The sequence below is a fragment of the Streptomyces sp. KLMMK genome, assembly GCF_036961605.1.
GTDB lineage: Bacteria > Actinomycetota > Actinomycetes > Streptomycetales > Streptomycetaceae > Streptomyces > Streptomyces telluris.
In genome coordinates, this window is sequence record NZ_JBAMDC010000029.1 from 1 (window position 1) to 44,979 (window position 44,979).

The following is a 44,979-nucleotide window of genomic DNA, read 5'->3' on the forward strand; positions in this document are numbered from 1 at the left end:
CGCAAGCCGGAGCCCGCCCCGGGCCCGTCGCCGGAGCCCGCCCCGGCCTTTCCGCCGCGCGACGAAGCCCCGGCGGAAGCCGTCCCCGGACAAACGGTCCCGGCGCAGAACGTGCCCGCACAGGACACCCCAGTGCAGGACGCCCCCGCGCAGACCGTGCCCGCCCAGGGCACCCCCGCGCAGAGCCCCGCCATCAGCCTCACGAAGGTGGAAAAGTCGGCCCCCGCACTGGTGAGCCTCTACAAGGCCGCCGGCGTCTCCCTGGAGAAGCAGGGCCTGACCGGGCAGCGCGCGGCCGTCTACCTCGTCCTCGACCGCTCCGGCTCCATGCGCGAGTTCTACAAGAACGGCACGGTGCAACACCTCGCCGAGCAGGCCCTCGGCCTGTCCGCCAACCTGGACGACGACGGCACGGTCCCGGTCGTCTTCTTCTCGACGGACGTCGACGGCGTGGCCGAGATCGACCTCGGCAACTACGAGGGCCGCATCGGGGAACTGCACTCCTCCATGGGCCACATGGGCCGCACCAACTACCACTGGGCGATGGAGGCGGTGATCGAGCACTACAAGAAGTCCGGCTCGACGGCCCCCGCGTTCGTCATCTTCCAGACGGACGGCGGCCCGTACAGCAAGCCGGCCGCGGAACGCGCCCTGTGCGAGAGCGCGAACCTGCCGATCTTCTGGCAGTTCGTCGCCTTCGGCGACCCGGAGGGCAAGGGCTTCGACTTCCTCCGCAAGCTGGACGACCTGCCCGTGCCGGAGAAGCGCGTCGTCGACAACGCGGGCTTCTTCCACGCGGGCCGCGACCCGAAGTCGCTGACTGCAGCCCAGCTCTACGCGGAGCTGATGGTGGAGTTCCCGGACTGGCTGAAGGAGGCCCGGGCGGCGGGCATCGTCAAGGACTGACGACCGGAGAACCACACCGGAGAACCACCAGGAGTCAGAGGTCCCGGGGCGGCGTTCCGCCCCGGGACCTCCGGCTACCGCCCCGGGACCTCCGGCTACCGCCCCGGCTCCGGCATCTCCACGGTCACCCGCAACCCCCCGCCCCGGTTCGGCACGGCCCAGGCCCGCCCCCCGTGCGCGCGGGCGATCGACTGGACGATGGACAGGCCCAGGCCCGTGCCGCCGGTGAGCCGTTCCTTGCCGTGCCCCCGCCGGAACGGCTCGAAGAGGGCCGGGATGTCCGCCGCGGCCACGACCGGGCCGGAGTTGCGCACCACCAGCCGGCCAGGCTCGACCAGCACGTCCACGTCGCCGCCGCGGTGGTTGTACTCCACCGCGTTCCGCAGCAGGTTCCCGGCCAGCTGCCCCAGCAGCACCCGGTTCCCCCGCAGGGGCGCCCGCTCGCTGCGCACGGACAGCCGCACCCCGGCCCGCTCCGCGCGGCCCGCGACGGCGCCGGTCTCCTCCGCGACGATGTCGGCCAGGTCGAGCGGGTCGCGGCGCTCCAGGCCGCGGTCGCTGCGGGCGAGCAGGAGCAGGCCGTCGATGAGCCGTTCGGAGCGGCGGTTGGCCTCCAGGAGCGTGGTCCGTACGTGGGCCAGCTCGTCCGGGGACGGGTCCCCGTCCAGCCCCACCTGGATCGCCGTGCGCTGGACGGCCAGCGGCGTGCGCAGCTCGTGCGAGGCGTTGGAGATGAAGCGGCGCTGGCTCTCGAAGGCACCCTGGACGGGGCGCAGGCAGCGGCCCGCCGTCCACCACCCGACGCCGACCGCCAGCAGCGCCGTCACGAGCAGGGCCGCGGCCGACCACATGACCATCTGCTGGGAGGCTGCGGCGCTGACGTCGCCGGAGATCCGGTACGCCGTCCACGTGTTCACCGTCTCCCCGGGCCGCACGAGCTCGAGCGGCACCGCCTGCCGCGCGATCGTCGTCGCCCGCTCCTGGGTGCCGGCGCGCGACAGCAGGTTCACGGTGAGCAGGAGGCCCCCGCCGAGGACGAGGAAGATCCCGCCGAAGGCCACGGCGATGCGCGTACGGGCCGTGAGGAACGGCCGCCTCACCGGCTTCACAGCGCGTACCCGACGCCCTGCACCGTGCGGATCAGCGCCGGCTCCCCGAGCTTGCCGCGCAGCTTGCTCATCGCCACGCGCACCGCGCCCGTGAACGGGTCGGCGTGGGCGTCCCACGCGCGCTCCAGCAGCTCCTCCGCGCTGACGACCGCCCCGTCCGCCTCCAGCAGCAGCTGCAGGATGGCGAACTCCTTGGGCGAGAGGTCGAGGTCCCGGCCGTTGCGGTCGGCCGTCCGCCGCACCGTGTCGAGCCGCAGCCCGGCCTTCTCCAGCAGCGGCGGCGCCGGCCGGGCGCTGCGCCGCCGCAGCGCGCGCACCCGCGAGATCAGCTCGGGGAATTCGAACGGCTTGGGCAGGTAGTCGTCGGCGCCCAGGTCCAGCCCGGCCACCCGGTCCTCCATCGAGCCGGCGGCGGTGACCATCAGGATGCGGGTGCGGGAGCCGTCGGCGACGAGGTGCCGGGCGACGTCGTCGCCGTGGACGCGGGGCAGGTCGCGGTCGAGGACCACGACGTCGTAGTCGTGGAGGGAGAGGTAGGCGATGGCGGCGTCACCGCTGTAGACGGTGTCCACGGCGAACCCGGCCCTGCGCAGGCCCGTGGCGATCAGCTCGGCCAGTATCTCTTCGTCCTCGGCGACCAGTACCCGCATGTCCTCGTCCGTCTCCTTCGGCAGCGCATCCCCTCCCAGGATGCGGTGTACAGGAGGACATGTTTCGCAAACCTCTCCATTGACCGGATAGCGGTGACATGAACGCGCTGTTCGCGCCCCTGAGGATGCCTCCGCGCGCCCCTGGAGCCCGGTTACGGTCCGCCGATCGAACAACTACGCTTGGTAATCGCAGGATCACTCTTCGGATACAGCGCATAGGCGTACAGGCGTACAGGAGCTCTCACATGGCCGTTCCCGACGAAGCCGTCCCCAGCGAGGAAGGCGAGGTGAAGTCGTCCCACGCGGGCACCTTCGCATCCCTGCAGGACGCCGTCGACTTCGTCACCCTCCCTCCCGGAGAGGGCAGCGGGGAAGCCGGCTTCTCCTACCGGGCGGACGGCCAGGTCGACGTCGTCTACTTCCACTGAGGCCGCCTGCTTCCACTGAGGTCGCCTACTTCCACCGAGGCTTCCTTGAAGAGGGAGGGGGACCGGGTGGCGGGAGGGGCAGCCCCCGCCACCCGGTCACAACGGCCCGTGCGAGGCCGTTCGCTCAGCCCCACAGGCCCAGCAGGAACGGATACGCGTCGAGGATCCTCCCCGGCCCGTGGATCACCTCTCGGAAGGTGAAGACGAGGTACTGATCGCCCTTGACCGCGAAGAAGTGCATCTCGTCGCCCACCGCAGCCGAAGCGATGGCGTCGGGCCTGCACGGCTCGGGCAGGTGGTCCAGCCGCACCGGCCGTACGTCGCGCCGGTCCGCGCCCCGCTTCCCGGCCGCCGGCCCCCGCGCCACGTCGATCAGCGCCGTCGCCCCCTTCTCCCCGAACACCAGGTGGTACCGGCCGTCCGGCGTCCCCTGCACCGCCGCCTTCACCGCCCCGCCGATCACCGGCTCCAGCTGCTCGCGCGGGTAGTGGAAGTCGGTGCTGCGCAGGCTCTCCCCGCTCCCCCGGTCCGAGAACTCGACGGCCAGGTCGCCCTTGACGCCCAGGTACCGGTGCTCGCTCCACCCCGGCGCCCGCGTCACGAAGTCGAAGCCGCCGTGGAACTCCTTCGGCAGGTGCGGGAACTGCTCGCTGATCTTCCGCGGCCCGGCCTCCACCCGGTTGCGCTGCGAGAAGCGGACGACCTCGTCGCCGCGGAAGCCGTCGAAGACGATGTACGGCGTGGTGCTCCCCGGCACCCACTTCGACACCGTGCCGAAGATCCCGCCGGACGTCTCCAGCGAGGCCTTGAGCGCATTGGTGAGCGTCGACAGGATCCCGAGCGAGCTCGGCTCCACGACCGTGCCCGCCAGCGCGTGGAAGAGCTTCGCCTCCCCGCGCGGCTCCACGGCCTCGAAGCGCCAGACCTTGTCCTCCTCGTCCCCGTCCCCTCCGTCCCCGTTCCCTTCGTCCCCGTTCCCCCCGCCCCCCGCCTGCTGCTCGACGACGGCGCCGGCGGCCGCCGAGTGGCCGCGGACGTTCAGTCCCAGCCCGCTGTGGGCGTTGACGATCCGGCAGCCGCCGCCACCGTTCCGGATCTCCCAGCTCTGGCTCCGGTACGCGGGGTCGTTCTCCTCCAGGTGCCGCTGCTCGGCCGGCGCGCCCGGGTCCTTGCGGCAGTGCCGCACCTGCAGATAGCGCCCGCTGTGCTGGTTCTGCAGCCGGTAGATGTTCTCGCCGCCCTGCCCGGGCTCCAGGCGCCACGCCTGGCTCGCGCGCTGCGGCCAGTCGTGGAGCGGCTCCTGGACGATGTCGGCGGCGTCGTGCCTGCTGAGTCCCCGGACCGTCAGGTACAGCCCGGTCTTCTCGTTCCTGACCAGGTACGTGGTGGTGGCGTGGACGCTCATGAACCCTCCTGGGTACGGAGCGGACGTCGGAACGTGCGGGTCAGGCCGCCCACCCTAGGGGCGGGGAGGGAGGGTGCCCAGGGCAGCCCCGGCCAGTTCCTGGCGGGTGGCGAGCTCCGCCTTGACCGCGGCGAGCTCCTTCGCGCTCCGGTCGATCTCCTGCCGCTGGTACGCCGCGTCGACCGCGAACCAGACGCCCACCACGTTGTGTTCCCCCTTGCACCGCGCATCCGCCGCCGCCGTCTCCCGCTCCTCCGCGGACGGCTCCGGCGTGCGCCAGGCCGTGTCGGCCGCGGCTTTGAGCGGATCGTCGTACGAAGAGAAGCCGCGCTTCTTCATGCAGGACGCCCATCGGGCGAAGACGCGCACCACGCGCGGGTCGCGCTGCGAGCGCTCGAAGCTCCCGGAGTTGATCCGGTCGGCGACCGGGGCGTCTCCCCCGGCCTCGGCGTTGTCCGCCCGCAGCGCGGAACGGGCCTCGCCCGTGCAGCCGCCTGCGGGGACCGTACGCCCGTTGACGCGTCGGCCGCCCTTCGCAGCGGCGGTTCCGGGCTTGACCCCGGGGTCGTCCGTGCCGGTGAGGACGACGGTCGCCTCGGGGGAGAGAGAAGGCGGCGGCGCGGGCGGCGCGGGCGGGACGCGCGGGCTGCCGGGCGGCGCGAAGCCGTAGCGGGCGGCGGCGGAGGGATCGGTGATGCCGTAGCGGTACTGCGTACGGGTCTTCGGCCGGAAGGGGGTGGAAGGGGTGGGTGGTTGATATGCGATCTCGAAACGGCGCATGCAGCGTTCCACGAGGGTGCGCTGTGCGGCATCCAGGCGGTCGGCCTGGTCATGGGTGAGGAGGTAGGGGTCGATGGGGAGCGAGTGGGAAGCGGCGGACGTCATCTCGGGAAAGGCGCTCGGCTGCGGCACCTTGTCGCCGGACGAGGAGCCGGAACACCCCGCGACCGCGAGGAGGACGCCCACGAGGGCGGCCGTGAAGGCGCCCCGCCCGTGGTCACGGACGGGGCTCCCGTTACGCGAGGGGACCTCGGTCACCCGAAGCGGCCCGACTCGTTGTTGTTCCGCAGCTGGTTGTTGAGGTTCGCGGACCCGCCGGGCGCGATGCGCTGGTGGGCGCCCTGGTAGTTCGGCAGCGAGTAGACCGTGAAGGCGCTGTTGAAGTCCCAGTTGTCGACCGACGCCGCGTTGTTCCGCACGGTCGCGTTCGAGCCTTCGCTGCCTCGCGTCGAGCTGCTCGACACGAAGTTGTTGTCCCGGTAGTTCCCGTCGCTGTGGGCCTGTTTGTGGATCGCCCCGGTGTAGTTCTGGTAGTAGAACAGGCACGCATAGCCGGTCGAGCAGCTCTGCGTGAAACTGTCCGTCGCCGCGGATGCCGGCGAGGTGGCCAGAAGCCCCGAACCCGCGGTGGCGACGGCAATCGCCCCGGCCACGGCCAGACGCTTGAATCGCATACCAAAGCCCTCCTGTTTCGTGTGTTTGCAGGAGCAGGAAGCGTTTCGGTTTCAGGCGCCATCCTGTCCGGCGGCCGGGAGAAAGGACAGCGCCTTCGAGCCTCATCGAAACTCGCAGCTCGAATTCACGAGCGCGGAACCCGTACGGGTACGGACGTGCAGCGCGCTCGTTCCGTGCGGGACGGTGCGCAGCAGGCCCGCGTCCCGCAGGGCCGACAGGTGATGGCTCACCGTCGGCGCGGAGACGCCCACGCGGCGGGCGAGCTCCCCCGAGGTGCAGGCCGTCCCGGCCGCGATCAGAATCCCGGCGCGGGTCGCCCCCATGAGCCGGGCCAGCGCCTTGTCACCGGCGGGGTCCGACTGCGGCTGAGCGGCCGGGTGGACCAGGACGGGCGGCGCGTCGGGGTTCGCGCCCTCGGGCAGGTGCCCCACGCCGTGGCAGAAGTACGACGGCTGGAGCAGCAGCCCCCGGCCGCGAAGCTCGTAGTCCCGGTCCAGGGCGCTACGGACGTGCAGCGTCGGCGGCACCCACCGCATGGTCGGCACATAGCTGCAGAGCAGCCCTTTGACCCCGCCGTCGAGGAGCGCCCGGATCCGCAGGGCGCGGTCGCCGTCGACGCTGGACCGGATGTCCTCCCAGTACGGGGCGATGGCGACTTCCCGGTACGCCTCGGGCGGGCGGGGGTGCGGCAGCCGTGCGAGGACATCGCGGTGCCAGTCCGCGTAGCGCGGCGGCACGACCCGTCTTCGTAAGTGCCGCAGGCTCAGCACCAGTTCCCACTGGGGGTCGGGCGTGGTCGCGACACGGGTGTTCAGGAGATCGGTGTCCGTGAAGTGAATACGCAGCACCGCGGCAGAGTGTCAGGGGTGGTGCGGAGGCACTAGGCGAAATGTGGCTGAGGTGCACTTTGGCCGACTTCGGCTGAAGGCGAATCCTTTTCGGGTCTCCCCGCCTCTTGTCTGCGTACCGGCCGAACGGACCGGCAGAACCGGGAGGAACCACCAATGATGGTCACCAGTCTCGTAGTGATCGGAGCCCTGCTCGTCGGCGCGTGCAGCTGGCACCTGATGCGGCGCTACAAGGGCCGAAGCTGACCAGCACCCTGCCCGTAGGGCGCTTCCCGGGTAGGAGTCCCAGATGAACCAACGCTTCACTTGGCCGGACGAGCGGCTCATCAAGGCCGCTCAGGACGGCGACGTCACTTCGCTCACCACCGTGGTCATGGAATCGCAGCCCCATGTCCGCAGATTCGCCCTATCGCTGTGTTCCTCACCGCAGGACGCGGAGGACGCGGCGCAGGAGGCGCTGATCATCCTCTACCGGAAGATCGGCACTCTGCGGGCCACTGGTGCGCTTGCCTCATGGATGTTCCGGATCGTGCGCAACGAATGCCTCCGGCAGGTACGGCTGCTCGTCTCGCGGAGCGACGAGGCGACAGCCGAACCGGAGCCGGCTGCGGAACCCTCCGCCGAGGACGCGGTGCTGCACAGGCTGGAGGCGGAGCGCATCGCGGCTGCGGTCAGCCTCCTTCCCCGTGACCAGCGGCAGGTCCTGATCATGCGGGACGTACAGGGCCTGCCCGGCAGGACCGTCGCCCATTCGCTCGGTCTGAGCAGCGCCGCGATGAAGTCGCGGCTGCACAGAGCACGCGCAGCACTGCGTGACGCTCTGGCAGCGACAGACCAACCAGCCGGAGGAGTCTCACGACCGTGAACACCGTGAACGTCTCGAACTTCGCCAGCAAGTCCGTCCCGCGGCATCTGGCGCGCGGCGCCATCGGCGTCGGCCTGATCATCGGCTCGATCGCCCTGGTCCCCGTCGCCGGCCCGGCCACCCTGCTGGCGGCCCCGTTGGCCCTGATCCCCTTCCGGGGCTGCCCTACTTGCTGGATGGTCGGCCTGGCGCAGACCATCTCCCTCGGCCGTCTGGAGCGCCAGTGCGAGGACGGCGTTTGCACCCTCACCAAGGCGTCGCACTCGTAGCGAGTACGGCGGCCGGCCTCCCACCGGCCGCACCGCCGACGCTCCGGACCCGAGCCCCCCACCTCTCGCCCTGCTGCCAGCCTGTTCTGACCCGCACACGGCGCACGGATCCCCGCCACGGCGGGTGGCTTTACGCTGCGGCGATGTAGGTAAGGAAGTCCGCCCAGGCGGTGGCGCCTACGGCGAGTTGGGGGCCGGACCTTTGTTTTGAGTCCCGTATGTGTATACCCCGCGGCCCATCGGCTACCTCGACACAGTTGTCACCCTCATCATCGCTGTAGCTGGACTTGAACCACGCCAATTGGTAAATCACAGTCTGTCCACCATCCGCTCGATGAATTTCACGGAGTCCTCGGGCCCGAGAGCCTGTGCAGAAATCCTCGCGCACCTCTGCTCCAGGCTGCTGACGTCCTTCGGCTCCGTGATCAGCTCAGTCATGGACTGCCCCATCACGTAGACGACTCGCCTGAGCTCCGGCATTTCCAGAAAGACCATCCCTCCGTTCAGCACGCTAGGCACAGCTTGCGCGAAGGGCAAGATCTGAAACGTAACGTTGGGCAGTTCTGCTGCTTCCGCCAAGTGCAGCAGTTGCCGCTTTTGCACCTCGACGCCACCCAGCGGGACATGCAATGCCGCCTCGAAGACCACGAACCCGAACGGAACCGTGGGCCTGGCCCTCAGTTGCTTCTGACGGTCCATGCGCACCGCCAGCCTCTCCTCGACCATCTCCGGGGGCGCCGGAGGCCACACGCCGCTCATGAGCGTGCGCGCGTACTCCTCGGTCTGCAGCAGCCCTGGGATGAGCAGGCCCTCCAGTGACCGCCACGAAATCGCGATGGCCTCACTCTCCATAAAATCCCGGGAGCGGTTGGGGATCTTGTCCCGCGTCAGATACGAGAGACCCGCCTTCAACTTCCCCCGCGCACCGAACAGCTCATCCGCGATCTCCGCCATTCTCGGCGGACACGCCCGTCGCCCCTGTTCCACGGACCGCACCATTTCCGCGGAATAGCCGACGGCCTCAGCCACTTCCTCTCGTGACAGTCCAGCCTCCTGGCGCCACATCATGAACTGGTTTCCGAGATACCGATGGTTGACCGGAAGGAAAACCTCGCCCATGTCCACACCCTCCCCTGTTACAGATGACATACCCTCTGGCCAGAGATTCCGCACATCACCGACCGTATCCATCTCGTAACACGTCACGCTACGCCCCTCTGGGCATCTATACGCCGTGAGTAATGAAAATCCCCCGCGGAGCGTCTACCGCTTCGGCATCTGGACCCTCACCCCCGACCGCGAGCCCGACGCCGAGCCCGTCACGTACGCCATGCAGTGCGCCGTCTGCGAGGAGCGCTCCGGCCCGGGCGAGGACCCGTCCGACGCCCAGGCATGGACCTTCGCGCACGCCGGGCGGAACCCCTCCCACCACACCTACCGGGAGGTGATCACCCGGCCCTGGCGCGCCTGGATGGCCTGAAGAAACGGCGCGCGGTCCCACCCGGTCGCTCGGATACGCTAAAGGCCTCCATATACGCCCGCGACCAGGGAGCAGCCGAAATGGCTCGACACCTCATCACCAGCGCCCTTCCGTATATCAACGGGATCAAGCACCTGGGCAACATGGTGGGGTCCATGCTCCCGGCGGACGTGTACGCCCGGTACCTCCGCCAGACCGGTCGCGAGACGCTGTTCATCTGTGCCACCGACGAGCACGGGACCCCGGCCGAGCTGGGTGCCAAGGAGCTGGGCCTGCCGGTGGCCGAGTTCTGTGCGCGGCAGCACGACGCGCAGAAGGCGGTCTACGACGGCTTCGCGCTGTCCTTCGACTACTTCGGCCGCAGCTCCTCGCCGGAGAACCACGAGATCACCCAGCACTTCGCGCGGCAGCTGCAGAAGAACGGGTTCATCGAGGAGCGCTCGATCCGCCAGGTCTACAGCCTCGCCGACGGCCGCTTCCTGCCCGACCGCTACATCGTGGGCACGTGCCCGCACTGCGGCTACGACAAGGCCCGCGGCGACCAGTGCGAGAACTGCACGCGCGTCCTGGACCCGACGGACCTGATCGACGCCCGTTCGGCGATCAGCGGCAGCAGCGAGCTGGAGGTCCGCGAGACCAAGCACCTCTTCCTCCTCCAGTCGAAGCTGCAGGGCGAGGTCGAGGCGTGGATCGACGAGCACGGCAAGGACTGGCCGGTCCTGGCGTCCTCGATCGCCCGCAAGTGGCTGACCGAGGGCCTGAACGACCGTGCGATCACCCGTGACCTGGACTGGGGCGTGCCGGTCCCGGCGGACACGTGGCCGGAGCTGGCGGCCGAGGGCAAGGTCTTCTACGTCTGGTTCGACGCCCCGATCGAGTACATCGGCGCGACGAAGGAGTGGGCGGGCCAGGACCCGGAGAACCGGGACTGGAAGTCCTGGTGGTACGAGGCGACGGACGTCCGCTACACCCAGTTCATGGGCAAGGACAACGTCCCCTTCCACACGGTGATGTTCCCGGCCACCCAGCTGGGCACCCGCGAGCCGTGGAAGAAGGTCGACTACGTCAAGGCCTTCAACTGGCTCAACTACTACGGCGGCAAGTTCTCCACGTCCCAGAAGCGCGGCGTCTTCACGCACGACGCACTGGAGCTGCTGCCCGCCGACTACTGGCGCTACTTCATGATGGCCAACGCCCCCGAGTCGGACGACACGTCGTTCACGTGGGAGCTGTTCTCGTCCACCGTGAACAAGGACCTCGCCGACGTCTTCGGCAACTTCGTCAACCGCGTCCTGTCCTTCTCGAAGAAGCGCTTCGGGGACACCGTCCCGGCCGGCTCCGAGGCGGGCGAGGCCGAGACGAACCTGGGCCGCGAGATCGCCCAGCTGCTCCAGGAGTACGAGGAGCACATGGAGGCCATGCAGTTCCGCAAGGCCGCCCAGGCCCTGCGCACGCTGTGGAGCGCGGGCAACTCCTACCTGGAGACGAAGGCCCCCTGGCTGGAGATCAAGACCGACCCGGAGGCCGCGGCGCTGACGCTGCGCACGGCGATGAACCTGATCCACCTGTACACGGTGATCTCGGAGCCGTTCATCCCGCAGACGGCGGCGGCCCTGCGCTTCGTGTTCGACCTCGATGACGACGCGCGGACGTGGGTCACGAAGGACGAGGCCCGCTCGCTGTCCTTCGTCCCGGCCGGTACGGCGTTCAGCGTCCCGCCGGTGCTCTTCGCGAAGATCACCGAGGACGACCTGGAGGCCTACCGCGAGCGCTTCGGCGGCGGCGAGGAGCCGGCGGCCTAGTCACCCGCAGAGCAGCAGCCGAGGGCCCGGAACCGAGGAGGTTCCGGGCCCTCCGTGCGTGCCGTGCGTGCCCGTTGATGGAACGGTAATCGTCCGTTGAGGCCGGGGGACCAGGCTGGAGTCACACCGCACGGGGGAAGCCGGGAAGACGAGGAAGACCAGTGTTCAAGAAGCCGATCACCATCAGTGTGTATGCCACCGACGAGCTGGCGCGGGCCCGGTTCGCCCGGGAGGTGCGGGCCGTACTGCCCGAGGTGCAGGTGATGCGGCGAGACGCCGGGGAAGGGGCGGGGGATGTCGGCTTCGTCCTCATGGGGGCCGACGACCCGGCTGCGGCGGCCGCCGTGCGGCGGCTGACGCGGGCGGACGAGGCGCCGGTGGTGCTGGTCGCGGACGAGCTCGGGGAGAGCGAGCTGATGGCCGTCGCGGAGTACGGCGTGCACTCCGTGCTGTGGCGGCCGGCGATCACGCGGCGGCAGCTGTCGCGGGCGGTGCACAGCGCTGCGGGATGCTGCCCGAAGCTGCCCATGGTGACCGCGCTCATGTGACACTGCCGTCATGGTGACGACAGAGCGGGCCATCCCACCCCTGACGGCCGATGAGCGCACCACACTGGAGAGTTGGCTGGACTTCCAGCGCGCCACCCTCGCGCGCAAGGTGGACGGTCTGACCGACGTGCAAGCGCGGGAGCCGGCGGCGCCGCCGTCCGCGCTGAGCCTGCTGGGCCTCGTGCAGCACATGGGCGAGGTGGAGCGGCAGTGGTTCCGCAGAGTGCTCCAGCGCGAGGCGGCGCCGCCGCTGTACGGGCCGGGTGCGGGCGGCGAGGCGAGAACCGCCGAGGACCTGGGCGACGCCAATGCGGGCCTCGCCGTCGCGCCGGACGCGAGCCTCGCGGGGGCCGTGACCGTGTGGCAGGAGGAGATCGCCCGGGCCCGGGCCGCCTACGCGCCCCTGTCGCTCAACGCCGTGGGAACGGTGCAGGGCAGGGAGGTCTCCCTGCGCTGGATCTTCCTCCACATGATCGAGGAGTACGCGCGGCACAACGGGCACGCGGACCTGCTGCGCGAGCGCACGGACGGCGCGACGGGCTACTGACGACACGCGTGAGCCCCCGCGCCGAGGACGGCGCGGGGGCTCAGCACGCAGCGGCGCCGACGTGCGTGCTACTTGACGACCGGCTTGCGGATCGACAGGTGGAGCTCCTTCAGGCGGGCCTCGTCGACCTCGCTCGGGGCGCCCATCAGCAGGTCCTGCGCGTTGCCGTTGAGCGGGAAGGCGATGGTCTCGCGGATGTTCGGCTCGTCGGCCAGGAGCATCACGATGCGGTCGACGCCCGGGGCGATGCCGCCGTGCGGGGGGGCGCCGAACTTGAAGGCGCGCAGCATGCCGCCGAACTCCTTCTCGACCTCCTCCTTGCTGTAACCGGCGATCTCGAACGCCTTGTACATGACGTCGGGCTCGTGGTTACGGATGGCGCCGGAGGACAGCTCGGTGCCGTTGCAGACGATGTCGTACTGCCAGGCCAGGATGTCCAGCGGGTCCATCGTGTTCAGCGCCTCCAGGCCGCCCTGCGGCATGGAGAAGGGGTTGTGCGAGAACTCGATCTGGCCGGTGTCCTCGTTCTTCTCGAACATCGGGAAGTCGACGATCCAGCAGAAGCGGAAGACGTTCTCCTCGAAGTGGCCGGCGCGCTTGGCGGCCTCGACGCGCACGGCGCCCATGATCTTGGAGACCTCGTCGAACTCGCCCGCGCCGAAGAAGATCGCGTGGCCGGGCTCCAGGCCGAGGCGCTCGGCGAGGGCCTTGACGTTCTCCTCGGTGAGGAACTTGGCGATCGGGCCGGTGAGGGTGTTCTCCTCGCCGACGCGGACCCAGGCCAGGCCCTTCGCGCCCTGCTCGACCGCGTAGTCGCCGAGGCCGTCGAAGAACTTGCGCGGCTGGTCGCCGGTGGCCGGGACGGCCAGCGCGCGGACGTGCTTGCCGGCGAAGGCCTTGAACTCCGAGCCCTCGAAGACGTCGGAGACGTCGACCAGCTCCAGCTTGGCGCGCAGGTCCGGCTTGTCGGAGCCGTACTTGAGCATGGCCTCGCGGAAGGGGATCCGCGGGAAGGGCGAGGTGACGTGGCGGCCGTTGCCGAACTCCTCGAAGAGGTCGGTCATGACCTTCTCGATGACCTGGAAGACGTCCTCCTGCTCGACGAAGGACATCTCCACGTCGAGCTGGTAGAACTCGCCCGGCGAGCGGTCGGCGCGGGCGTCCTCGTCGCGGAAGCACGGCGCGATCTGGAAGTAGCGGTCGAAGCCGGCGATCATCAGCAGCTGCTTGAACTGCTGCGGGGCCTGCGGCAGGGCGTAGAACTTGCCGGCGTGCAGACGGGACGGCACCAGGAAGTCGCGCGCGCCCTCGGGAGAGGTGGCGGACAGGATCGGGGTCGCCATCTCGTTGAAGCCGAGGTTGGTCATCTTCTCGCGGATGGAGGCGATGACGGCGGAGCGCAGCATGATGTTGCTGTGCATGCGCTCGCGGCGCAGGTCGAGGAAGCGGTACTCGAGGCGGCGCTCCTCGTTCACCCCGTCCTCGGCGTTGATCGTGAAGGGCAGCGGCTCGGCGGCACCCAGGACCTCGACGGCGGAGACCTCGACCTCGATCTCACCGGTGGGCAGCTCGGGGTTGACGTTGTCGGCACCGCGGCTGACGACCTTGCCGTCGATGCGGACGACCGTCTCCTTGGTGACGTGGCTCAGGGCCTCGTTGGCGGCGGTGCCGGGACGGGCCACGAGCTGCACCAGGCCGTGGTGGTCGCGGAGGTCGATGAAGAGGATGCCGCCCAGGTCGCGCCGATTGTGCAGCCAGCCACTCAGTCGCACGTCGGTGTCGACGTCAGCCGCACGGAGCTCGCCGCAGGTGTGGGACCGGTACCGATGCATCGTTCATCCAAGTCGTGATCGAGGGCGTGGGCCAGCCCGCCTACGGCACAGGGCTCGTACCTGCGGCACAGGGCTGGCGTGCATACAACACGGGAGCAAGGGTACTGCGCGCTTGTGAAGATCCGCCCACCGTACCTTCGGTGGTACCCATTGCGGAGACCTGCATAAAGTGGGGCAATGCGCACCGAGGACGTACTGGCCGCCACCGCGACCGGCCTGTGGCACTGGGACGACGCCACGCGCATCGCCACCTTCGACGCCGAGGCCGCCCGGCTGCTGGGGCTCCCGGCCACCCGTACGCAGCTGACGGAATCCGCCGTCAGAGCCCGCTTCCACGCCGTCGACTGGGTGGAGATCATGGGCGTGATCAGCCTGGCCGTGGCGGAGGGCACCCTCGCCGAGGCGCGGATGCGGGTGGTGGACGAGGAGGGGCGGATCCTGCGGACGGTGCGCAGCCGGGCCCGTCCCCAGCTGCGGGCCGCGGCCGCCGGGCGGCTCGACTTCGCCATGGTCGGGACGTTGCAGGAGGTGCCGGAGCCGCAGGCGGGGACGTCCGCGGCGCAGACGACCATCACGGGCGACTGGCGGCGCAACCGGGAGGCGTTCCTGCTGGACGCGGGGCGGGCGCTCGCGGAGGCCCGCTCCACCGCCGAGGTGCTGCGGGTGGCCGCGGGGCTGTCGATGCCGGGCTTCGAGCCGTCGGGCCTCGCGGTCTTCAGCGGGGAGGGCAGCCGGGTCCGGGTGATCGGGCACCACGGGTACACGCCGGGCAGCGCAGAACCGTTTCTGGACCTGCCCATGGACGCGGCCTACCCCGCCGCCGAGGTCATCCGCACCGGCCGGGCCATCTACCTGCCCGCCCCCGAGGACTACCAGCGCCGCTTCCCCGAGGCATGGGAGGACGTCGCGCACTTCGGGCGGCAGTCCTGGGCGTTCCTGCCGCTGATCAACGCGGGCCAGATCATCGGGGCGTGGATGGCCGGATTCAGCGTGCCGGTGTCCTTCACCCCCGACGAGCGGTCCGTGCTCACCACGGTGGCCCGGATGCTCGCCCAGGCCCTGAGCCGGGCCAGCGTGCACGAGTCCGAGCGCGAACTGACCGTCGGCCTGCAGCGGTCCATGATGCCCACCCTGCAGCAGGACATCCCCGGCATGGCCGTCGCCGCACGCTACGTGCCCACCGGAGGCGGACTGGAGGTCGGCGGCGACTGGTACGACATGATCCCGCTCCCTCTCGGCCGGATCGCGCTCGTCATCGGCGACGTCCAAGGCCACGACGTACGGGCAGCCGGGCTCATGGGCCAGCTCCGGATCGCCCTGCGCGCCTACGCCTCCGAAGGACACCACCCCGACGCGGTCCTCTCCCGCGCCTCCCGCTTCCTGGCCGGGATCAACGCCTCCGAGACCGAGGGCGACGAGGCCGAGCCGCGCTTCGCGACCTGCCTGTACATCGAGGTCGACCCCGAGAGCGGGCGGCTCGACATCGCCCGCGCCGGCCACCCCAACCCGGCCATCCGGCTCGGCGACGGCACGATGCTCGTCCGCAACACCGCGGGCGGCCTGCCGCTCGGCATCGATCCCGACACCGACTACCCCACGACGCGGCTGATCCTCGAACCCGGCGAGACGATGATCGTCTGCACGGACGGGCTGATCGAGACCGGCGGCCACGACCTGGACAGCGGGTGGGACCGGCTGCGCGGCGTCATCGAAGGACAGCCCCTGGACCTGACAAGGGCCTGCACCGGCGGCGAGCCCGACGGCGACCTGGAGGCGCTCGCAGACGCCCTCGTCCAGGCCGTCCACGGGCCCTCCTCGTACTACACCACCGGCCCGCTCCTGGACCGGCGCGAGGACGACATCGCCGTCCTGCTGCTCGCCCGCGCCGTCAGGGCGGCCGGCGCCGAGCCCGCGGCCGTACCGCGGCCCGTACGGCGCACCGTCCTCACCATCGCCCAGGCCGAACCGGAACGCATCGCCGAGGCGCGGCAGCAGGTCCGCGACCTGATGCACGACTGGCCGGACGGCGACCAGGTCGACTCCGCCGTCCTCATGGTCTCGGAGATGGTCACCAACGTCCTCGTCCACACGGACGGGGACGCGGTGCTGATCGCCCGGATCACCGGCGACCGGGGCGCGCGCTGCGTCCGCGTCGACGTCTCGGACAGCAGCGACGAACTGCCGCACCGGCGCCACCCCGGGGAGATGGCCTCGTCGGGGCGCGGCCTGGTGCTGATGGAGCTCCTGGCCGGGGCGTGGGGGGTGGACCCGCGGGGCGAGGGCAAGAACATCTGGTTCGAGCTGTACGAGAAGGAAGCGGTGGAGGTGGAGGTGGAGGTGGGGGTGGCGGGCTAGGAGCCCGCACGATCCCCCGCCGCGAGCGGCGGCTACGCCGCCGGAATGACCCCCAGGCGACCCGCCTGGTAGTCGTCGAAGGCCTGGGCCAGTTCGGCGTGGGTGTTCATAACGAACGGCCCGTAGTGCTGCATCGGTTCGCGGATCGGCCGCCCGCCGAGCAGCACGACCTCGAAGTTCTCCGTCCGGGACTCCTGCTTCTTGCCGGCCCGGATGGTCACCGAGTCGCCCTGCCCGAAGACGACGGTCTGCCCCATCGCGAAGGGCCGCCCCTCCGCGCCCGCCGACCCGTGCCCGGCGAGCCCGTAGGCCAGGGCGTTGAAGTCGGTGCGCCACGGGAGCGTCAGCTCCGCGCCGGGGCTCACGGAGGCGTGGATCATCGTGATGGGCGTGTGCGTCGCGCCCGGCCCCTCGTGCCCGGCCACGTCGCCGGCGATCAGCCGGACCAGCGACCCGCCGTCCTCGGAGGCCAGCAGCCTGACGCTGCCCCCGCGGATGTCCTGGTACTTCGGGGCGATCATCTTGTCCTCGCGGGGCAGGTTCACCCACAGCTGCAGCCCGTGGAAGAGGCCGCCGCTGGTGACGAGCTCCTCCGGCGGCGTCTCGATGTGCAGCAGCCCGGAGCCGGCCGTCATCCACTGCGTGTCGCCGTCGGTGATGACGCCACCGCCGCCGTGCGAGTCCCGGTGGATGAAGGTGCCGTCGATGATGTAGGTCACCGTCTCGAACCCGCGGTGCGGGTGCCAGGGGGTGCCCTTGGGCTCGCCGGCGGCGTAGTCCACCTCGCCCATCTGGTCCATCATGATGAACGGGTCGAGGTACTGGTAATTGATCCCCGCGAAGGCCCTGCGCACGGGGAATCCCTCGCCCTCGAACCCCGTCGGAGCCGTGCCGACGTACAGCACCGGCCGCTGCGGGGCGCCCGCCGGGGCGGAGACCCGCGGCAGGGTCAACGGGTTCTCGACGGTCACTGCTGGCATGACGACCTCCTCGGTTCGTTCACCGTTCAATTTAGTTGAAGGATGAACAACCTGCAAGGACTCCCGCATTCCCGCGGCGGACGCCATGGCGGATGCGACGGCGAATGCCATGGGGATGGCGAGCCCGGCCCCACGACGGATCCGCGCGGTCGCTCCCGCCGCGGATCATGGACATTGGATCAATGCGCCACAACGCCACCGGCCCCCGCCCGGCCGCCGTCACCGCCTTCGTCGCCGCGGTCGTGGCGCTGGCCGGACTCGGCGTCGTCGTGGCGAACCACGGCCTCGCGACGGATTCCCCCGTGGCCGACGGCGACGCCTCCGGCCACTTCGCCCAGCCGGAGGAGAAGGGGGAGGAAACCGCGCAGGCCATGCGGTCGGCCGTCCGCACCGAGACGAACACGGCCCCCCTCAAGCCCGCGGGCAGCGGCAGGACCGACCCTCTCCCCGCCTCCGAGCCCCTGCGCGCCACGGAGGCCCCGGCCTCGCCCGCCGTCGGCCCGCTGTTCTACACGGGCCAGGGCGAGCCCGGGCACGGCTGCAGCGCGAGCGTCGTCCACAGCCCCGCGGGCGACCTGATCGTCACCGCCGCGCACTGCGTCTACCTGGACGGCTTCCGCACCGACATCGCCTTCGTCCCGGGCTACCGCGACGGCGTCGCCCCGTACGGGGTCTGGGTGCCGACGTCGGTGGACATCGCTCCGGAATGGGCGGCCGACCGCGACCCGGACCACGACGTGGCGTTCCTGCGGGTGCGCCGGCCGGACGGGGACGGCAAGCCGATCGAGCAGGTCACGGGCGCGGAGCGGATACGCTTCCGGCCGCCGGCGGACCGCCCGGCACGGGTGATCGGCTACCCCGTGGGCGAGGAGCGCCCGGTCTCCTGCCAGAACCGCACGCAGACCCACAGCCCCACCCAGCTCCGCTTCGACTGCGCGGACATGCCCAACGGCACCAGCGGCGGCCCGTTCCTGACAGACGTCGACCCCGCGACCGGGCTGGGCACGATCAACGGGGTCGTAGGCGGTCACGAAGAGGGCGGCGACGAGGAGACGTCGTACAGCTCGTACTTCGGCGACGAGGCCGAGTCCCTCTACCGGAGGGCGACGGGCAAGGGCTGAGCCCTGAACCTTGAGCCCTGACCCCGAGCCCCGAGCCCCGGGCGGGGGCCCGGCGCCCCGCCGGCGTCAGCCGTAGAGCCGTCGCATCGTGAAGTCCACCATCTGCTCGACCGCCTTCGCGTCGAACACCATCCGGTGGTCGCCCTCGATGTCCAGCACGAAGCCGTAGCCCGTCGGCAGGAGGTCGATCACCTCCGCGCCCGTGATGACGAAGTACTTCGACTCCTTGCCCGCGTACCGCCGCAGCTCCTTCAGCGAGGTGAACATCGGGATCACCGGCTGCTGGGTGTTGTGGAGCGCGAGGAAGCCCGGGTTGTCGCCGCGCGGGCAGTAGACCTTCGACGTGGAGAAGACGGTCTGGAAGTCCTCCGCGGACATCGACCCCGTGGTGAAGGCCCGCACCGCGTCGGCGAGCGACGGAGGAGACGGCTCCGGGTAGAGCGGCTGTTCGCCGTAGACACCGGGACCGCCGGGCTGCTGCGGCGGCGGTGGCGGCGCGTAACCCTGCGTGCCCGCGTTCTGGTCGTAGCCGTACATGGGCCAAAGCGTAGCGGCGTACGCCGCGTCCGGGGCACGGGCGGCCAATCTCCGCCGGACCGGCGCCCGCTCGCCCCGACCCCGTCGATTGAGACTGGTCACAGTAGGTCGAACAGGGGTTGCGTCTTATTACCGGTGGGTAGCATCATGCAGATTACTGCCCGGTACGTATTTGAGGGTTCGTCCTCCCAGTCACTACGGAGCCGTTGTCATGGGCCACTACAAGTCGAATCTCCGCGACATCGAGTTCAACCTCTTCGAGGTCCTCGGCCGCGACAAGCTGTACGGCTCCGGCCCGTTCGCGGAGATGGACGTCGAGACCGCCAAGGACATCCTGTCGGAGATCACGCGCCTCTCGGAGAACGAGCTGGCCGACTCCTTCGCGGACACCGACCGCAACCCCCCGGTCTTCGACCCCGAGACCAACACCGCCCCGATTCCGGACACCTTCAAGAAGAGCTACCAGGCGTACATGGACGCCGAGTGGTGGCGTCTGGGCATCCCGGAGGAGATCGGCGGCACCACCGCCCCGCGCTCGCTGATCTGGGCCTACGCCGAGTCCATCCTGGGTTCCAACCCGGCCATCTGGATGTACTCCTCGGGCCCGGCCTTCGCCGGCATCCTCTTCGACGAGGGCACCGAGCAGCAGAAGCACATCGCGAAGATCGCGGTGGAGAAGCAGTGGGGCTCCACCATGGTGCTGACCGAGCCCGACGCGGGCTCGGACGTGGGCGCCGGCCGCACCAAGGCCGTGCAGCAGGAGGACGGCTCCTGGCACATCGAGGGCGTCAAGCGCTTCATCACCTCGGGTGAGCACGACATGGCGGAGAACATCCTCCACTACGTCCTCGCCCGCCCCGAGGGCGCCGGCCCGGGCACCAAGGGCCTGTCCCTCTTCCTCGTGCCGAAGTACGAGTTCGACTTCGAGACCGGTGAGCTGGGCGAGCGCAACGGCGTCTACGCCACCAACGTCGAGCACAAGATGGGCCTGAAGGCGTCCAACACCTGTGAGATGACCTTCGGCGACAAGCACCCCGCCAAGGGCTGGCTCATCGGCGAGAAGCACGACGGCATCCGCCAGATGTTCATGATCATCGAGTTCGCCCGGATGATGGTCGGCACGAAGGCCATCGCCACCCTCTCCACCGGCTACCTCAACGCGCTGGAGTACGCCAAGGAGCGCGTGCAGGGCCCGGACCTGGCCAACTTCATGGACAAGACCGCGCCCAAGGTCACCATCACGCACCACCCCGACGTGCGCCGCTCGCTGATGACGCAGAAGGCGTACGCGGAGGGCATGCGCGCCCTCGTGCTCTACACCGCCTCCGTCCAGGACGAGATCATGGTCAAGGAGGCCGCGGGCGAGGACTCCAAGGCGCTGCACGGCCTCAACGACCTGCTCCTGCCGATCGTCAAGGGCTACGGCTCCGAGAAGTCCTACGAGCAGCTCGCCCAGTCGCTGCAGACCTTCGGCGGCTCCGGGTACCTGCAGGAGTACCCGATCGAGCAGTACATCCGCGACGCGAAGATCGACACCCTCTACGAGGGCACCACGGCGATCCAGGGCCAGGACTTCTTCTTCCGGAAGATCGTCCGTGACCAGGGCCAGGCCCTGAACACCCTCTCCGAGGAGATCAAGAAGTTCCTGGCCACCGAGGCCGGCGGCGAGGACCTGGCCGGCGCCCGCGGCGCGCTCGCCAAGGCCGCGGTCGACCTGGAGGCGATCGTCGGCAAGATGATCACCGACCTCACCGCCACCGGCGAGGACGTCAAGAACATCTACAAGGTCGGCCTGAACACCACCCGCCTGCTGCTGGCCTCCGGCGACGTCGTCGTCGCCTACCTGCTGCTCAAGGGCGCGGCCGTGGCCGCCGAGAAGCTCGCCGACGCCTCCGCCAAGGACAAGGCGTTCTACACCGGCAAGATCGCGGCGGCGAAGTTCTTCACGACCGACATCCTGCCGCGCGTCTCCGTCGAGCGCGCGCTCGCCGAGGGCGTCGACAACTCCCTGATGGAGCTCGACGAGGCCGCGTTCTGATCCGGCGGATCCGACGAGACTGACGAAAAAGGGCTGTTGAGGCCCGTGTGAACGATGGGGCAGGAGCCCGGGCGTAAACCAGCGCCCGGGCTCTTGCCCTGATCCTTATTCTGGGCGCATGAGCTCTGCGCACCGCTTCGACCGCGGCCACACCGACGACCTGATGTCCTTCCTCGCCGCCAGTCCCTCCCCGTACCACGCGGTGGCCAACACCGCGGAGCGGCTGGAGAAGGCGGGCTTCCGTCAGGTCGCAGAGACCGACGCGTGGGACGGCACGACCGGCGGCAAGTACGTGACGCGCGGTGGCGCGATCATCGCCTGGTACGTGCCGGAGGGCGCGACGCCCGCCACCCCCTTCCGGATCGTCGGTGCGCACACCGACTCCCCCAACCTGCGCGTGAAGCCGCTGCCGGACACCGGTGCGGCGGGCTGGCGCCAGGTCGCCGTCGAGCTCTACGGCGGCACGCTGCTCAACACCTGGCTGGACCGCGACCTCGGCCTCTCCGGCCGGGTCTCGCTGCGGGACGGCAGCCACCGCCTCGTCAACGTGGACCGGCCCCTGCTGCGCGTGCCGCAGCTCGCCATCCACCTCGACCGCGGCGTCAACCAGGACGGCCTCAAGCTCGACAAGCAGCGTCACATGACCCCGATCTGGGGCCTGGGCGAGCCGCGCGAGGGGGATCTGATCCGCTTCGTCGCGCAGGAGGCCGGTCTGGCCGCCGAGGACATCACCGGCTGGGACCTGATGGTCCACAGCGTCGAGCCGCCGGCCTACCTCGGCCGCGACGAGGAGCTCCTCGCCGGCCCGCGCATGGACAACCTGCTGTCCGTGCACGCCGGTACGGCCGCGCTGATCGCCGCCGTCGGCTCCGAGGGGCTGCCGTGCATCCCGGTGCTGGCCGCCTTCGACCACGAGGAGAACGGCAGCCAGTCCGACACCGGCGCAGAGGGCCCGCTGCTCGGAAACATGCTGGAACGATCCGTCTTCGCCCGCGGCGGGACGTACGAGGACAAGGCCCGCGCCTTCGCCGGCACGATCTGCCTCTCCTCCGACACCGGCCACGCCGTCCACCCCAACTACTCCGAGCGCCACGAGCCCGGCCACCACCCGGTGCCCAACGGCGGCCCCATCCTGAAGGTGAACGTCAACCAGCGCTACGCCACGGACGGCAGCGGCCGGGCCGTCTTCGCCGCCGCCTGCGAGCGCGCGGGCGTGCCCTGGCAGCACTTCGTCTCCAACAACTCCATGCCCTGCGGCACCACCATCGGCCCCATCACCGCCGCCCGGCACGGCATCGCCACCGTCGACATCGGCGTGGCCTGCCTGTCCATGCACTCGGCGCGGGAGCTGTGCGGCGCGGACGACCCGTTCCTGCTGGCCGCCGCGCTCACCTCCTTCCTCGAAGGCTGAGGCCCGTGCGGCACGGACGTGCGCTGCGCCTCGCGGGCGCGGCGCTCACCATCACCGCCGCCCTCGGGCTCACGGCCTGTGGCAGTGACGGCGGCGCGGACGACGGCAAGGGCGGCGGCAAGGGCAACGGCAAGGGCGGCAAGCCGGCGGCGAGCCCGTCCGGCGACGCCGCCGGGGCGCCCTCCGCGGACGACAGCAAGCCACAGGACAAGGGCGACGCCTGCGGCCCCGGCGACCTGACGGTCGAGGCCCGCAAGGCACCGGGCGGCCGCCTCCTGCTGGTGGCGGCGAACACCGGCGGAAAGCCCTGCACCGCTTACGGCTTCCCGTTCCTGCGCTTCGACCAGGACCAGGCGACGGCGGGCGTCGGGGAGGAGTCCAAGCCGAAGGCGCCGGTGAAGGTCGCGCCCGGGAAGGCGGCGTACGCGGGCGTCACGCCCACTGCGGCGGACGGTTCGGGCGGTCCCGGACGCGACGTCAAGAAGCTGTCGGTGACCTTCCAGACGGCGGGCGGCGACCCGCTGCCGGGCGACCCGGCGGCGCCCGCCCTGCCGGGCGGTTCGCTGCACGTCGACGACCAGGCCCGCGCCACGTACTGGGTGGACGGCGAGGCCGCCGCGCTCAAGGGCTGAGGGCTCCGGCCGATTGGCCGTTCCGGTGCGGGGTAGGCGCATGCGTGCCGGCACCGGAACGGCCAATCGATTCGGAGGCTTCAGCCATGGGCATGGGATGGTGCATCGGTCTGATCGGGATCGGAGCGGTCCTCACCTTCGCGGTGGACTGGCGCGTCGACGGGATGAACGTCCCCTTGGTGGGGCTGATCCTGATGGCGGTGGGGATCATCGGCACGTGCGCGTACGTGAGCATCTACAAGCGCCGCCAGACGCAGCCGCCGCGCCCGGCCGCGCCCGTGGTCGAGGTCGAGGAGGACCACCGCTTCACGCGGTGATCCGCACCTCTTATAGAGAAGATGACCGCCGTCTGCAGCAGACGGCCGCCGTCAGCCGTCCAGGCCCGCCAGCACCAGCGGCAGCCGGTCCGCGCCGCCCGCGGTGACCCGCACCGGGACGCCCCAGTCCTGCTGGTGCATGTGGCACGCCGGGTACTCGTTCTCCGGGTCGTCGTCGCAGGACGCCGCCATCGCGGAGACGTGCAGCACGCCTTCCGTCACGGTCTCCCCCAGCACCAGGTCCCGGCCGAGGTCCGTGCCCTGTCCCGAGCCCTCGGCGAGGAGCTCCGGCGGCGTGGAGCTGACGAGCAGGCGCGTGGAGGGCCCGTAGCGCGTGTCGAGCTTCTGGCCGGCCGGGGCCTGGAAGACGACGTCCAGCCGCAGCCGCCCGGGGGCGACGTCCGTGGCGGCGCGCTGCGTGCGGTGGGCCACGGACTCGACCCGCACGGCCTCCTCGGGCAGACGCAGCCGGGTGAGCCGGTGCCGGGCGGACTCGACGACGACGATGTCGTCGCCGGCGAGGACCGCGGCGGAGGGCTCCCGCAGGTCGGTCGCGAGGGTGGTGACCTCGCCGGTGGCGGGGTCGTAGCGGCGCAGGGCGTGGTTGTACGAGTCGGAGACGGCCACGGAGCCGTCCGGCAGGGCGGTGACGCCGAGGGGGTGCTGGAAGAGCGCCTGTGCGGCGTCCCCGTCGCGGTGGCCGAAGTCGAAGAGACCGGTGCCGACGGCGGTCCGGACGGCGAAGCCGTCCCCGTCGCGCTCGACGTACCGCAGCGCGGACGTCTCGGAGTCGGCGACCCACAGGCGGTCCCCGGCCGCGGCGAGCCCGGACGGCTGGGCGAACCAGGCCTCGCGCGCGGGCCCGTCGACGAGCCCCTCGTTGGTCGTGCCGGCCGCGACCTCGACGGTCCCGGTCTGCGGGTCGTACGTCCACAGCTGGTGCACGCCGGCCATGGCGATCCACAGCCGGTCGGCGAACCAGGCGACGTCCCACGGGGAGGACAGGGAGACCTCGCGGGCGGGGCCGGAGGTGGGCTGTCCCTGCATCCACTGCCGCCCGGTGCCGGCGATGGTCCCGACGGCGCCCGTCCGCAGGTCGTACGTCCGCAGGGCGTGGTTGACGGTGTCGGCGACGACGACCGTCTCCCCGCCCGGCAGGAGCGCGAGGCCCTGCGGCTCGCTGAAGGCGTCGGCACCGAAGCCGCGCTCGCCGCTGCCGATGCGCCGGACGACCGTCTCGCCGTCGGCGGCCAGCTCGACCAGCTGGTGGCGCGTGGAGTCGGAGACGAGGAACCCGCCGTCGGGCAGCACGACTGCCTTGCCGGGGAAGCGCAGGTCGGTCGCGACGGGCTCGGGGGCGACGTACGGCCCGTCGCCGCGGCGCAGCGTCCCCTTGGCCGCGTGCTCGGCCTCCAGCTCCTCGACGAGCTTCTCCAGCGCGTGCGCGTGTCCCTCGCCCGCGTGCTGGGCGACGACGTAGCCCTCGGGGTCGATCACGACGAGCGTGGGCCAGGCGCGCACGGCGTACTGCTTCCACGTGGCCAGCTCGGGATCGTCGAGGACGGGGTGGTGGACCTCGTAGCGCTCGACGGCGTCGACGACGGCCTGGTGCTCGGCCTCGTGCACGAACTTCGGCGAGTGCACACCGATGATCACCACGGTGTCGCGGTGCTTCTCCTCCAGCTCGCGCAGCTCGTCCAGGACGTGCAGGCAGTTCACACAGCAGAACGTCCAAAAATCGACGATAACGCACTTACCTCGCAGGTCAGCGAGGGTGAGTTCCTTGCCTCCGGTGTTCAGCCAGCCACCCTTGCCGATCAGCTCGGGGGCACGAACACGGGCACGTCGGCGGGGCGTGGGCGCGGGGGTGGCGGGCGCCGGGGCGGCATCGTTCATGCTTCAAGCTTGCCATCAGCCCGTAAACGCCGGATCACGCCCGCACGAACCGCCGGCTTTGCCCACTCGATCCGGATGCGTTGCTCGGGGATGATCCGCTGCCCACGTACTCCCTTGCTCACTTCAACCCGGTCTACGGCGAGCGACAACCGATCGCGCCGGTCTTCGTTCGTTCCGTCCGCCCACGCCTCCCGCAAGGTGACGGCGTCGAGCATGGCTGACACGTCCACGGACGGCACGGGGAGCTTGCGGAGGTCGGCACCGAGTCCCTCGATGCGCCGCCTCAAACGCTCTGAAAGCCGGTTGTAGCGTTCCACGGCAGCGGCGTCACCGAACTCGCCGCGTAAATAGCGCGCGTCCTCCAGGTCGGCCAATCGGGCTTCCTCATCCTGGATCTCGGAAGCAAGCGCATCACATTTCGCAAAGGTCGCCGGGTCAACTCGGTGCGCCCAGCGATCTGCGATCGCGCCAAGGAGCGGATCGTCCGGTTCGAGCGCCGGAAGCTTGGTGAGGAACTGTTCCGTCACGTAGTGGTCAACCGCCTCGGCCAGTGCCGACGCTCCGATGCACTGGTTGCCCGCACGGCGAGCCATGCACTGATAGCTGCCGCCCACGCGGTGCATCCGGCGACCGCAGCCGGGAACCGCGCAATGGACGAGCCCTGTGAGCAGTGCCGTCCCCTCGGGCTTCGGCCGTCGCTTTCCCGCATGGACGAACGTTCTGGATTCCAGCATGCGGATGATCTGTGCACGCTCTCCGGCCGTGATGATCCCCTCACCGATCTCGACGGTGTCCAGCGTCTCGGGGTCGCGGTACGGGAAGACCCTGCCCGTGTACTTCAGCTCGCCGTCATCCGTCCCGACGGTCTCGGATTCCGGCATCAGGCCGGCGAACGCCGGGGAGCGCAGGAGCTGCATGACGCTGGCCGCGTTCCACTGTCCGCCCCTGGGCGACAGGATCCCGTACTCGTTGAGGAGCCGGGCGATCTTGACCAACGATGTCCCGGCGAGCGCTTCATCCGCGATCAGGCGGGCGTAGACCGCATGCTCCGGGTCGTGGATGAGCTTCTTGGTGCTCGGGTCGACGAGCAGGCCGTACGGAGGCTGTCCACCGATCCACTGGCCCCTGCTCCGCAGGTGGCGCTTGGCATGGCTCACGCGCGTGCCGAGGTTCTCGGACTCGGACCGGGCGAGCTCGGCGAGCATGGCCACAGCCATGCGCGCCGATTCATTCGAGGTGTCGAGACCGTCCACGACCGAGACGAGACGGCCGCCGGCCTTCTCCATGTCATCCAGCACCTCGCCCACCTGGCCCATGCCCTTGCGGGACAGGCGGTCCAGCTTCCAGACGATCAGTGTGCCGACGACGCCGGCCGTGACTGCCGCCAACGCGGCGTCGAAACCCTTGCGCTCAACAGCCTTATAGCCGGAACGCCCCCTGTCGACGTGGACCTTACGGACAGTCAGTCTGCTGCGTTCGGCCCAGGCACGGCAGTCGGCTTCCTGCCGTTCGATTGCGGTCTTGCCATCCCGGTCCAAGGACAGGCGGAGGTACAGATCACAGATCGCGTCTTGGTGCACACAGTCAGTGTGGCGAAGGCTTTGGTGCTCTGTTGTCTATTCTCCCAAATCGAGAATGACAAATGTGTCCTCGCAGGTCGGCAGCGGAAGGCCCGGTGCCCGATCACAGATGCCTGACGCGGGCTGCCCCGACCACTTAAGGTGGTCACGCCTGGAGGGCGCCTCCAGGGGAGGCCCGAGGGGCCGCACGACAGCGACCCCCCGGATCTTTCGACGGGACCCCCAGTCAGGATCCGCTGCCGTCTCTGACCAGCTCGAGGGCAAGTCGAGCCGCATTGGCCAGAAACGAGCCACCAGCGAGAAGCACCCTGGCTGGGGCTTCTCGCATTGCGCGCAGGAGCTGTCGAACACCGGCCATGCATCACCTCCGTGCGGAATTCCGGTAAAGGTGGGCACGGTGGCGGCGCATGCTGCGGTCCTCGATCGGCTTCCGCGCGGGAACGCTATTGCAGCGCTGTGCGCCCCTCATGGCTCATCCGGGATTCGCCAGGGTTCGCCAGTGCTCGCCAGCCTGGTAGCCACGCCACCAAGCAGGGGAAACTCCATTCCCTGGAGGGCGTGAAGCCTGTAAATGCCGCCTCCCGTAGGCCATCAAGCTTGGAACTGGGGTTGCCCATGCCTGCCCAGAGGAAGTACCGGGACGATCTGCGCCAGCTTGCCGTGCGCATGGTCCGGACGACACGCGAACGCAACGGCACGTCGTACGGTTCGGTTTCGCAGGTCGCCCAAGACCTCGGCATCGGCCGGGAAACACTGAGAGCGTGGGTCCGTCAAGCCGAGATCGACACGAGGATCCGCCCGGGCAGGTCGACCGATGACGCCAAGCGCATCGCCGAGCTGGAGAAGGGCATCAACGAACTGATGCGGGCCAACAGAATCCTCAAGGAGGCAGCGGGTTTCTTCATGCGGGAGCCCGACCCGCGATCCGTTCGCTGATCGAGTTCATCGACATCCACCGACAGGAGTTCGGGGTCGAGCCGATCTGCAGAACGCTGGAGATCGCCCCGTCCACCTATTACGCCGGCAAGGCTGCCGACGCCTCACCTCGTGGACACGGAGCAGCGGCGGGGCCTCACCGTACCGGCGCGGCCGGGACGCTGGCCATCGATTACACCCTCATCGACGCACGTCGTGGCGGGACGTCATCCGAAGCGATCTACACCATCTTTGTCGTCGACCTGCCCTCCCGCGCCGTGCTCGCCTGGCGTGTCGCCAAGGACATCCAGCCTGGTTTCGTGCTCGCCGCGTTGGAGGAGGCTCTGGCCGTCCGAGCCGAGCGGATCGCTGGAACGTCCGCGCCCCGGCGGGCGCTCATCCACTGCACGCGCCGGCTCCAGGGGACCGGTGCCGCTCATCTCGTCGGAACGGCAGGAGACGACGAACTGGAGCGCACCATGCACGCACACAGCAAGGAGTACCGGGCATTCCTTCGGGGGCAAACGGGTGTGCAGTACACCCGGGACGGCCTGCTCAGCCCCACCTGGGAATGGGTGGACAAGCACAACAGGGAGGTCGCCGCCCGTTAGCGCCCCAGCACCCGGTCCTTCAGCGCCGGGAACTCCTCGCGGACCTTCGTGACCCTCGCCGGGTCGAGGTCCACGGTGAGGACCTCCTCTCCGGGGCCCGCCTCCGCGACGGTCTCGCCCCAGGGGTCGAAGACGACGCTGTGGCCGGCCTGCTCGACGCCCGCGTGGGTGCCCGCCGTGCCGCAGGCGAGGACGTAGGACAGGTTCTCGACCGCGCGTGCGCGGGCCAGCAGCGTCCAGTGGCCGCGCCGCTTGGCGGGCCAGCCGGCCGGGACGACGAAGGTCTGCGCCCCGGCGTCGACCAGGGCCCGGAACAGCTCGGGGAAGCGCAGGTCGTAACAGGTGGCCAGGCCGAGCGTGGTGTCGGGAAGGGGGAGGGTGACGGGCTCCGTGCCGGCGGTCATCAGGACGGCCTCGCCCTTGTCGAAGCCGAAGCGGTGGATCTTCCGGTACGTGCGGACGAGTTCGCCGGAGGGCGAGAAGACGAGGGAGGTGTTGCACAGCGCGCCGCCGGGGGCCTCCTCGACGATGGAGCCGGCGTGCAGCCAGACCCCCGCGTCGCGCGCCGCGGCGGACATCGCGCGGGCCGTTGGGCCGTCCAACGGTTCTGCCGCGGCAGCGAACGACTCGAAGGCGAACGCCCCCACGTGCCACAGCTCCGGCAGGACGACGAGATCGCTGCCGGCCTGCTCGTGCACGAGCGCGGCGGCGCGGGCGCGCCGCTCGGCGGCCGGCTCCTGCGGATCGACGTTTATCTGAATCAGGGAAGCGCGCACAGTACCCACCACTCTCAGCACACGAAACCTCTGCCGGGTCGCCCGTGCGCAGCGTAACTTAACTGCAGAGCACCCAGACAGCACTTGCCCCGCACCCGCTGCCCAGCACGCCCGAGGGATCACGTGACCGTCCACCCGAATCTTCAGCCGGCCATCGACGCCTGGACCCACTCCATCGAAGCCATCAACGACCTGGTCACCACGCTGGCCGAGAGCGACTGGAACCGGGCCACCGAGTGCCCAGGTTGGTCGGTGCGCGACGTCGTCTCGCACGTCATCGGCGTGGAGACCGAGATGCTGGGCGAGCCGCGGCCGATGCACACGCTGCCGCGCGACCTCTTCCACGTCACCGACGAGTTCTCCCGCTACAACGAGGTGCAGGTCGACGTGCGGCGCTGCCACACGGCCCTGGAGATGACCTCCGAGCTGGAGCTCGTCGTCATCCGCCGCTCCCGGCAGCTGCGCAACGAATCGCGCGGGCCGCAGACGGCGATCCGCTGGCCGCTCGGCTCCGGCAACGAACAGCCCCTCGAACGCGCCCTGGTGGTACGGGCCTTCGACGTATGGACGCACGAGCAGGACCTGCGGCGCGCCCTCGGCGCGCCGGGCAACCTCGACTCGCCCGCGGCCGTCATCTGCCGTGACTTCCTGCTGGGCGCCCTGCCGAAGGTCGTGGCCAAGGATGCGGGCGCGCCGCCGGGATCCGCGGTCGTCTTCGACGTGCACGGTCCGCTGGAGTTCTTGCGGACCGTGCGCGTCGACGCACAGGGCCGGGGGAAGATCGACAGCAGTGTGTCGCTGGGCCCGACGGTCACGTTCGGGATGGACTGGGAGACGTACGCCCGGCTGGCGTGCGGCCGGGTGCATCCGGAGGCGGCGGCGGGGCGGATCAAGGTGGAGGGGGACGCGGAGCTCGCGGAGGCCGTCCTCCGCGAGTTCGCGATCACTCCCTAGGCGGGGGCGCGGCCGGCTCCGGTCCGGCCGCCCGCTCACGCCGGTACGTGCACCGTCTCCACTCTCGACGCCACGATCCGCTCGCGTTCGCGCTGCTGCGCCCGGGTGCGCAGCCGCAGGATCTGCGACAGCCCCAGCGCTTCCAGGACGAAGACGGAGGCGAAGGCGACCCGGTAGTCGTCCCCGGTCGCGTCGAGCAGCACGCCCACGGCCAGGAGCGTCGTCATGGAGGCGATGAAGCCGCCCATGTTGACGATGCCGGAGGCGGTGCCCTGGCGCTCGGGCGGGTTGGCGGGGCGGGCGAAGTCGAAGCCGATCATCGAGGCGGGGCCGCACGCGCCGAGCACGAGGCACTCGGTCACCAGCAGCCACATGGGCGCGTGCGCGCCGGGCCAGCCGGCCACCGCCGCCCACACCAGCGCGGTCGCGGCGACCGTGCCGAGCGCGAGCGGCAGCCGGGCCGCGTGGTGGCGGGCGATGATCTGCCCGTAGACCAGGCCCACGGCCATGCTGGAGAGCACGACCAGGGTCAGCAGCAGCCCCGCGGTCTCCCGGGACAGGCCCTCCTCCTCGACGAGGAAGGGCATGCCCCACAGCAGCAGGAAGACCATCGCGGGGAACTGCGTCGTGAAGTGCACCCACATGCCGAGCCGGGTGCCGGGCTCGCGCCAGGCCCGGGCGATCTGCCGGCGGACGAAGCCCTTGCCGCCGGCGGGTGCGGTCACCGGCGGCTCGTGGCCCTCCGGGTGGTCCTTCAGGAACAGCAGCATCAGGACGAGGGCGAGCACGCCGGCGGCCGCGCTGCCGCCGAAGGTGGCGGTCCAGCCGGCCGAGTGCAGCAGCCGGGCCAGGAGCATCGTGGAGACGAGGTTGCCCGCCATGCCGAAGAGCGCCGCGACCTGCGCGATCAGCGGGCCGCGGCGGGCGGGGAACCAGCGGGCGCCCAGGCGCAGCACGCTGATGAACGTCATCGCGTCGCCGCAGCCGAGCAGGGCCCGGCTGGCCAGGGCCGTCCCGTAGGAGTGGGAGAGGGCGAAGGCGAGCTGCCCGGCGGTGAACAGCACGGCGCCGAGGGCCAGCACCTTCTTGGTGCCCAGCCGGTCGATCATCAGGCCGACGGGTATCTGCATGCCCGCGTAGACGAGCAGCTGGAGTATGGAGAAGGTGGACAGCGCGGAGGCGTTGATGTGGAAGCGTTCGGCGGCGTCGATCCCGGCCACGCCGAGGCTGGTGCGGAAGATGATCGCGACGAAGTACACCCCGACGCCGATCCCCCAGACGGCGACCGCGCGCCGTCCGCCGGGTGGGTCGCCGGGCAGCGCTGCAGCCCCCTGACTCATCGGTGGTCCCCCCGCCCGTTCATCGGATCTCGCCCCGGGCCAGGTTGCGCACCCAGCTGACGTGCTGGTCGATGACGGCGACGGCGCCCTCGGCGTCACCGGCGCGCAGGGCTTCGAGGATCTCGGTGTGTTCGCTGTGGTTCTTGGCGATGCGGTCGGGGTGGGCGTGCATCACGGCCACGCCCATCCGCAGCTGCCGGTCGCGCAGCTGGTCGTAGAGCCGGGAGAGGATCTGATTGCCGGCGCTGCGCACGATCTCGGCGTGGAAGGCGCGGTCGCTGACGGAGACCGCGGCCAGGTCGCCGGCGGCGGCCTGGCGGCCCATGTCGTCGAGCAGTTCCTCCAGGCGGGCGATGAGCAGGGGGGAGGCGGGGACGGCCTTGGCCGCCGCGTACTTCTCCACCAGCAGCCGGGTCTCGACCACGTCCGCGATCTCCTGGGCGGAGACGGGCAGGACGAGGGCGCCCTTCTTCGGGTAGAGCTTGATCAGCCCCTCGGCCTCCAGGCGGAGCAGCGCCTCGCGCACGGGGGTCCGCGAGACCCCGGTGGCCTCGGCCAGGTCTCCCTCGGTGAGCAGCGTGCCGCCTTCGTAACGGCGGTGCAGGACGGCTTCCTTGACGTGTGCGTAGACGCGTTCGGCGGCGGGGGGCTGCTTGGTCCGCTGGAGCGGCACGGGCGGGGCGGTTGGCATGAGCACAGCTTAGATACAACATATATACGCAGAAAGAGGGGGTCCGCGATCCGGACAAGGGGCGTCCGGGTTTACGGCCCCGTCCAGCCGTCCGCGGGCGTGATGAAGACGAACCTCAGGTCAGGACGCTGTATCGGCAACAGGACATGACTGGTCACCCGCACCTCCCGTCCACCGTGGAACGGCAGTTGCAGCCGGAAGACGTCGCCGTCGCGGTGCTCGACGACGTCGTGCTCCTCGGACCAGATGCGCCGGCAGTCGGCGTCCGCGTCGAGGATGTCCCGTACGAGCGTGCGCAGTTCGGCGTTGCCGGGGTTGCTGTTGGCGGCGACGCGCAGCATGGCGAGGTAGGTACGGGCGCAGGCGTCCTCCCAGTCGAGCATCTGCTCGCGGGCCTCGGGGTCGAGCAGCGCCCAGCGCATGAGATTGGCGCCGGGCCGGCGCGCCCAGGGAAACCACTCGCCCATGAGGGAATTCGCCGCGACGATATTCCAGGCCACATCGGAGAGATAGGCGGGATAGGACACCTGCTGTTCCAGCAGGGCTTTGACGCCGTGCGGCAGATCGCCCGGACCGCCCGGTTCGCGGGAGAGTCCGCCGGGCGGCCGCCGGCCGCACACGGCGAGAAAGAGCGTGAGCGTCTCGGCCTCGCTCAGCCGCAGTGCGCGGGCGACCCGGAGCAGGAAATTCTCGGAGAAGTCCTGCCGGCGGCCGGCCTCCAGTGCGCGGTACCAGCCCTCGCTCACGCCGGTGAGCCGGGCCACGTGGGCCTGGGAGAGGCGGCGGCCGGGGCGCGGGAAGACACCGCGCAGCTCGGGGACGGTGCGCGCGTCCACGCGCGCCCGCCAGGCGCGGAGAAGACGGCTGATGGATTCCCCGTCCACGTGGTCGGCGCCGTCCACGCGTCCTCCAATTCCGACACTGCAAGTGTTGGTCAATCTTAAGTAAATTGCGCCGCACGGGCTATTCCAGCCGCTGACCTGGGTGGATTCCCGAGGCCGCTCCGCATGACGGCAGAGGCCCGGACGCTGTTCTCTCTCCTCGCTGGAGGGGGGTGAGGAGGGAGGCGTCCGGGCCTTTTGTCGTTTCTTGTTCAACTATTGGTTATTGCACCAGGTGTCATTGCCCGGTACACCGCTCCGGGGCGTTATCCCCAGGTGATCAGCCGCTGCGGATTCTCGAGCACGGCGGCCGTGTCGGCCAGCACCTTCGAACCCAGCTCCCCGTCCACCAGACGGTGGTCGAAGGAGAGCGCCAGCGTCGTCACCTGGCGCGGCTTGACCTTGCCCTTGTGCACCCACGGCTGCAGCTTGATCGCACCCACGGCCAGGATCGCCGACTCGCCCGGGTTGAGGATGGGCGTGCCGGTGTCGACGCCGAAGACGCCCACGTTGGTGATGGTGACCGTGCCGCCGGACATGGCCGCCGGGCTCGTCTTCCCCTCGCGGGCGGTCGCCACCAGCTCGGACAGCGCCGTGGACAGCTCGGGGAGCGTCCTGGCGCCCGCGTCCTTGATGTTCGGCACGATCAGCCCGCGCGGCGTGGCCGCCGCGATGCCCAGGTTCACGTAGTCCTTGCGGACGATCTCCTGGTTGGCCTCGTCCCAGGACGCGTTCACGTCCGGGTTCCGCTTGATCGCGACGAGGAACGCCTTCGCGACGAGCAGGAGCGGGTTGACCCGCAGCCCGGCCATGTCGGGGTCGTCCTTGAGCTTCTGCACGAGCTTCATCGTGCGGGTCACGTCGACGGTGACGAACTCCGTGACGTGCGGCGCGGTGAAGGCGCTCGCGACCATCGCCTGGGCGGTGGCCTTGCGCACGCCCTTGACCGGGATCCGCGTCTCGCGCGCGGCGAGGTCCGTCCCGGCCGCGGGCACCTCCGCGACGGCCGCCGGCTCCTCCGCGACCGGGGCAGTCGCGGCCGAGGCGGCGGCGTGGACGTCCTCGCGGGTCACGATGCCGTCGGCACCGGACGGCACGACGGAGGCGAGGTCGACCCCGAGGTCCTTGGCGAGCTTGCGCACGGGGGGCTTGGCGAGGGGACGGGCGCCCGCCGGTGCGGCGGGGGCGGGCTTCTCCGCCGCCGGAGCGGGGGCGGGGGCCACGGCCGCGCTCCCGTTGAGCTCCGCCTGTATGGCGGCGGCCACAGGCTGGGCCGGAACGGCCTGCTGCTTGCGCGCGCGGCGCTTCGTGGACGACGGCGCCGCGCCGTAACCCACGAGCACGGCCTGCCGGCCCTGGGTCTCCTCGGGCTCGGCGGCGGCCGGCGCCGCGGCCGGTGCGCTCTGCTCCGGCGCAGCCGGCCCCGCACCGGGCTCGGTGTCGACGGAGATGATCACCTGGCCGACGTCGACCGTCGTCCCCTCGGGGAAGCGCAGTTCGTGCACGACCCCGTCGAAGGGGATCGGCAGCTCCACGGCGGCCTTGGCCGTCTCGACCTCGCACACCACCTGCCCGTCGGCGACGGTGTCGCCGACGGCCACGTACCACTTGAGGATCTCGGCCTCGGTGAGCCCCTCGCCCACGTCGGGCATCTTGAACTCGCGGAAGCGCTGGTCGTTCGCGGTCCTTGCAGTCATGGTCACGACTCTCCTCAAACCCCTCAGTACGCCAGCGCGCGGTCGACGGCGTCGAGCACCCGGTCCAGACCCGGAAGGTACTCGTCCTCGAGCCGGGACGGCGGGTAGGGCGCGTGATATCCGCCGACCCGCAGGACCGGTGCCTCCAGGTGGTAGAAGCAGCGCTCCGTGATCCGGGCGGCGATCTCCGCGCCGGTGCCCAGGAAGACCGGGGCCTCGTGGACGACGACCAGGCGTCGGGTGCGCTCCACGGACGCCTGGATCGCGTCGAAGTCGACGGGCGACATCGAGCGCAGGTCCAGGACCTCCAGGGACTTGCCCTCCTCCTCGGCCGCGGCCGCGGCCTCCAGACAGGTCTTCACCATCGGCCCGTAGGCGGCGAGGGTGAGGTCCGTGCCCGGGCGGGCGACGCGGGCGGCGTGCAGGGGGGCCGGGATGGCCTCCGTGTCCAGCTCGGCCTTGTCGTGGTAGCGGCGCTTGGGCTCGAAGTAGATCACCGGGTCGTCGCTCTGGATGGCCTGCTGGAGCATCCAGTAGGCGTCCGAGGCGTTCGACGGGGAGACCACCTTCAGACCCGCCACATGGGCGAACAGCGTCTCGGGCGACTCGCTGTGGTGCTCGACGGCACCGATGGCGCCGCCGTAGGGGATACGGATGACGACCGGCAGCTTGATCTTGCCGAGCGCGCGGGCGTGCATCTTCGCCAGCTGGGTGACGATCTGGTCGTACGCCGGGAAGACGAACCCGTCGAACTGGATCTCGACGACGGGGCGGTAACCGCGCAGGGCCAGGCCGATCGCGGTGCCGACGATGCCGGACTCGGCGAGCGGGGTGTCGATGACCCGGTCCTCGCCGAAGTCCTTCTGCAGGCCGTCGGTGACGCGGAAGACGCCGCCGAGCTTGCCGACGTCCTCGCCCATGACGAGGACCTTGGGGTCGTTCTCCAGCGCGGTGCGCAGCGAGGCGTTGATCGCCTTGACGATCGAGAGCTTCTGGGCGGTCATCAGTGGCTCTCCTCGGCGAACGAAGCCTGGTAGGCGGCGAACTGGGCGCGCTCCTCGTCGACGAGGGCGTGGCCGTCGGCGTAGATGTTGTCGAAGATCGCCATGTTGTCCGGGTCCGGCATGGTGCGGACGCGGTCGCGCACGTGCTTGGCGAGCTCGTCGGCCTCGGTCTCCAGAGCGGCGAAGAAGGCCTCGTCGGCGTGGCCCGCGCGCTCCAGGTACGCGCGCAGGCGCGCGATCGGGTCCTTGGCCTCCCACAGCTCGCGCTCCTCGTCGCGCCGGTAGCGCGTCGGGTCGTCGGAGGTGGTGTGGGCGCCCATGCGGTACGTGAAGGCCTCGATCAGCATCGGGCCCTGGCCGGTGCGGGCCCGGTCCAGGGCGGCCTTGGTGACGGCGAGGCAGGCGAGGACGTCGTTGCCGTCGACGCGGACGCCGGGGAAGCCGTAGCCCTGCGCGCGCTGGTAGAGCGGGACGCGGGTCTGCTTCTCGGTGGGCTCGGAGATGGCCCACTGGTTGTTCTGGCAGAAGAAGACGACCGGGGCGTTGTAGACGGCCGCGAAGGTGAACGCCTCGGCCACGTCGCCCTGGCTGGAGGCGCCGTCGCCGAAGTAGGCGATGACGGCGGAGTCGGCGCCGTCCTTGGTGATCCCCATGGCGTAGCCGGTCGCGTGCAGGGCCTGCGAGCCGATGACGATCGTGTAGAGGTGGAAGTTGTTCTCGTTCGGGTCCCAGCCGCCGTTGTTCACGCCGCGGAACATGCCGAGGAGGTTGGTGGGGTCGACCCCGCGGCACCAGGCCACGCCGTGCTCGCGGTAGGTCGGGAAGACGTAGTCGTCGGGACGGGTCGCCCGGCCGGAGCCGATCTGGGCGGCCTCCTGGCCCAGCAGGGAGGCCCACAGGCCCAGCTCGCCCTGGCGCTGCAGCGTGGTCGCCTCGGCGTCGAACCTGCGGGTCAGCACCATGTCGCGGTACAGGCCACGCAGTTCCTCGGCGGTCAGGTCGATGGAGTAGTCGGGGTGCTCGACCCGCTCGCCCTCCGGCGTCAGCAGCTGTACGAGCTCGGGTGCGCCCGCCGCCGCGGCGGTCTTGGCGCCGGCGCGCTTGCTGCCGCCGCGGCGCGGCTTGCGCGCGGCAGTGCTGTCCACAGTCACGTGTGCTCCTCCGTCTGTCCGGCCCCCGGGGTCGCCGGCGGCCAGAGGGGGTTCCCCCGCCGTGAGGCAGGAGAATGCTCGCTCGATCCCCGACGGCACACGGGGTGGGTGTGCCGAGGCCGGAACCGGGCGTGACAGGCGCCCCGGCGAAAGGCCTGCAATAAGCACGTTACCCAGAAGGCCGCATTCCTGCGAAACCCCACCTGACCTGCAATTTTGCTTGGATTTCCAAGTAAATCGAGAAAGCGGGGCGACGCTCCTGGTCACGACCTTGTGAGCACAGCCCGTGCGGGCTGCCGGAACGACGGCACGTTATCCCGGAGGACAAGAGCAGGGGAAGACTCGGTGTGTGAGACTGGCCCTGTGCCCGAACAAGGAAAAATCACGGTATTTCTGCTCGACGACCACGAGGTCGTCCGGCGCGGGGTGCACGAGATGCTCTCCGTCGAGGCCGACATCGAGGTCGTCGGGGAGGCCGGTACGGCCGCCGACGCACTGGTGCGCATTCCGGCCACACGACCGGACGTCGCAGTTCTGGACGTTCGCCTTCCGGATGGCAGCGGCGTCGAAGTCTGCCGGGAAATCCGTTCGCAGGATGAGCACATCAAATGCCTGATGCTCACCTCCTTCGCCGATGACGAGGCACTCTTCGACGCGATCATGGCGGGCGCGTCCGGTTACGTACTGAAAGCCATTCGTGGCAATGAGCTGCTCGCCGCCGTACGGGACGTGGCGGCCGGGAAATCCCTGCTCGACCCGGTGGCGACGGCGCGGGTGCTGGAGCGGCTGCGCGACGGCAAGGCCCCCAAGGGCGACGACCGGCTCGCGAGCCTGACCGACCAGGAGCGCCGGATCCTGGACCTGATCGGCGAGGGCCTGACCAACCGCGTGATCGGCGAGCGCCTGCACCTGGCCGAAAAGACGATCAAGAACTACGTCTCCAGCCTGCTCTCCAAGCTCGGCATGGAGCGGCGCTCCCAGGCGGCGGCGTACGTGGCCCGGCTGCAGGCCGAGAAGCGGTAAATCTACGGTAAACCGGTGATTCAGGACCTATGACCCACACCAAAGGGGCGGGTGTCCCTGGAGGCGGGTGAGACGGGCGTGCACAGTGGTGCCATGCTCTCCGCGCCGCCCGACCGATACCGAGCCCTCGAACTGCTCGGCAGCACCCCGTACGGCCGCCTTTCGGTCAGCATGCGCGCACTCCCCTTCGTCACCGTCGCCCGCCACGTCGTCTCCGGCGGGAGCGTCCTGCTCCGCCTCCACGGCGACTTCGGCTACGCCCAGGCCTGCGACGGCAACGTCGTCGCCTACGGCGCCGACAACCTGAGCGACCGGCGCGAGGGCGACGAGGCGGTGTGGACCGTGCAATTCGTCGGCACGGCACGCCTCTTCATCCCTTCCGGGGACGACCTGGAGCGCTTCGGACGGCCGCCCCGCACGGCGGACGCCGCACCCTTCCGGCCCGAATACCTGTGCATCGAACCGCAGTTCATCACCCTGCATCACCTTGAAGGGGTCCCCGCGCGACAGGCCGCGCACTCAGCGTGATCTAACATTTGGGACGTGCCACGCTCACTTGTCACCGATGTCCCGCCCACCGCCCCACCCGACATCGGACCCGGCATCGGCACCCTGCGCACGCTGCTGCGCCGCTACGACCGGGCCGGCGAGCCCGTCTCCTGCATCCCGCTGACCGAGGGCCTCCTCAACCGCGGCTACCGCCTCACCACCACCCGCGGCGACTTCTTCCTCAAGCACCACCTCGACGGCGACCAGGCCGCCATCGCCCGCCAGCACGGCGTCACCCTGCGCCTGGCCGCCCTCGGCCTGCCCGTCGCCCCGCCCGTCGCCCGCACGGACGGCACGACCGTCACCGTCCTCGGCGGCCGCTGCTACGCCCTCCACCCGTGGGTCGACGGCCGCCACCGCGACGGCGGCGAACTGACCCGCACCCAGTCGCGCAAGCTCGGCGCCCTGCTCGGCCACGTCCACACCTGCCTGGCCAAGGTCTGCCGCGAGGAGCCCCCCGACGGCCCGCCGGGGGCCGCAGAAGGCCCTGGAGGGGCCTGTGAGGGCCTGGGAGGGGGCCGGCGGCCCGCGGACGCCTCGGCGGACCCCCAGGACACGTACGCCCTCATCGAGGAGCTCCTCGGGCTCGTACGCCGGGGCAGGGGCAGCCGGCCCCGCGACTCCTTCGACGAACTCGCCGAGCACCGGCTGATCGAGCGCCGCGCCCTGCTGGAGCGCCACGCCCACCGCCGCCCAGCCGACGGCACCGCCCCCGGCTGGGTGCACGGAGACTTCCACCCGCTCAACCTGCTCTACCGCGGCGGCGAACCCGCCGCGATCGTCGACTGGGACCGCCTCGGCGTGCAGCCCCGCGCCGAAGAGGCCGTCCGCGCGGCCGTCATCTTCTTCCTGCGCCCCGACGGCACGCTGGACCTCGCGAAGATACGCCCGTACGCGCGCGCGTACCGGCGGGCGAGCGGCGCGGACCCGGCCGAGCTGGGCGCGGCCGTCCACCGCGTGTGGTGGGAGCGGCTGAACGACTTCTGGATGCTGCGCTGGCGCTACCAGCTGGGCGACCACCGGGCGGACCCCGGCTTCCCGGCTTCAGCGGCGCTGACGGTCTGGTGGACACGTTCGTACGAGGCGGTGCGGGACGCGTTCACGGAGTGAGCCGGGGGCACCGCAGGGCGCTTCCCCGCGCACATGACCGAGGGCACCCGATGCGCTATCGGGTGCCCTCAAGTACTTACCGCTTCCCGGCCGCTTCCCGGCCGGATCAGGTGCCCGGGGTCGTACCCGTGCCGCCCTGGCCGGCGGTGGTGCCGACGGTGCCGGACTGCCCGGTCGTGGTGCCCGTGGTCGTACCGGTGCTGCCGGACTGGCCCGTGGTGGTGCCGGGCTTGTTGTCGCCGCCGCCGGTGGACGGCTTGGTCGACGGGTCGGGCTGGGTCGACGGGTCCGTCGAGGGCGGGGCGCTGGACGGCGGCGCGGACGTCCCGTGCGACGGCTTCTGCCGGCCGGTGCCCTCGTCGGTGTCCGTGGTGTCGTCCTCGCTGTCCGAATCGCGCTGACGCCCCGTGCCGCCCGTCGTGCCGTTGTGGCCCGGGGAGGGGGACTTCTGGGCGTCGGGGCTCTGCGAGCCGGAGGGGCCGGGGGTGGACGGGCCGACGGAGGTCTTGTCGGGCTTCCTCTCCGTCTTGCCGCCGCTCGTCTGGAACGCCTTCAGCGCATACACCGCGCCCGCCACCAGCACGATCGCCACGACGGCGGCGACGAGCAGCATCCTGCCCTTGCCGCCGTTCCGGCCGCCGTTGCCGCCGTAGCCGTCGAAGCCGCCGTCGTCGCCGTGGCGGGGCGGCAGTATCGGCTGCTGGGAGGTGCCGCCGCCGTGCTGCGGGTGCTGCATGGCAGTGGTGTGCGGGCCGCCGACGGCGCCCATCACCTGCGTGGCGCCGCCCAGGTGGTCGATCGGGCCCGTGTCCCAGGCGCCGGAGTGGGCGCCCGCGTCGTGCAGCATCTGCAGGGCGTACTGGACCAGCCCGCGCATCTCCTCGGCGCTCTGGAACCGGTCGTCCGGGTCCTTGGCGAGGGAGCGCATGACCAGGCCGTCGAGCTCCGGCGGCACGCTGCCGAGGACCTGCGACGGCGGCACCGGCATGTCCTGGACGTGCTGGTAGACGACCGAGAGCGGGGTCTCGCCGGTGAACGGCGGACGCAGCGCCAGCAGTTCGTACAGCAGGCAGCCGGTGGCGTAGAGGTCCGAGCGGGCGTCGACGGTCTTGCCGAGGGCCTGCTCGGGCGAGAGGTACTGGGGGGTGCCCATGACCATGCCGGTCTGGGTCATGGTGGAGGCCGCGCCGTGCAGGGCGCGGGCGATGCCGAAGTCCATGACCTTCACCGCACCGCTGTTGGTGATGATCACGTTGGCGGGCTTGATGTCACGGTGCACGATGCCGTGCTGGTGGCTGTAGGCCAGGGCCTCCAGCACGCCGGAGACGATGATGAGCGCCTGCTCGGGCGGCGGGGCGTCGGCGTTGAGCAACAGGTCGCGGATGGTGCGGCCTTCGACCAGCTCCATGACGATGTACGGCACGACGTTGCGGCCGACGGTGTCCTCGCCGGAGTCGTAAACGGCGACGACCGCGTGGTGGTTGAGCCCGGCGACCGACTGCGCCTCGCGGGTGAAGCGGGCCTTGGACACCGGGTCCTCGGCGAGATCGGCGCGGAGCAGCTTCACCGCGACCGTGCGGCCCAGGCGCACGTCCTCGGCGGCGAAGACCTCGGCCATGCCGCCGCGGCCCAGCCTGTGCGTGAGGCGGTAACGGCCGTCCCCGACGAGCCCCCCGTTACCCCACATTTCCGGCACATCGGGCATTCCGCCCTCGTTGGCGTCAGGGTCGGACGGACCCTGGGCGCTCTGCGTCTGTGCCATCAGTCCTCGCCGTCGTGTCTGGCCGCGTCGCGCGGAAGGCGCTGCGGTGGGAAAACGGTCTTCCGCTAAGGCACGCTACAGGTTCCACGGCGCGCGCCGGTCCGGGATGGACGCGCTATCAAACCCGTACGGGCCTGGGCAAGGCAAATCTCGTGACGTCTTGTCGCGCATCCCGTCACGGAACGGGCACGCGGCTTGACGTGCCCGCGGCCTGGGGCAGACTTGGCCGAGATATATCGACAGAACCGACGGAACAGGGCCGCACGGATCACCGTACGGATCGCCGGGCCGGCGGACCATAAGCCGAATCACATGCCAAACCGTATGCCGAACCGAATGCCGGAACGTATGCCAGGCAGTGCGCCCAAGGGGGAAGTAGAACGATGAGCCAGGACGGCGCGCAGGGCCGCTACACGGGCCGGTCTGTCGGTGGCGGCCGCTACCAGCTCCGCGACCTGCTGGGCGAGGGCGGCATGGCCTCCGTCCACCTGGCCTACGACTCCGTCCTGGACCGTCAGGTCGCCATCAAGACGCTCCACACGGAGCTGGGCCGCGAGGCGTCCTTCCGCGAACGGTTCCGGCGCGAGGCGCAGGCCGTCGCCAAGCTCACACACACCAACATCGTCTCGGTATTCGATACGGGCGAGGACGACCTGGACGGGTCGACCATGCCGTACATCGTCATGGAGTACGTCGAGGGCCAGCCGCTGCGCTCCGTCCTCGACGCCGACGTGCACCAGTACGGCGCCATGCCGGCCGAGAAGGCGCTGAAGATCACCGCCGATGTGCTGGCGGCGCTCGAGGTCAGCCACGAGATGGGCCTGGTCCACCGCGACATCAAGCCCGGCAACGTGATGATGACCAAGCGCGGCGTGGTCAAGGTCATGGACTTCGGCATCGCCCGCGCCATGCAGTCCGGCGTCACGTCGATGACGCAGACCGGCATGGTCGTCGGCACCCCCCAGTACCTCTCCCCCGAGCAGGCGCTCGGGCGCGGCGTCGACGCCCGCTCGGACCTGTACTCGGTCGGCATCATGCTCTTCGAGCTGCTGACCGGGCGGCTGCCGTTCGACGCGGACTCCCCGCTGGCCATCGCCTACGCGCACGTCCAGGAGGAGCCGGTCGCTCCCTCCTCGATCAACCGCTCGATCCCGCCGGCGGTCGACGCCCTGGTCGCCCGGGCGCTGAAGAAGAACCCGAACGAGCGCTTCCCGAGTGCCGAGTCCATGCGCGACGAGTGCGCGCGGGTGACGAGCACGGCGCAGACCGCGCCCTCGCCGATCATCATCGCGGGCGGCCCGCCGGCGCGCAGCGGCGCGGGCGTCAGCTCCGCCGTCTTCCCGCCCGTCGACCAGCAGACCCCCGCACCGGGCCCGGGGGGCGTCCAGACGCCCTACCAGGCCCCGGGGGCGCCCGGGCCGTACAACGGCGGCTACGGGCCCTCCTCGGGCGCCCAGCAGGCCGCCCAGGGCCCCGGGGGCTACCCGACGCCCGTGGCCCCCTTCCAGGGCGCCCAGGGCCCCAGCACGCCCCCGCCCTACTCGGTCAGCCCGTCCTCCGGCCCGTCGACCTCCGTCGGGTCGCCGTCGGGCGGCGGCAAGAGCAACAAGCCGGTCATCATCGGCTCCGCCGTCGTCGCGGGCCTCGCGGTCATCGGCGTGATCGCGGCGATCACGCTGAGCGGCGGCGGGAAGAAGAACGAAGAGGCCGGGGGCACCACCGGCGGAACGCAGAGCCAGGCGCCCGTGACCCCGGGCGGCGGCACGACCACCGGCGGTGGCGGCGGCACCAGCGGCGGCGGCACGACCACCGCGGGCGGCACCACCGGCGGCTCGCAGAGCAAGCACAAGGAGGGCGACAAGAGCAAGACCATCGACCCGTCCAAGTGCACCAAGGCCTACGAGTACTACAGCGACAAGTCGAAGAAGTCGTCCCCCGACTTCCGGTACATGTACATCGACTCGGTGAAGTCGTGCCTGCAGGCCGCCGGCTGGAAGTACCGGATCGACGTGTCGCCCGAGAACACGTGGGGCAAGGGCACGGTGCTCAACCAGGTGCCGGCCGCGGGCGACCCGTTCGACCCGAAGTCGCCGTCGGACCAGTTCGTGCTGACCGTCTCGACGGGCGACCCGGCCTCCTCCTGATCAGCCCGGGCGGGGCCTCCGGGCCCGGTCCCGTGGGTGTGTGCGCGTGGTGCGTGTGCTTGTGCGTGTGCCCGGTACGTCTTGAGTGGACGTACCGGGCACACGCACAAGCGGAATGACGCTTATTCAGTTTCGGTCTTCAAAGGCTTCAAAGGCCTTCAAGCGCCTTCAAGGGCCTTCAAGGGCTCGGGCCCTTAAAGGTAGGGGCCTGAACGCGCGCCGCCGTGCTGCGTGCCCTCGCCGTCGTCCTCACCGAGGACACCGGCCGGCAGCGCCCGGCGCATCTGCTCCAGCTGGGCGCGGGCCGCCATCTGCTGGGCGAACAGCGCGGTCTGGATGCCGTGGAACAGGCCTTCCAGCCAGCCGACCAACTGGGCCTGCGCAATGCGCAGTTCCGCCTCGGTGGGCACCGTGTCGTCGGTGAACGGAAGCGACAGGCGCTCCAGCTCCTCGACCAGCTCGGGGGCCAGGCCGTCCTCCAGCTCCTTGACGGAGCTGCGGTGGATCTCCTTGAGCCGGACCCTGCTCGCCTCGTCGAGAGGGGCGGCCCGCACTTCCTCCAGCAGTTGCTTGATCATGCTGCCGATGCGCATGACCTTCGCCGGCTGTTCGACCATCTCCGTCACCGGGACCTCGCGCGACTCGTCGTCGCCCTCCCCGCCGCCGGGGCTGGCGCTGCCGAGAGCCATGCCGTCCGGGCCTACGACCAGGACCTGCGGGCTCTCCTGCGACCGTTCATTCCTCGGCATATCCATGCCGCCATTCTCTCGCACATGTGATTTCCCCCTGTTGATGCCCCCGTACACGCCTGATCCACCGTGCCACGCGCTCTGACGCGCGCCCCTTTTTCACTCCGTGCGCCCCTTTTTCCCCGGCTTTCCCGGGCAGTTCGTCATTTCCGCGGCATCGCGTACGGCATCTCATCGCCTTAACGCCGCCCGAGACGCCGGGACCGCGGCCCATCGCGAGCCCATCGCGGCCTCGCGGCCTATCGCGGGCGCCTCAGCCGCAGGGCGAAGAAGCCGAGGCCGAGACCGGTGAGGGCGAGGCCCGTCCCGAGGGGCAGGACGCGCAGCACACGGTCGCCGTAGGCCGCGCTCCTGGCGTTGCGGGCGGCGGCGGTGCGGGTGGAGACGGGGTCGGGCGTCACCGGCCCGAAGGGGCCCTGCGGCTGCTCGGCGGCGCCGTCCGCCTCGTCGGCGGGCGCCGGGGGCCCGGTGCCCGGGGCTCCTTCCCCGGGCGCGTCCTCCACGGGGCCGGCCGCCTCGCTGCTGTCGCCGGAGGGGGCCTCGGAGGGGCCCGCCGACGGTGATCCGGCGGAAGGACCGGACGGGCCGGACGGGCCGGATGTCCCGGAGGG

At 70.6% G+C, this 44,979-nt stretch carries 43 protein-coding genes, 1 pseudogene and 1 other annotated feature; of the genes and pseudogenes, 21 read left to right on the plus strand and 23 right to left on the minus strand.

Annotation, left to right across the window (positions count from 1 at the left end; all coding sequences use genetic code 11):
• Positions 1-906 (plus strand): vWA domain-containing protein (locus tag V7793_RS08370; protein WP_336003786.1); only part of this gene is annotated, 906 nt, incomplete at its 5' end.
• A gap of 95 nt (positions 907-1,001) precedes the next feature.
• On the opposite strand, the gene V7793_RS08375 is transcribed toward V7793_RS08370, so the two are convergent.
• Positions 1,002-2,015: a sensor histidine kinase gene (locus tag V7793_RS08375; protein ID WP_336003787.1), complete on the minus strand. Its 1,014-nt coding sequence runs from the start codon at positions 2,013-2,015 to the stop codon at positions 1,002-1,004.
• Positions 2,012-2,665 (minus strand): response regulator transcription factor, encoded by a 654-nt coding sequence (locus V7793_RS08380; protein ID WP_168093589.1) that lies wholly within the window; start codon positions 2,663-2,665, stop codon positions 2,012-2,014. The genes V7793_RS08375 and V7793_RS08380 overlap by 4 nt, the downstream gene beginning before the upstream one ends.
• Positions 2,666-2,910: 245 nt before the next feature.
• Between V7793_RS08380 and V7793_RS08385 the strand changes: the two genes are divergently transcribed.
• Positions 2,911-3,093: a hypothetical protein gene (locus V7793_RS08385; protein ID WP_336003789.1), complete on the plus strand. Its 183-nt coding sequence runs from the start codon at positions 2,911-2,913 to the stop codon at positions 3,091-3,093.
• 124 nt (positions 3,094-3,217) lie between these two features.
• Here V7793_RS08385 and V7793_RS08390 read toward each other — a convergent pair whose 3' ends face one another.
• The 4 genes from V7793_RS08390 to V7793_RS08405 form a co-directional block, all read right to left on the minus strand.
• Positions 3,218-4,498 (minus strand): RICIN domain-containing protein, encoded by a 1,281-nt coding sequence (locus V7793_RS08390; RefSeq protein WP_336003790.1) that lies wholly within the window; start codon positions 4,496-4,498, stop codon positions 3,218-3,220.
• Positions 4,499-4,552: 54 nt separating this feature from the next.
• Positions 4,553-5,536 carry a hypothetical protein gene (locus tag V7793_RS08395; RefSeq protein ID WP_336003791.1) on the minus strand — a complete coding sequence of 328 codons (984 nt, stop codon included), beginning with the start codon at positions 5,534-5,536 and terminating at the stop codon, positions 4,553-4,555.
• Positions 5,533-5,952, minus strand: coding sequence for a peptidase inhibitor family I36 protein (locus tag V7793_RS08400; RefSeq protein ID WP_336003793.1), 420 nt, complete (start codon positions 5,950-5,952; stop codon positions 5,533-5,535). Before V7793_RS08400 ends, V7793_RS08395 begins: the two co-directional genes overlap by 4 nt.
• A 102-nt stretch (positions 5,953-6,054) precedes the next feature.
• Positions 6,055-6,801, minus strand: coding sequence for an ArsR/SmtB family transcription factor (locus tag V7793_RS08405; protein WP_336003795.1), 747 nt, complete (start codon positions 6,799-6,801; stop codon positions 6,055-6,057).
• Positions 6,802-7,090: 289 nt separating this feature from the next.
• On the opposite strand from V7793_RS08405, the gene V7793_RS08410 reads away from it, so the two are divergent.
• Together V7793_RS08410 and V7793_RS08415 are read left to right on the plus strand one after the other, a co-directional pair.
• Positions 7,091-7,666, plus strand: coding sequence for an RNA polymerase sigma factor (locus V7793_RS08410; protein ID WP_336003797.1), 576 nt, complete (start codon positions 7,091-7,093; stop codon positions 7,664-7,666).
• The gene (locus tag V7793_RS08415) at positions 7,663-7,935 is read left to right on the plus strand and encodes a hypothetical protein (protein WP_336003798.1); all 273 of its coding nucleotides are present in this window, start codon (positions 7,663-7,665) and stop codon (positions 7,933-7,935) included. Before V7793_RS08410 ends, V7793_RS08415 begins: the two co-directional genes overlap by 4 nt.
• 130 nt (positions 7,936-8,065) lie before the next feature.
• Here the strand turns inward: V7793_RS08415 and V7793_RS08420 are convergent, their stop codons facing one another.
• Positions 8,066-8,323, minus strand: a complete 258-nt coding sequence (locus V7793_RS08420) for a DUF397 domain-containing protein (RefSeq protein WP_336003800.1) — start codon at positions 8,321-8,323, stop codon at positions 8,066-8,068.
• Positions 8,245-9,141: a helix-turn-helix domain-containing protein gene (locus tag V7793_RS08425; RefSeq protein WP_336003802.1), complete on the minus strand. Its 897-nt coding sequence runs from the start codon at positions 9,139-9,141 to the stop codon at positions 8,245-8,247. The genes V7793_RS08420 and V7793_RS08425 overlap by 79 nt, the downstream gene beginning before the upstream one ends.
• A 28-nt stretch (positions 9,142-9,169) precedes the next feature.
• Here V7793_RS08425 and V7793_RS08430 point away from each other — a divergent pair, with 28 nt between their 5' ends.
• The 4 genes from V7793_RS08430 (at position 9,170) to V7793_RS08445 (ending at position 12,312) form a co-directional block, all read left to right on the plus strand.
• Positions 9,170-9,415, plus strand: a complete 246-nt coding sequence (locus V7793_RS08430) for a DUF7848 domain-containing protein (protein WP_336003804.1) — start codon at positions 9,170-9,172, stop codon at positions 9,413-9,415.
• An 80-nt stretch (positions 9,416-9,495) separates the two neighbouring features.
• Positions 9,496-11,217, plus strand: coding sequence for a methionine--tRNA ligase (gene metG, locus V7793_RS08435; RefSeq protein ID WP_336003806.1), 1,722 nt, complete (start codon positions 9,496-9,498; stop codon positions 11,215-11,217).
• 161 nt (positions 11,218-11,378) lie between these two features.
• Positions 11,379-11,765, plus strand: a complete 387-nt coding sequence (locus V7793_RS08440) for a DNA-binding response regulator (protein ID WP_336003808.1) — start codon at positions 11,379-11,381, stop codon at positions 11,763-11,765.
• Between the two features lie 10 nt (positions 11,766-11,775).
• Positions 11,776-12,312 carry a DinB family protein gene (locus V7793_RS08445; protein ID WP_336003810.1) on the plus strand — a complete coding sequence of 179 codons (537 nt, stop codon included), beginning with the start codon at positions 11,776-11,778 and terminating at the stop codon, positions 12,310-12,312.
• A gap of 68 nt (positions 12,313-12,380) precedes the next feature.
• Here the strand turns inward: V7793_RS08445 and aspS are convergent, their stop codons facing one another.
• Entirely contained in the window at positions 12,381-14,144 is a 1,764-nt protein-coding gene (gene aspS / locus V7793_RS08450) for an aspartate--tRNA ligase (protein ID WP_336003811.1), read from the minus strand.
• A gap of 177 nt (positions 14,145-14,321) precedes the next feature.
• On the opposite strand from aspS, the gene V7793_RS08455 reads away from it, so the two are divergent.
• Entirely contained in the window at positions 14,322-16,499 is a 2,178-nt protein-coding gene (locus tag V7793_RS08455) for an ATP-binding SpoIIE family protein phosphatase (RefSeq protein WP_336003813.1), read from the plus strand.
• Positions 16,500-16,531: 32 nt separating this feature from the next.
• Here the strand turns inward: V7793_RS08455 and V7793_RS08460 are convergent, their stop codons facing one another.
• Positions 16,532-17,479, minus strand: coding sequence for a pirin family protein (locus V7793_RS08460; RefSeq protein ID WP_336003814.1), 948 nt, complete (start codon positions 17,477-17,479; stop codon positions 16,532-16,534).
• Between the two features lie 182 nt (positions 17,480-17,661).
• Between V7793_RS08460 and V7793_RS08465 the strand changes: the two genes are divergently transcribed.
• The gene (locus V7793_RS08465; protein ID WP_336003816.1) at positions 17,662-18,600 is read left to right on the plus strand and encodes a trypsin-like serine peptidase; all 939 of its coding nucleotides are present in this window, start codon (positions 17,662-17,664) and stop codon (positions 18,598-18,600) included.
• A gap of 66 nt (positions 18,601-18,666) precedes the next feature.
• On the opposite strand, the gene V7793_RS08470 is transcribed toward V7793_RS08465, so the two are convergent.
• Positions 18,667-19,137 (minus strand): SseB family protein, encoded by a 471-nt coding sequence (locus V7793_RS08470; protein ID WP_168091730.1) that lies wholly within the window; start codon positions 19,135-19,137, stop codon positions 18,667-18,669.
• Between the two features lie 211 nt (positions 19,138-19,348).
• Between V7793_RS08470 and V7793_RS08475 the strand changes: the two genes are divergently transcribed.
• The 4 genes from V7793_RS08475 to V7793_RS08490 all read left to right on the plus strand — a co-directional run bounded on the left by V7793_RS08475 (position 19,349) and on the right by V7793_RS08490 (position 23,535).
• Positions 19,349-21,175: an acyl-CoA dehydrogenase gene (locus tag V7793_RS08475; protein ID WP_336003818.1), complete on the plus strand. Its 1,827-nt coding sequence runs from the start codon at positions 19,349-19,351 to the stop codon at positions 21,173-21,175.
• A gap of 118 nt (positions 21,176-21,293) precedes the next feature.
• Positions 21,294-22,586, plus strand: coding sequence for a M18 family aminopeptidase (locus tag V7793_RS08480; RefSeq protein WP_336003819.1), 1,293 nt, complete (start codon positions 21,294-21,296; stop codon positions 22,584-22,586).
• A gap of 5 nt (positions 22,587-22,591) precedes the next feature.
• Positions 22,592-23,218, plus strand: a complete 627-nt coding sequence (locus tag V7793_RS08485) for a DUF4232 domain-containing protein (RefSeq protein WP_336003821.1) — start codon at positions 22,592-22,594, stop codon at positions 23,216-23,218.
• 86 nt (positions 23,219-23,304) lie between these two features.
• Positions 23,305-23,535, plus strand: a complete 231-nt coding sequence (locus tag V7793_RS08490) for a hypothetical protein (RefSeq protein WP_336003823.1) — start codon at positions 23,305-23,307, stop codon at positions 23,533-23,535.
• 51 nt (positions 23,536-23,586) lie between these two features.
• Here V7793_RS08490 and V7793_RS08495 read toward each other — a convergent pair whose 3' ends face one another.
• Positions 23,587-25,431, minus strand: a complete 1,845-nt coding sequence (locus V7793_RS08495) for an NHL domain-containing thioredoxin family protein (protein WP_336003824.1) — start codon at positions 25,429-25,431, stop codon at positions 23,587-23,589.
• Entirely contained in the window at positions 25,428-27,011 is a 1,584-nt protein-coding gene (locus V7793_RS08500) for a recombinase family protein (RefSeq protein WP_336003825.1), read from the minus strand. The genes V7793_RS08495 and V7793_RS08500 overlap by 4 nt, the downstream gene beginning before the upstream one ends.
• 615 nt (positions 27,012-27,626) lie before the next feature.
• Between V7793_RS08500 and V7793_RS08505 the strand changes: the two genes are divergently transcribed.
• Both V7793_RS08505 and V7793_RS08510 read left to right on the plus strand, forming a co-directional pair.
• Positions 27,627-27,947 (plus strand): transposase, encoded by a 321-nt coding sequence (locus tag V7793_RS08505; protein ID WP_336003826.1) that lies wholly within the window; start codon positions 27,627-27,629, stop codon positions 27,945-27,947.
• Positions 27,902-28,018: a sequence feature (AL1L pseudoknot), on the plus strand. (Overlaps the previous gene by 46 nt.)
• Positions 28,019-28,204: 186 nt before the next feature.
• The gene (locus tag V7793_RS08510; protein WP_336003829.1) at positions 28,205-28,537 is read left to right on the plus strand and encodes a hypothetical protein; all 333 of its coding nucleotides are present in this window, start codon (positions 28,205-28,207) and stop codon (positions 28,535-28,537) included.
• Here the strand turns inward: V7793_RS08510 and V7793_RS08515 are convergent.
• The gene (locus V7793_RS08515) at positions 28,534-29,313 is read right to left on the minus strand and encodes a carbon-nitrogen family hydrolase (protein WP_336003832.1); all 780 of its coding nucleotides are present in this window, start codon (positions 29,311-29,313) and stop codon (positions 28,534-28,536) included. The genes V7793_RS08510 and V7793_RS08515 overlap by 4 nt on opposite strands.
• Positions 29,314-29,436: 123 nt before the next feature.
• On the opposite strand from V7793_RS08515, the gene V7793_RS08520 reads away from it, so the two are divergent.
• On the plus strand, positions 29,437-30,267 hold the full coding sequence (locus V7793_RS08520) for a maleylpyruvate isomerase family mycothiol-dependent enzyme (RefSeq protein WP_336003835.1): 831 nt from the start codon (positions 29,437-29,439) through the stop codon (positions 30,265-30,267).
• Positions 30,268-30,302: 35 nt separating this feature from the next.
• On the opposite strand, the gene V7793_RS08525 is transcribed toward V7793_RS08520, so the two are convergent.
• From V7793_RS08525 to pdhA, 6 genes are all read right to left on the minus strand, one after another.
• On the minus strand, positions 30,303-31,607 hold the full coding sequence (locus V7793_RS08525; RefSeq protein ID WP_336003837.1) for an MFS transporter: 1,305 nt from the start codon (positions 31,605-31,607) through the stop codon (positions 30,303-30,305).
• 19 nt (positions 31,608-31,626) lie between these two features.
• A complete protein-coding gene (locus tag V7793_RS08530) occupies positions 31,627-32,298 on the minus strand; it encodes a GntR family transcriptional regulator (RefSeq protein ID WP_336003841.1) in 672 nt (223 codons plus the stop codon).
• A 71-nt stretch (positions 32,299-32,369) separates the two neighbouring features.
• Positions 32,370-33,200: a helix-turn-helix transcriptional regulator gene (locus V7793_RS08535; RefSeq protein WP_336003843.1), complete on the minus strand. Its 831-nt coding sequence runs from the start codon at positions 33,198-33,200 to the stop codon at positions 32,370-32,372.
• A gap of 245 nt (positions 33,201-33,445) precedes the next feature.
• A complete protein-coding gene (locus V7793_RS08540; protein WP_336003845.1) occupies positions 33,446-34,876 on the minus strand; it encodes a dihydrolipoamide acetyltransferase family protein in 1,431 nt (476 codons plus the stop codon).
• Positions 34,877-34,899: 23 nt separating this feature from the next.
• Positions 34,900-35,880, minus strand: coding sequence for an alpha-ketoacid dehydrogenase subunit beta (locus V7793_RS08545; protein ID WP_336003847.1), 981 nt, complete (start codon positions 35,878-35,880; stop codon positions 34,900-34,902).
• Entirely contained in the window at positions 35,880-37,031 is a 1,152-nt protein-coding gene (gene pdhA, locus V7793_RS08550) for a pyruvate dehydrogenase (acetyl-transferring) E1 component subunit alpha (RefSeq protein WP_336003850.1), read from the minus strand. The genes V7793_RS08545 and pdhA overlap by 1 nt, the downstream gene beginning before the upstream one ends.
• 363 nt (positions 37,032-37,394) lie before the next feature.
• Here pdhA and V7793_RS08555 point away from each other — a divergent pair, with 363 nt between their 5' ends.
• From V7793_RS08555 to V7793_RS08565, 3 genes are all read left to right on the plus strand, one after another.
• On the plus strand, positions 37,395-38,054 hold the full coding sequence (locus tag V7793_RS08555; protein WP_058047412.1) for a response regulator: 660 nt from the start codon (positions 37,395-37,397) through the stop codon (positions 38,052-38,054).
• Positions 38,055-38,147: 93 nt separating this feature from the next.
• Positions 38,148-38,582 (plus strand): pyridoxamine 5'-phosphate oxidase family protein, encoded by a 435-nt coding sequence (locus V7793_RS08560; RefSeq protein WP_168091715.1) that lies wholly within the window; start codon positions 38,148-38,150, stop codon positions 38,580-38,582.
• Positions 38,583-38,597: 15 nt separating this feature from the next.
• The gene (locus V7793_RS08565) at positions 38,598-39,713 is read left to right on the plus strand and encodes a phosphotransferase (protein ID WP_443057867.1); all 1,116 of its coding nucleotides are present in this window, start codon (positions 38,598-38,600) and stop codon (positions 39,711-39,713) included.
• Between the two features lie 106 nt (positions 39,714-39,819).
• Here the strand turns inward: V7793_RS08565 and V7793_RS08570 are convergent, their stop codons facing one another.
• Positions 39,820-41,475, minus strand: coding sequence for a protein kinase domain-containing protein (locus V7793_RS08570; protein ID WP_336003853.1), 1,656 nt, complete (start codon positions 41,473-41,475; stop codon positions 39,820-39,822).
• 383 nt (positions 41,476-41,858) lie between these two features.
• Between V7793_RS08570 and V7793_RS08575 the strand changes: the two genes are divergently transcribed.
• Entirely contained in the window at positions 41,859-43,619 is a 1,761-nt protein-coding gene (locus V7793_RS08575) for a protein kinase domain-containing protein (RefSeq protein ID WP_336003856.1), read from the plus strand.
• Positions 43,620-43,813: 194 nt separating this feature from the next.
• Here V7793_RS08575 and V7793_RS08580 read toward each other — a convergent pair whose 3' ends face one another.
• Both V7793_RS08580 and V7793_RS08585 read right to left on the minus strand, forming a co-directional pair.
• Positions 43,814-44,374, minus strand: coding sequence for a bacterial proteasome activator family protein (locus tag V7793_RS08580; protein WP_336003859.1), 561 nt, complete (start codon positions 44,372-44,374; stop codon positions 43,814-43,816).
• A gap of 233 nt (positions 44,375-44,607) precedes the next feature.
• Positions 44,608-44,979: pseudogene (locus V7793_RS08585) on the minus strand (hypothetical protein); the annotation flags it as partial.

Excerpts from the sequence above, each read along its gene's own strand:
- V7793_RS08380 (WP_168093589.1), bottom strand. The coding sequence starts at position 2,665 with ATGCGGGTACTGGTCGCCGAGGACGAAGAGATACTGGCCGAGCTGATC.
- V7793_RS08385 (WP_336003789.1), top strand. The coding sequence starts at position 2,911 with ATGGCCGTTCCCGACGAAGCCGTCCCCAGCGAGGAAGGCGAGGTGAAG.
- V7793_RS08390 (WP_336003790.1), bottom strand. The coding sequence starts at position 4,498 with ATGAGCGTCCACGCCACCACCACGTACCTGGTCAGGAACGAGAAGACC.
- V7793_RS08400 (WP_336003793.1), bottom strand. The coding sequence starts at position 5,952 with ATGCGATTCAAGCGTCTGGCCGTGGCCGGGGCGATTGCCGTCGCCACC.
- V7793_RS08410 (WP_336003797.1), top strand. The coding sequence starts at position 7,091 with ATGAACCAACGCTTCACTTGGCCGGACGAGCGGCTCATCAAGGCCGCT.
- metG (WP_336003806.1), top strand. The coding sequence starts at position 9,496 with ATGGCTCGACACCTCATCACCAGCGCCCTTCCGTATATCAACGGGATC.
- V7793_RS08445 (WP_336003810.1), top strand. The coding sequence starts at position 11,776 with ATGGTGACGACAGAGCGGGCCATCCCACCCCTGACGGCCGATGAGCGC.
- aspS (WP_336003811.1), bottom strand. The coding sequence starts at position 14,144 with ATGCATCGGTACCGGTCCCACACCTGCGGCGAGCTCCGTGCGGCTGAC.
- V7793_RS08455 (WP_336003813.1), top strand. The coding sequence starts at position 14,322 with ATGCGCACCGAGGACGTACTGGCCGCCACCGCGACCGGCCTGTGGCAC.
- V7793_RS08460 (WP_336003814.1), bottom strand. The coding sequence starts at position 17,479 with ATGCCAGCAGTGACCGTCGAGAACCCGTTGACCCTGCCGCGGGTCTCC.
- V7793_RS08465 (WP_336003816.1), top strand. The coding sequence starts at position 17,662 with ATGCGCCACAACGCCACCGGCCCCCGCCCGGCCGCCGTCACCGCCTTC.
- V7793_RS08470 (WP_168091730.1), bottom strand. The coding sequence starts at position 19,137 with ATGTACGGCTACGACCAGAACGCGGGCACGCAGGGTTACGCGCCGCCA.
- V7793_RS08475 (WP_336003818.1), top strand. The coding sequence starts at position 19,349 with ATGGGCCACTACAAGTCGAATCTCCGCGACATCGAGTTCAACCTCTTC.
- V7793_RS08480 (WP_336003819.1), top strand. The coding sequence starts at position 21,294 with ATGAGCTCTGCGCACCGCTTCGACCGCGGCCACACCGACGACCTGATG.
- V7793_RS08490 (WP_336003823.1), top strand. The coding sequence starts at position 23,305 with ATGGGCATGGGATGGTGCATCGGTCTGATCGGGATCGGAGCGGTCCTC.
- V7793_RS08495 (WP_336003824.1), bottom strand. The coding sequence starts at position 25,431 with ATGAACGATGCCGCCCCGGCGCCCGCCACCCCCGCGCCCACGCCCCGC.
- V7793_RS08505 (WP_336003826.1), top strand. The coding sequence starts at position 27,627 with ATGCCTGCCCAGAGGAAGTACCGGGACGATCTGCGCCAGCTTGCCGTG.
- V7793_RS08525 (WP_336003837.1), bottom strand. The coding sequence starts at position 31,607 with ATGAGTCAGGGGGCTGCAGCGCTGCCCGGCGACCCACCCGGCGGACGG.
- V7793_RS08530 (WP_336003841.1), bottom strand. The coding sequence starts at position 32,298 with ATGCCAACCGCCCCGCCCGTGCCGCTCCAGCGGACCAAGCAGCCCCCC.
- V7793_RS08540 (WP_336003845.1), bottom strand. The coding sequence starts at position 34,876 with ATGACTGCAAGGACCGCGAACGACCAGCGCTTCCGCGAGTTCAAGATG.
- V7793_RS08545 (WP_336003847.1), bottom strand. The coding sequence starts at position 35,880 with ATGACCGCCCAGAAGCTCTCGATCGTCAAGGCGATCAACGCCTCGCTG.
- V7793_RS08560 (WP_168091715.1), top strand. The coding sequence starts at position 38,148 with ATGCTCTCCGCGCCGCCCGACCGATACCGAGCCCTCGAACTGCTCGGC.
- V7793_RS08570 (WP_336003853.1), bottom strand. The coding sequence starts at position 41,475 with ATGGCACAGACGCAGAGCGCCCAGGGTCCGTCCGACCCTGACGCCAAC.
- V7793_RS08575 (WP_336003856.1), top strand. The coding sequence starts at position 41,859 with ATGAGCCAGGACGGCGCGCAGGGCCGCTACACGGGCCGGTCTGTCGGT.
- V7793_RS08580 (WP_336003859.1), bottom strand. The coding sequence starts at position 44,374 with ATGGATATGCCGAGGAATGAACGGTCGCAGGAGAGCCCGCAGGTCCTG.